Source organism: Streptomyces sp. NPDC051183 (genome assembly GCF_040682455.1).
Taxonomy (GTDB): domain Bacteria; phylum Actinomycetota; class Actinomycetes; order Streptomycetales; family Streptomycetaceae; genus Streptomyces.
Genome location: NZ_JBFBBA010000043.1, coordinates 1 through 56,184 on the forward strand (window position 1 = coordinate 1; position 56,184 = coordinate 56,184).

The following is a 56,184-nucleotide window of genomic DNA, read 5'->3' on the forward strand; positions in this document are numbered from 1 at the left end:
GCCCGTTCTTTTGGGGGGTTCCCGACAGTCCTGTCTTTCCGTGGCGGGCCGGCCTGTCAAGGGTGGAGCGCAGCGACATCGCGCAGCGACGCGACCGCAGGGAGCGCCCTTGACAGGGTGGACCGACGCGGAGAGACGCTGGGACTGACGGGAAACCCCCAAACCCGTCAACGCCCCCGCCCAACCGCACCCCCGGACCACCCACCCCCGAGCCTGGTGTTCCATGGCCGCATGACCACCAGCGACTCCACCCCCGATGACTTCCGCCGCACCCTGCACTCGCTGCGCGTGTGGGATACCGAGCTGCCCGGCTTCGACACCGCCGGGGCGCCCCTTGAGCCGCTGCCGCTGTTCCGCGAGTGGTTCACGCACGCCGCCGGGGCCGGGCAGTTGGAGCCGCACACCATGAGCCTGGCCACGGTGGACGCCCAGGGGCGGCCCGATGTGCGCACGCTCATGCTGCACGACGCCGACGAGCGCGGGTGGCACTTCGCCTCGCACTCCACCAGCACCAAGGGCCGGCAGCTGGCCGGGCACCCCGACGCGGCACTCGGGTTCTACTGGCCGACCGTGGCCCGGCAGATCCGCATCCGGGGCCGGGTCACCGCATGCGGGCCCGAGGAGAGCCGGGCGGACCTGGCGGTCCGCTCGCGGGGTGCGCTCGCCGCAGCGCTCACGGGCCGGCAGAGCGAGGTGCTGGGCTCCCCCGAGGAACTGGTGCGGGCCTCGGCGGCGGCGTGGGAACGGGCCGGCGCGGAGCCGGACGCCCCGGCGCCCACCTGGACCCGGTACGTGCTCGAAGCCGCCGAGGTCGAGTTCTTCCAGGGCGACGCCGCCCGTCGGCACACCCGCCTGCGCTACACCCGTACCGCCTCGTCCACCTGGACCCGCGAGCTGCTCTGGCCTTAGCTGCCGTCCGCACCCGCCGGGCGGAAGACGGCCACCCACACGCCCGGCGTCGCCTCGCGGAAGGTGACCGCCAGGTCCATCCCGATCCGGAGTTCCGACTCCGGGCAGTCGACGACCTCGGTCATCATCCGCGGGCCCTCCGCCAGGTCGACCACGGCCGCCGCGTACGGGACGCGCGTCCCGAAAGGCGGGAGGTCGTTGCGGTGGATCACCGACCACGTGTAGAGCGTCGCGCGGCCGCTCGCCGCCTCCCACGCCACCCGGTCCTCCCCCGCCCAGCAGGACGGGCAGAACTCCCGCGGGTAGTGGTGAGCCAGCCCGCACTCCCCGCAGCGGCGCAGCAGGAGCCGGCCCTCGGCGGCCGCGTCCCAGTAGGGGCGGGTGAAGTCGTCCACCTCCGGCAGGTCGAAGCGCACCCCGCCCGCGCCCCCGCCCGTACCCGTACCCGTACCCGTACCCGTACTCACCCTCGCACCCGCACTCATCGAGACAGCCCCATCTCCACCGGCATCCACATCTGACGTCCCGTCAGTTCACCGGATCCGGCCCCCTCCCGCAAGGGCCCGGTCCCCCGGCCGTGATCGATCCGCAATCGATTCCCTCCTTGTCCGAGACCCATCAACGCTGCGTGGCGATACGCTCACACCTCATGCCCGGAGTCCCCACAGCACCCGACATGACCACCCAGCCCCGCCCCGTGTACGTGATCGGCGCCGGGCCCGGCGGCCTCGCCGTCGCCGCTTCGCTGCGCGCCCGCGGAGTGCGCGCCGTGGTCGTGGAGAAGGCCGGGTCGGTGGGCACCTCCTGGCGGCGCCACTACGACCGGCTCCACCTGCACACCACGCGCCGGCTCTCCGCCCTCCCGGGCCTGCCCATGCCGCGCCGGTTCGGGCGGTGGGTCTCGCGCGACGACGTCGTGCGGTACCTGGAGAAGTACGCCGAGTTCCACGAGCTCGAACTCGTCACCGGGGTCGAGGTGACCCGCATCGAGCGCGCGGCCGACGGCGACGGCTGGACGCTGCACGCGACCGGCGGGCGGGTGCTGGCCGCCGGGGCGGTGGTCGTGGCGACGGGGTTCAACCACACCCCCGCCCTCCCCGACTGGCCGGGCCGGGACTCGTACGCCAAGCCGCTGCTGCACGCCTCCGCGTACCGCAATCCCGAGCCGTACCGGGGCCAGGACGTGCTCGTCGTCGGCATCGGGAACACCGGCGCCGAGATAGCCGTCGACCTGGTCGAGGGCGGCGCGACCCGGGTGCGGCTCGCGGTGCGCACGGCCCCGCACATCGTGCGGCGCTCCACCGCCGGCTGGCCGGCGCAGCGCACCGGGATCCTGGTGCGGCGGCTGCCCGTGCGGCTCGTGGACCGGCTGGGCGCGCTCGTCGCCAAGGCCTCGGTCCCGGACCTGTCGGCGTACGGGCTCCCGCGCCCCACGACCGGCCTGTACAGCAGGGTGAAGGAGGGTGCGATCCCGGTGCAGGACGTCGGCCTGATCGACGCGGTCCGGTCGGGCCGGGTCGAACCGGTCGCGGCGGTCGACTCCTTCGACGGCGCCGAGGTGGTGCTCGCGGACGGTTCGCGGATCACGCCGGACGCGGTGATCGCCGCCACCGGCTACCGCCGCGCGCTGGAGGGCCTGGTCGGAGACCTCAAGGTGCTGGACGGGCGCGGCCGCCCCCTCGCGCAGGGCGACCTGACCTCGGCGCACGCCCCTGACCTGTACTTCACCGGCTTCGGCAACCCCATCAGCGGGATGTTCCGCGAGATGGCCCTGGACGCCGAGAAGATCGCCAGGTCCATCGCCAGGTCCACCACCAAGGCCGTGGACCGCGGCCCGCGGAACCGGGCGGGCTGACCTCGGCCGAATACCGCCCTGGACCGGCCCGAGGGGGTCTGTCACCGTTCCACACATCACCTCCACCAGCTTTCCTGCGCAGGCCTGTTCCTGACGGCACGTCAGTTCAGTAATCTGACTACACGTCAGTTATTGAGGTTCCATCGAGGTTCATCGAGCAGGAGCGGGCGGAACGATGCTTGGATCTACTCACGGCACCCTCACCACCGACTTCCGCGCACGTGTCGAGGCCTGCGGGGAGACCCCCAGGACGGCCGTCCACTCCACGGCGGCGCCGTCCGCCGAGGACACGGTCGCGCTGGACGTCAGCGGTCGGCCCCTGCACGCCGATGCGCCCGACCTGGCCCGGTTCTTCCGGCCCGAGTCCGTGGCCGTCATCGGCGCCTCGGACGCCGAGGGCAGACCGAACACCGGCATCACCCGCCAGCTCATCGCCTGGGCGGACCGCGTCGGCGCCCGGCTCCACCCGGTGCACCCCACCCGTGCCACCGTGTTCGGGCTGGCGTGCCACGCCTCGGTCGCGGACCTGCCCGAACAGGTCGACCTCGCCGTCCTCCTGGTGGCGGACCCGCTCCCGGTGATCGAGGAACTGGCCGAGGCCAAGGTCAAGTTCGCCGTCGCCTTCGCCTCCGGCTTCGCGGAGACCGGCGACGCGGGCGCGCTCGCCCAGACGCGCCTCGCGGCCGCCGTCCAGCGCTCGGGCCTGCGCCTGCTCGGGCCCAACACCAACCTCAACGCCTTCGAGAGGTTCCGCGAGGACCTCGACGGCCCCGCCATCGCGCTGATCACCCAGTCCGGGCACCAGGGCCGGCCCGTCTACACCCTCCAGGAGCTGGGCATCCGCCTGTCCCACTGGGCGCCGACCGGCAACGAGGCCGACCTCGAAACCTCGGACTTCATCTCGTACTTCGCCGAGCAGCCCGAGGTCGGGGCCATCGCCTGCTACGTCGAAGGCCTCAAGGACGGCCGGTCCTTCCTCCTCGCCGCCGACCGGGCCGCGCGCAACGGCGTCCCCGTCGTCGCAGTCAAGGTCGGCCGCACCGAGACCGGCGCCCGGATGGCCGCCTCCCACACCGGGAAGCTGACCGGCGCCGACACCGTCGTGGACGCCGCGATGCGGCAGTTCGGAGTCATCCGCGTCGACGGCCTCGACGAGCTCCAGGACACCGCCGCCCTGCTCGCCCGGGCCCGTAGGCCCAAGGCCGACGGGGTCGTCGTGTACTCCATCTCCGGCGGCACCGGAGCCCACTTCTCCGACCTGGCGACCGAGGCGGGGCTCAGCCTCCCCACCCTCTCCCGGGCCAAGCAGGACGAGCTGCACCAGTGGATCCCGGAGTACCTGGGCGTCTCCAACCCCGTCGACAACGGCGGCCACCCGGTGGGCGACTGGCGCGGCCGGAAGATCATCGACGCGATCCTGGCGGACCCATCCGTCGGCGTCCTGATCTGCCCGATCACCGGCCCCTTCCCGCCGATGAGCGACAAGCTCGCCCAGGACCTGGTGGACGCCGCCGAGCAGACCGACAAGCTGATCTGCGTGATCTGGGGCTCCCCCGTCGGCACGGAGGAGGCGTACCGCACCACGCTCCTCGGCTCCTCCCGGGTCGCGACCTTCCGCACCTTCGGCAACTGCATCACCGCCGTACGGGCCTACCTCGGCCACCACCGCTTCACGGCGGCCTACCGCTCCCCCTTCGACGAGGCCCCCCGTACGCCCTCCCCCTCCTTCCGCAAGGCGCAGGCCCTGATGCGCCCCGGCCAGCAGCTCAGCGAGCACGCGGCGAAGCAGCTGCTGCGCGCGTACGGGATACGGGTCCCCCGCGAGCAGCTCGTGACCAGCGCGGCAGCGGCCGTACGGGCGGCCGGCCTGGTCGGCTACCCGGTGGTCATGAAGGCGTCGGGCCCGCAGCTGGCCCACAAGACGGAACTCGGCCTGGTCAAGATCGGCCTGACGTCCGCGAGCCAGATCCGCGACGCGTACCGCGAGTTGACGGACATCGCGCGCTACGAGAACGTCCCGCTGGACGGGATCCTGGTGTGCCAGATGATCGAGCGCGGCGTGGAGATGGTCGTCGGGGTCACCCAGGACGACCTCTTCGGCCCGACCGTGACCGTGGGCCTCGGCGGGGTCCTCGTGGAGGTCCTGCACGACGCGGCGGTCCGCGTGCCGCCGTTCGGGGAGGACCAGGCCCGCCGCATGCTCACCGAACTGCGCGGCCACGCCCTCCTGGAGGGGGTCCGGGGTGCTCCCCCGGCCGATGTGGACGCGCTGGTCGAAGTCATCCTCCGGGTCCAGCGGATGGCGCTGGAACTGGGCGACGAGCTGTCGGAGCTGGACATCAACCCCCTGATGGTCCTGCCCCGCGGCCAGGGCGCGGTGGCGCTGGACGCCCTGGCCATCTGCCGCTGACCCGTCCCGGGCCGGTGCCCCGGGGGGGCGGGGCCCGGGGGGGCGGGGCCCGGCGCGGGCCGGAGGCCTCGGCAGCGGCCGGGGCCTCGGGGCCCGGCCCGATCCGGTTCGGTCCGTTCCGGTCCGGTCCGGTCCGAGCCGGTCCGAGCCGGCCCTGGGGACTGGCTTGAGCTAGAGCCGTCTCTTCCGGGCCCGGCCTTGGCCGGTGTCGGCGTACATCATCCACCCAGGAACGGGAGTTCAGCCCATGTCACCCACCGCCCCCGAGGACGAGGTCCTCCACCGCCTGGACAACGGCGTCTCGTGGATCACCCTCAACCGCCCCGAGGCCATGAACGCCGTCACCTGGGACCAGCGCGAGCGGATCATCGCGCTCCTCGGCGAGGCCTCCGCCGACCCGGCCGTGCGGGCCGTGGTCGTCACCGCCACGGGCAAGGGCTTCTGCGCGGGCGCCGACCTGCGCGGCGGCCCCGCGGCGGGCGAGCGCGTCGCCGGTGACGTCGCCAGGATGATCCGGCTCGGCGCGCAGCGCCTGATCACGGCCGTGCTCGACTGCGAGAAGCCCGTCGTCGCCGCGGTCAACGGGACCGCCGCGGGGATCGGCGCCCACCTCGCGCTCGCCTGCGATCTCGTGGTCGCCGCCGAACCGGCCCGGTTCATCGAGGTGTTCGTGCGCCGCGGCCTCGTCCCTGACGGCGGCGGCGCGTACCTGCTGCCCCGGCTCGTCGGCCCGCAGAAGGCGAAGGAGCTGATGTTCTTCGGCGACGCCGTCCCGGCGGCCGAGGCGGAGCGCCTGGGCCTGGTCAACAAGGTGGTTCCGGCCGAGGAGTTGGAGGCCGTGGCCCGCGCGTGGGCCGAGCGCCTGGCTCAGGGTCCGACCCGGGCCATCGCCATGACGAAGCAGCTGGTCAACGCTTCCCTGGACGGCGACCGGGCGACGGCGCTGGCCGCCGAGGCCACCGCCCAGGAGATCAACATGACCACGGCCGACGCGAACGAGGGCGTGGCGAGCTTCGTGGAGCGCCGCACGCCCAAGTACCACGGCCGGTAGCCCGGGGCGTAGAGGGGCTAAATCATCGGGTTGGGCTTCAGCAGCGCGAACACCGCCCCCGCCGGGTCCGAGGCCCATGCGATCCGCCCCACGTCCGGCACGTCCGCCGCGGGCATCAGCACCGCGCCGCCGTGCCCCTCGATCTCCGAGACGGTGGCGTCCACGTCGGGCACGTTGAAGTACGGCACCCAGCGCGGCACCAGGGCCGATCCGCCGCCCGCGCCCTCACCCTGGGGCGCGATCCCGCCGAAGGAGTTCTGCCGCTTGTCCCCGTCGGCGATGCTCAGCACCCGGTACGTCATCCCGGGCGTCTCCATCTCCTCGTGCCGCCACCCGAAGAGCCCGTAGTAGAAGGCGATGGCAGCGACCGGGTCCGGTACGTGGAGCTCCACCCACACCAGGGTGTTGTCGGCGGAGGCCAGCCCCAGCCCGGCGGTCCTGCCCGGCTGCCAGCAGGCGAACTCCGCGCCCTGCGGGTCGGTGAACTGCGCGAGCCAGCCCTCTCCCATGACGTCCATGGGCTCCATCCGCACCTGGCCGCCACCGGCGCGCACGGCCTCGGCGGTGGCCCGGATGTCGGGGCTGTTGAAGTGCACCATCCACGCCGAGGTGGCGCCCTCCTCGGTCAGCGGCCCGAGCGCGGCGACGGTCTTCCCGTCCACCTGGAAGAACCCGTAGCCCCCGGCCTCGGGCCCGGCGGAGACGAACTGCCACCCGAGGACGGCTCCGTAGAACGCGGCGGCCGCCCCGGTGTCGGGGCTCCCGAGGTCGAGCCAGTTCGGTGAGCCGGTACGGAAGTCGGTGCCGAGCATGAGGTGCCTCCTGGGGTTCCGGGGTCCGGGCGGTCAGGCGTACGTACGGCAGTACGCCGGCCCCCGCCACGATGCCGAACCCGGGACCCGCCCGCGCCCCGGCGGGCGTGCGCGCCACGCACCGGTCCCGGCGGTTCACCCGGTGGGCGGAGTCCCGCCGGCCGGGGCGACGCGCCGTACGATCCGCAGCTCCGGGGAGTCGGGGTCCCCGGTGAGCTGGAACAGCTCCGGGTGCGCCGCGGTGCCGGACACCTGCCAGCGCTCCTCCCAGCCGGCGCAGCCGGTCACCTCCAGCATCACCCCGCCCCGCCGGCCCTGCTCGGCGCGGGCCGGCGCCCAGGTGCCGGTGGCCGTGCAGCGCGTCACGACGCCTCCGCCGTGGTCCCTCGGGATCCCTTCGACCGTGGCCACGCCGTTCCCCTGGAGCCGGATCGCGCCGCCGTCCGCGCCGCGCCACTCGCCGACGTACGCGGCCTGCGTCAGCTGCGGCGGCCGGTACTGCACCATCCAGCCCAGGACGGCACCTCCCACCAGGGTGGCCAGCGCGAGCAGGACGGTGTTGCGGGCCGTGGCCCTAACGATGGCCCCGGGCTCCCGGCCCAGGCGCGCGGCCCGGAGCGCCACCCTCAGCGGCAGGACCCCGAAGCCCGCGACGCAGGCCCAGGAGACGGCGTACGAGGCCCCCAGCGACCAGGGGTACAGCGCCAGGACCGCGGACCCGGCCGCGAGCCAGGCGGGTGCGGCCCAGCCGCGCCCGGTCCTGCGGGCCAGCGCGAGGGCCGGGCGGGTGAAGGTCAGGGCGTGCAGGAAGGCGGTGAACGCCACCAGGACCGGTGTGAACAGGACCGCGAGGAAGAGCCCGACGATCGCGAACTGCCCCCAGGCGATGCGGCCGTAGTCGTCCTCCATGTCCGGCAGCGCCATCCGGACGGCGAGGACGACCAGCAGTTGCCCGGCGGCGACGACCTCCGCACCCGGGGCGGACCTCCACCACCCCTGGGGGGCGTCCGGGGCCGCTGTCGGCGGCGGTGTCGGCGCCGGTCCCGGACGGCTCACGCGTCCCTGTTCTTGCACGTCGTACCGCACAACGGGCCTCCCGGTTTTCTTTGAACATGTTCAATTGACGCGAACCCTACACCCCTCTTCCAATCTGACGAACCGTCAGCTTCAATCAGTCGCGTGATGGGACACGCAGGGATGGCGGCCACCGTCGTCCGATACCTCAGGTCAGTCGGCTCCCCCACGTCCGCCGTGGCGGAACCGGAGCCCGTCGAAGTTCTGCCGCGCCCCGACCTGCGGGCCGTCGGCGAGGACGAGCGCGCGCCCGTCAGTCCCGCCGAATTCCGTGCCGTGCTCGGGAACTTCGCCAGCGGGGTCACGATCATCACCGCACCGCCCGGCGAGGACGAGGACGGGCCGGCCGGCTTCGCCTGCCAGTCCTTCGCCTCGCTGTCCCTGGACCCGCCGCTCGTCACCTTCATGGTGGCCCGCACCTCGACCACCTGGCCGCGCATCGCCCGCGCAGGGGTCTTCTGCGTCAACATCCTGGGCGCCGAACAGGGCGCGCTGTGCCGGGCCTTCGCCGTCAGTGGCGCCGACAAGTTCGCCGGGGTGGCCCACACCCCCGCCCCGGTCACCGGGTCACCGCAGCTCGACGCGGTGCCCGCCTGGATCGACTGCCGCATCCACGCCGTGCACACGGGCGGGGACCACCTCATCGTGGTCGGCCGCGTCGAGGCCATGGGAGCGGTCGGCGAGGGCGACCCCCTCCTGTTCCACAAGGGCCGCTTCGGCCGCCTGGCGGACTGACACCGGCCGGGCCCGCGCCTCCCGAGCCCGCCGAGCGAGCCGCACACCGGCCGGGCCCTCGCCTCCCGGATCGACGGAGGAGCGGGCCCGGCCGGCGCCGTGCGGGCTCAGAAGGTCAGCACCCCGCGGGCTACGCGGCCGTGGTGGGCGTCGTCCACGGCCTTGGCGAAGTCCTCCACCGGGTAGACCTCCGTCACCAGTTCGTCCAGCAGCAGCCGGCCCTGGCGGTAGAGCTCCGCGTAGAGCGCGATGTCCCGCTGCGGGCGCGAGGAACCGTACCGGCACCCCATGATCGTCTTGTCCAGGTACATCGACGAGACCTGGAAGGACGCCTCCTCCCGGAAGCCGGGCACCCCGAGCAGGATCGCCTGCCCGTGCCGGTCGAGGAGGTCGACGGCCTGGCGGATCAGCTTCACGTTGCCGACGCATTCGAAGGCGTGGTCCGCGCCGGTCGGCAGGATCTCCTTCACCGCCGCGGACGAGTCCGCCACGGCCGACGCGTCGATGAAGTGCGTGGCGCCGAACTGCCGGGCCACCGCCTCCTTCGCCGGGTTCGCGTCCACCGCCACGATGGTCGTGGCGCCCGCGATCCTCGCGCCCTGCAGCACGTTGAGCCCGATCCCGCCCGTGCCGATGACGACCACCGACTCGCCGCGGTCCACCTTCGCCCGGTTCAGGACCGCGCCGACCCCGGTCAGGACCCCGCACCCGATCAGCGCCGCGGACGTGAGCGGAATGTCGTTCGGGATCTTCACCGCCTGTACGGCCTTGACGATCGTCCGCTCTGCGAAGGCGGAGTTGGAGGCGAACTGGAACAGCGGCTTCCCGCCCCGCGAGAACGGCTGCCCCGGCATCCCGATCGCCTTGCGGCACATGGTCGGCCGCCCCCGGTCGCAGTCCGCGCAGGCCCCGCAGTTGGCGAGGGTGGACAGCGATACGTGGTCCCCCGGAGCCACGTGCGTGATGCCCGGACCGACCGCCTCCACGACCCCCGCGCCCTCGTGCCCCAGCACCACCGGCGGCGGGAACGGAATCGTCCCGTCGATCACCGACAGGTCGCTGTGGCAGAGCCCCGCCGCCGCTGTCGCGACGAGCACCTCGCCCGGGCCCGGATCCCGTATCTCCAGGTCGTCGACCACCTGGGCCTGCTTGCCGTCGAATACGACGCCTCTCACCTGGGCTCCTTAGGCAGGCCGAGCACGCGCTCGGCGATGATGTTGCGCTGGATCTCGTCCGAGCCGCCGTAGATCGTGTCGGCACGGGTGAACAGGAACAGCCGCTGCTCCTCGTCGAGTCCGAGCTCGTACGGGAGCCCGGGCTCCCACGCCGCCGGCCCGGCCGACGCCGCCGCGCCGCGGACCTCGACCGCGAGCTCGCCGAGCCGCCGGTGCCAGCCGCCCCACAGCAGCTTCGCCACGCTCGGCGCCCCCTCGTCCCCGGCCGCCGCCCCGAGGGTCCGCAGCGCGTTCCACCGCATGGTGCGCAGCTCGGCCCACTGCCGTACGAGCCGCTCGCGCAGTACGGGATCCGGCGCGCCCGGAACGGCGCCCGGGGCAGTGCCCGGGGCAGTGCCCGAGGCGGCGTAGGCGGCCACCACGCGCTCCAGCTCCGCTGCGAAGCCGATCTGCTGGACGAGCGTGGAGACCCCCCGCTCCAGGGCGAGCAGGCCCATGGCCACGGACCAGCCGTTGCCCTCCCCGCCGACGATCTCGGCCGCCACCGCCCCGTCGAAGAACACCTCGTTGAACTCGCTCGTCCCCGACAGCTGCCGGATCGGCCGGACGTCGATCCGCCCGGGCTGGTCCATGCGCACGAGCAGGAAGGACAGGCCCCGGTGCCGCTTGGAGCCCGCCTCGGTGCGGGCCAGTACGAAGCACCAGTCGGCGTCCTGGGCCAGGGAGGTCCAGATCTTCTGCCCGGTGACGCGCAGCAGCCCGTCGGCCGGGTCCCGCACGGCGCTCGTACGGATGCCCGCGAGGTCGGAGCCGGCGCCCGGCTCGGAGTACCCCTGGCACCAGAGTTCCTCGCCGCGCGCGATGCCGGGGAGGTGACGGTCCTGCTGTTCGCGGGTGCCGTAGGCGATCAGCGTCGGGGCGAGGAGGTTCTCGCCGATGTGGCCGACCCGGCCGGGCGCGCGCAGCGCCGCGTACTCCTCGGCCCACACCACCTGCCCGGTCAGGGAGAGCCGCCGCTGCCCGTACGCCCCGTCCGGCACCTCCCAGCCCTGCCCGATCCAGCCGCCGCCGCCCAGCTCCCGCTCCCAGGCGCGCCGCGCCGCGACCCCCTCGTGCTCGCTGCCCGGGCCGCCGAGGCCGATGGCCTGCGCGTACGGGCCCACGAGGTGCTCGTCGAGCCACGTCCGGGCGCGGGCGCGCAGTTCCTCGGCCTCGGCGCCGAAGCTGAAGTCCATGCCGCTCCCCTACGCGTTGGGGCGGTCCTTGGCGGCCGCCGCCCTGGCCATGGCCTCCAGCTGCGCGAGCATCGGCATCGGGTCGGTGCCGACGGTCCCGGGCAGGAAGTCGGCGATCTTCTCGGGGGTCCAGGAGCCCTCGGCGTACCCGGCGCGCAGCTCGCGCGGCTGGGCCCAGACGGCGATCTTCGGGCCGGCGATCGTGTAGACCTGCCCGGTGATGTTCTCGGCCCTCGCGCGGTCGCTGAGCAGGTAGGTGACCAGGGCGGCGACGTCCTCGGGCTCGCCGATCTCCTTGAGCTCCATGGGCACGTTGGCCGACATGCGGGTCCGGGCGACGGGGGCGACGGCGTTGGCGGTGACCCCGTACTTGTTGAGGCCGAGCGCGGCGCTGCGGACGAGGGAGATGATCCCGCCCTTGGCGGCGCTGTAGTTGGCCTGTGCGACGGATCCCTGGTGGTTGCCGCTGGTGAAGCCGATGAGGGTGCCGGTGCCCTGCCTGCGCATGACGGCGGAGGCGGCGCGGAAGACGGTGAAGGTGCCCTTGAGGTGGGTCGCGACCACCGGGTCCCACTCCTCCTCGGACATGTTGAAGAGCATCCGCTCGCGCAGGATGCCGGCGACGCAGACGACGCCGTCGATGCGTCCGTACTGGGCGAGCGCGGTGTCGACGATGCGCTGGCCGCCCGCCATGGTGGAGATGTCGTCCGCGACGGCGACCGCTTCGCCGCCGGCCGCGACGATCTCCTTCACGACGGCCTCGGCTATCTCGCTCGTCGGTTCGCCGCCCTCGATGCCCACGCCGTAGTCGTTGACGACGACCTTGGCGCCCTCGGCGGCCGCGGCGAGCGCCACGGCCCGGCCGATGCCCCGGCCCGCGCCCGTGACGGCGACGACCTTGCCTGCCAAGAAGTTCCCCACGTCCGGCCCCTTCCCGCGTTTTCTGACGGTCCGTTAGATTCTATGACCAGTCGGATGCCGCTGCACAAGCCCTGGGGCTGTCTTGCCGCACTCCCCCCTCCACAAGGAGCTGATGAGGTCATGGCCCTGCCGGCCGAGTTCCACGACATCGCCAAGCGCATCAACAACTGGGGCCGCTGGGGCGCCGACGACGAGATCGGGACGCTGAACCTGATCACCGACGAGGTCGTGCGGGCGGCCGCGCAGGAGGTCCGGACCGGCCGCCGGATACCGCTGGCCCTGCCCCTGAAGGAGGACGGGGTGCAGGTGGGGATGATCCCGGGCCGGATCAACCCGCACCACACGATGGTCCAGGTCAACCAGGAGATCTTCGGCCCGGGCACGGTGGCGTGCAGCGACGACGCGGTGACGATGGGCCTGCAGGCCGGCACCCACTGGGACGCGCTGACCCACGTCTCGCACTCGGGCAAGATCTACAACGGCCGCCCGGCGTCCACGATCACGGCGCACTCGCGGTCCGAGTTCAGCGGGATCGACAAGGCCGGGCACATCGTCTCGCGCGGGGTCCTGCTGGACGTGGCCCGCGCGAAGGGCCTGGACCGGCTGCCGGGCGACCACGCCGTCACGCCGGAAGACCTCGCGGAGGCGGAGGAGTTCGGCGGGGTCACGGTCCGGGCCGGCGATATCGTCCTCGTACGCACCGGGCAGATCCAGCTCTACCTGGCGGGCGACAAGCACAGCTACGGCTTCCCGTCGCCCGGGCTGTCCGTCCGTACGCCGGAGTGGTTCCACGCCCGGGACGTGGCCGCCGTCGCCAACGACACCCTGACCTTCGAGATCTTCCCCCCGGAGATCGAGGACCTGTGGCTGCCCGTGCACGCCCTCGACCTGGTCGAGATGGGCATGCACCAGGGCCAGAACTGGAATCTCGAAAAGTTGTCCACAGCCTGTGCAGAAGAGAACCGGTACGCCTTCCTGCTCTCCGCGATGCCCGAGCCCTTCGTCGGCGGCACGGGCACCCCGGTCGCCCCGGTGGCCGTCCTCTGAGTGGCGCGTTTGGGACTCGCCCCGGCCGTCGCCGCCTCAGTAACGTCTCAGCCGGACAACCGGCACGTGTACCCGACGGGACGGGAGACTCCCATGCGCACGTCGAAACGGTTGATGACACTGCTGTCCGCGGCCGGCCTGGTGGTGGGCGGGATGTTCACCACCTCGGCCGCCGCCCCGGCCGCGTCGGACCGGCCGCCCGTGACCGTCAATCGCGGGTTCGTGATCGCGTCCGACATGAACAACAGATGCCTGGAGATCCGGCAGTACAACGCCTACCCCGGCGCCCTGGTGAACATGATGGACTGCCACGACGGGGTGAACGAGCACTGGTTCTGGGACGGTCTCATGATCCGCAGCGACCTGAACGGCAGGTGCCTCGACGTCGCCTTCGGCAACGGCGACAACGGCGCCGCCCTGAACATGTGGGACTGTCGCGGCGGAGCGGCCCAGCAATGGCAGTGGTCGGACGGCGGCCGACTGCGCAACCCCGCGTCCAACAGGTGCCTGACCATCGCCAACGGGAACTGGTGGAACGGCGCTTCCGTCCTGCTCTGGGACTGCAATCAGGGCTCCAACCAGGGCTGGCACACCTACTGACGGCCCCGGATCCTGCGGGTGGCGGCGTACGCACATGCACGCCCCGAGCGCGGCACGGCAGCCGCCACCCCGCGACCCGCACTCGTCAAGGCAGGGCCCTTGGCGTCCCCTCGCGACGAATCGCTCAAACACAAGGGTGATCAACAGGTGACGAACCGTCAACACCTCGTTAGAGGTACACGCGCGGTTCCCGGATCTGGCTACGAGTTTTCGAAGGGCATCCGGTGGCTCCCGCGCCCGCCGCGTCCGGACCCTCCGCCGCCTTCTCCGCGGCCTTCTCGGCGCGGTCGATCTCGCACCAGATGCGCTTGCCCGCACCCTCGCGCTGCCAGCCCCAGCGGTCCGCCAGGCCGTCCACCAGCTCCAGGCCGCGGCCGCCCGTGTCGTCCCCGGCGGCCTGCCGGCGGGCCGGCGCCCGGTCGCTCGCGTCCGCGACCTCGACCCGTACGCCCGGGCCCCCGAACAGCATCCGCAGGACGGCCGGACACCCGGTGTGCACGACCGCGTTGGTGACCAGCTCGGAGATCAGCAGGATCAGCGTCTCGGCGAGCGGCTCGTCATCCCCTATGCCCGACCCCGCGAGCCGCGACCGCGCCCATCGGCGGGCCCGGCCGACCTCGGCGGGATCCGGCCCTACCTCCAGCTGAACCTGAAGCACCTGCACCGCTCACACCATCCGAACCGGCGGACACTTCGCCTCGCGACAGGATGGGATCACCGGCCGTGATCCCCTTGCCGAGCAGCATGGTTGACATACAGTCACCACAACAAGCGCTTCGGGCATATTCCAGCGCGAAGGAGTAGGCGTGGTGCATACTGTGCGACGCTCGCGCCGCTCAACCGCTCGCATTCGTGGGAGCGTACCGGAGGCGACCCCCGCCTCCGGGCCGCAAGCGGGTGGGCGAAGGACACAAACCGATATCAACTCTCCGTAATCGGACATGCGTCCCTCGCCGTCCGCCCCGTGCCCCCGCCCCGCCCCTTCCGTCACACCGCGCTACGACAGGGCGTCGCCCAGCAGCTCCGCCGCCAGCAGCTCCTGCGCCTGCGCCGCGGTGCGCCACTGCTCCGCCCGCGCCCAGGCCCGCTTCAGGTGCAGGTGCACGTCCGCCTCCCAGGTGAAGCCCATCCCGCCGTGCACCTGGAGGCAGTCCCGGGCGCCCAGCACCGCCGCCTCGTCCGCCAGCAGCTTCGCGGCCGCCACCTCCCCCGCGTCGGCCGTCACCGCCGCCGCGTAGACCGCCGTACGGGCCACCTCCGCCCGCACCAGCATCTGCGCGCACAGGTGCTTGACCGCCTGGAACGCCCCGATCGGCTGCCCGAACTGCTCGCGCTGCCCCGCGTACTCCACGGCCAGCTCCACCGTCCGCAGCGCGCTGCCGAGCTGGAGGGCCGCCGTCAGCAGCGCCCCCTCCTGCCGGTACGCCGCCGACGCCGCCACGCCCTCCGCCGCCCGCGCCGCCTCCGGCACCCGGTGCAGCGGTGTCAGCGGATCCGCCGAGCGCACCGGCGCCCCCGCCGGGACCGCGGCCCCGGCGGGGGCCCCGAGCACCGCGTCCGACTCCGCCAGGTACGCCACCAGCGGGCCCCCGAGGTCGAAGGCCGTCACCACCGCCGTCCCGGTGGCGGCCCCCGGTACCGTCCCGGCGGCCAGGTGCGTGGCGACCAGCGGCCCCGGCAGCAGCGCCCGCCCGGCCTCCTCGAAGACGAGAACCGCCTCGGGCAGGCCCAGCCCGACCCCGCCGTCGGCCTCCGGCAGCCGCAGCGCGAAGAACCCGGCCTCGCCGAGCTCCCGCCACAACTTGCGGTCCACCACGGCCCCGGCGCCCGTGCCCGCGCCGCCCGCGCCCCCGCCGCCGGTGCCCGCGCCGTCGACGGCCGCGCGCAGCGCCTCGCGCCCGTACCGCCCGGCCAGCAGGTCCCGTACACCGGCCCGCAGGTCCCGCTGGTCCTGCGTCGGCTGGAAGTCCATCCCGCTCACCGCCCCTTCGGGAGGCCGAGGATCCGCTCGGCGACGATGTTCCGCTGGATCTGCGAGGTGCCCGCCGCGATCGTGTAGGACAGCGACGAGAGCCGGTCCAGCGCCCACTCCTCGTCCAGGTCGAGGGACTGCGCCCCCAGCACCTCGGCGGCCGTGTCGTAGAGCTCCTGTCGGGCGTGCGAGTACGCCAGCTTGAAGACGGAGCCGCCGATGCCGGGGACCCCGCCGGAGCGCTCCGACTCGCTGACGTTCCACTGCGTGAGCCGCCACAGCGCGCCGAACTCCCCGTACAGCCGCCCGAGCCTGCGCCGCAGTACCGGGTCGTCCCAGCGGCCGTTCGCCTTCGCCGTGCGGGCGAGGGCGCCGAGGGTCCGCCGGCAGGCGACGACCTCGCCGACGAAGGCGGTGCCGCGCTCGAAGGACAGCGTGACCATCGTGACCCGCCACCCGTCGTTCTCGGCGCCGACCCGGTTGGCGACCGGGACGCGCACCTCGTCGAGGAACACCTCCGCGAACTCGGTGGACCCGGCGAGCGTGCGCAGCGGCCGGATCTCCACGCCCGGGGCGTCCATCGGCATGGCCAGCCAGGAGATCCCGCGGTGTTTCGGGGCCTGCGCGTCGGTGCGTACGAGCAGCTCGCACCAGTCGGCGACCTCCGCGTGCGAGGTCCAGATCTTCGAGCCGGTGACGACGTACTCGTCGCCGTCGCGGACGGCCCGCGTCCGCAGCGAGGCCAGGTCGGAGCCCGCGTCAGGCTCGCTGAAGCCCTGGCACCACACCTCGTCGCCGCGCAGTACGGGCGGCAGCCAGCGCGCGCGCTGCTCGGCCGTGCCCTCGGCGGCGATGGTCGGTCCGGCGTGCAGCAGGCCGACGAAGTTCGCGCCGACGTACGGGGCGCCCGCGCGTTCCGTCTCCTCCAGGAAGATCAGGTGCTGGGTCGGGGTGGCCCCGCGGCCGCCGGCGTCGACGGGCCAGTGCAGGCCCGCGTACCCGGCGTCGTGGAGCAGGCGCTGCCAGCCGAGGTCGTAGGCGCGGCGGCCCGGCCAGTCGTCGGGCGAGGGCTTGGCGGGGAGGCCGGGCAGCACCGCGGCGAGCCACTCGCGCAGCCGGGCCCGGAAGTCCTCTTCCTCTTCCGTGCAGGTCAGGTCCACTACTTGGCCCGGTCCTTGCGGTTCCTGTCCAGATCCAGGCCCAGCATGCGGATGGCGTTGCCGCGCATGAGCTTGTAGACGGTCTCGTCGTCGAGGCCCTTGACGTGGTCGAGGGCGACCTCCTTGGTGTGCGGGAAGGTCGAGTCCACGTGCGGGTAGTCGGTCTCGAAGGTCGCGTTGTCGCGGCCGACGACGTCGAGCGAGGCGATGCCGTGCTTGTCGCGGAAGAAGCAGCAGAACATCTGCCGGTAGTAGTAGGTGGACGGCGGCTCGGGGATCAGGTCCTTGACGCCGCCCCAGGCGCGGTGTTCCTGCCACACGTCGTCGGCGCGCTCCAGGGCGTACGGGATCCAGCCCATCTGGCCCTCGCTGTAGGCGAGTTTGAGCGTCGGGAACTTCACGAGGACGCCGGAGAAGAGGAAGTCCATCATCGAGGCCATGGCGTTGTTGAAGCTGAGCGAGGCCTGGACGGCGGGCGGTGCGTCTGGGGATGCGGCGGGCATCTGGGAGCTGGACCCGATGTGCATGTTGACCACGGTGCCGGTCTCCTGGCAGACGGCGAAGAAGGGGTCCCAGTAGCCGGAGTGGATCGACGGCAGGCCCAGGTAGGTCGGGATCTCGGAGAAGGTCACCGCGCGCACCCCGCGGGCCGCGTTGCGGCGGATCTCGGCGACGGCGAGGTCGATGTCCCAGAGCGGGATGATGCACAGCGGGATCAGCCGGCCGCCGCTGTCGCCGCACCATTCCTCGACCATCCAGTCGTTGTACGCGCGGACGCAGGCGAGCGCGACCTCCTTGTCGTGGGCCTCGGCGAAGGTCTGGCCGCAGAACCGCGGGAAGGTCGGGAAGCACAGGGAGGCCTCGACGTGGTTGAGGTCCATGTCCAGCAGCCGCGCCTTGGGGTCCCAGCAGCCCCGGCGCATCTCCTCGCGGGTGATGCCCTCCAGGGTCATGTCGTCGCGGTCGAAGCCGACGGCGGCGATGTTGCGCTTGTACGGGAACTTCAGGTCCTCGTAGATCCACCAGTCGGTAGGCGGCCCGTCGGGGTCCATGGTGATGACGTACTTGCCGCCGGTGTAGGCGAGTTCGCCGATGCCGGCGGTGAGCGCCTTGGGGCCGCGGTCGCGGTACTTGGCCGGCAGCCAGACGTCGAACAGGTGCGCGGGCTCGATGACGTGGTCGTCGACGCTGATGATCCGAGGCAGTTCCATGGTGTCCGTGTCCCCTCGCCAATCTGATGGATCGTCAGAAACAAGCTAGCTCCGGCACCCCTGGACCGACAAGCGTTGGCGCCCTACGCTCTGCGCTTGATCTGACTATCCGTCAGCTAAGGGGAGGTCTGGGATGACGGACACCGCGAGAGAACTGAGCCGGTCCGCAACCCTGTGGGAGCTGATCGCCCGCCGGGCCGCGCTGACCCCGCACGCCACCGTCCTGATCGAGGCCGCCGAGGACCCGACCGCCGACCGCCGGCTGACCTTCGGGGAACTGCACGACCGCGCGGAGCGGGTCGCGGCCGGCCTGTACGGCAGGGGCGTGCGCCCGGGCACGGTCGTCGCCTGGCAACTCCCCACCCGCATCGAGACGGTGCTGCTCTCGGCCGCCCTCGCCCGCATCGGCGCCGTACAGTCGCCCGTCATCCCCTTCTACCGCGACCGCGAGGTGGGCTTCGCCCTGCGCGAGTCCAAGGCCGAGTTCTTCGCCGTACCCGGGGTCTGGCGCGGCTTCGACTACCCGGCGATGGCCCACCGGCTCGGCGCCCGCGGCGTCTTCGAGGCGTACGAGGCCCTGCCCGAGGGCGACCCCGGCGCACTCCCGCCGCCGCCCGCCCACGGCACGGACGTCCGGTGGATCTACTGGACCTCCGGCACCACCTCCGACCCCAAGGGCGTCCTGCACACCGACCGCTCACTGATCGCGGGCGGCTCCTGCCTGGCGCACGCCCTGCACCTGAGCCCGGACGACGTCGGCTCGATGGCCTTCCCCTACGCCCACATCGCCGGCCCCGACTACACGGTGATGCTGCTGCTGTACGGCTTCCCCGCCGTCATGTTCGAGAAGTTCGCGATGCCGGACGCGCTGGCCGGCTACCGGCGCCACGGCGTGACGGTGGCGGGCGGCTCGACGGCCTTCTACTCCATGTTCCTGGCCGAGCAGCGCAAGGAGCCGGCCACGAAGCTCATCCCCACCCTGCGCCTGCTGGCGGGCGGCGGCGCCCCCAAACCGCCGGAGATCTACCACGCGGTCGTGCGCGAGCTCGGCTGCCAGCTGACCCACGGCTACGGCATGACCGAGGTCCCGATGATCACGATGGGCGCCCCGGACGACACCGCGGAGAACCTCGCCACGACCGAAGGGCGCCCCCCGGCGGGCATGTCCATCCGCATCACGGGCCCGGACGGCGAGGCGCTCCCGGCGGGGACGGACGGCGAGGTGCGGCTGCGCGGCGAGGCCGTCTGCCAGGGGTACCTCGACCGCGACCAGTCGGCGGAGGTCTTCGACCCCGACGGCTACCTGATCACCGGCGACCTGGGCCACCTGACCGAGGACGGCTACCTGGTCCTCACCGGCCGCAGCAAGGACGTGATCATCCGCAAGGGCGAGAACATCTCGGCCAAGGAGATCGAGGACCTGCTCCACACGCTCCCGGGCATCGCCGACGTCGCGGTCATCGGCCTCCCCGACGCGGACCGCGGCGAACGCGTCTGCGCGGTGGTCGAACAGCCCCCGGGCGCCGCCCCCCTGACCCTGCCGGAACTGACGTCGCACCTGCGCGGCCAGGGCCTGGCCGTGCACAAGCTGCCCGAACAGCTGGAGCTGGTCGAGGCGCTGCCCCGCAACGACGCCCTGCGCAAGGTGCTGAAGTACAAGCTCCGGGAGCGGTACGCGTAGTGCCTACGTGCGTGCGTGCCCGCGTACGTGCGTGCCCGCGTACGTGCGTGCCCGCGTACGTGCGTGCCCGCGTACGTGCGTGCCCGCGTACGTGCGTGCGCGCCCGACGGGCGGGGTTCCGGGAGCCCCGCCCACCGCGGGCCGCTACGCGTCCGGGGCCTCCACGCCGCAGTAGCCGGCGAAGGCCTTCAGGATCTCGTCCTCCGAGATCCGGCCGTCTCCGTCCGCGTCCAGGGCCGTCGCCAGCGGGCCGGCCAGTTCGGCCGGGGTGCCCAGTACGCGCAGGACGCGGGCCGCCGCGGCCGGGGTCGCGCCGTCGCCCGCGCCGTCCTCGTGCGCCACGGCGATCACGGCCCGCAGGAACGGCCGGGCGATCTCCGCGAAGCGCTCCGGGTTGTCCCGCAGCCGCTTCGCGGCGCCGGTGACGAACTCCTCGCGGGACACCCGCTGGTCACCGTCCACGTCCGCGATGCCGGCCATGCCCTGCCAGAACGCCTCGGCGCCCGCGAAGACGGCCTGGCCCTTGTCGGACCGGGCCGTCGTGCCGAATTCGGCCAGCACGCTCTTGGCTGCCGTACTGAAGTCCTCGCGGTCGATATAGCCGGATTTGTCCTGGTCGAAGGTGGCGAATCGGGAGGCAATCTTGCGCTCGTACTCTGCGCTGTCCATATTCGGCGTTCCGCCTTCACATGTGCGTGGGGTTCAGATCAAGACAAGGCAGGAGCGTACGGCCTCCGTGGCCTGCACGTTAAGCGAAGCGGTCAACCAGGTGGCCGCATCGAACCAGCGCACGGGGAGCGCGGCGGGGCGCGCACGCTTGTGCCCATGTGTCATACCGCGCAGCACGCTTCACCCCCCGCAACCTCCTTATCACGGAGGGCTCTCTTCCAGCGCGAGATTCCCGCAAAACGGGCGGACCCCGCCATGTGCCCACTACATTCGACGAGTCGACACACGGCCGCACGCCTGGGGGCACTGATGCCGAAGGACGTACCACCGCGCTGGGACCGCCGCATGCAGCAGCGCCTGGCACGCGGCGAGGCCGCCGCGCTCGGGGAGCTGTACGACCGCTTCGCCTCGCTCGTGCACAGCCTGGCGCACCGGGTCCTGGGCGACGAGAAGGCCGCAGACCGGATCACGCGCGAGGTGTTCGGCTACATCTGGGAGAACCCGGACGCGTACGACCCCAAGCAGGGCTCCATGCGCTCCTGGGTCGCCCGCATCACCCAGGGCCAGGCCGTCGCCCGGCTGCGCCAGGCCGAACTGGGCCGCGGCTCGCGCGAGGAGCTGGAGCAGAAGGTGCGCAGCGCCAGCGCCGCCGCCCGCGCCGACTACATCGTCACCTCCATGCCCGCGCCGCTGCGCGCCGCGCTCGAACTCGCCTACTTCAAACGCCGCGACTACCGCCAGGCCGCCGTCGACCTGCAGATCAGCGAGGACGAGGCCCGGCGCCGGCTGCGCCTGGGGCTGCAGCTGCTGTCGACCGCCAACGCCCTCCCCCAGGAGGACACCGCCCAGCCCGGATATGGAAGCCCCCGATGAACGACCCCGCCGAGTCGCCCGACGACGGAAACCAGCGGCCCGGCGGCCCGGCCCGGATACCGGGTCCGCGCGGACCCGCCGACGACCTCGACCCGCGGCACGCGCCGCAGCCCCTGCCGGAGCCCGTGCCGATGCCGACGCCCCCGCCGATGCCCGCGCCGACGCACGCCGTACTGAAGTCCCTGCTGGGCGCCTGGGCGCTCGCCGCGTGCTCCCCCGAGGAGACGCAGGCCGTGGAGGACCACCTCACCGAGTGCGCGCCCTGCGCCGAGGAGGCGCTGCGGCTGCGCGACGCGGTGGGGCTGCTGCACCCCGAGGAGAGCCTCGACCTCAAGCCCCTGCTGCGCTCGCGCGTGCTGGAGGACTGCCTGGGCAAGCGGCCGGCGCGGATCCCGGTGCCGGTGTGGGCGACCCCGTACGACACCGAGACCGCGCGGCTCGACGCGCTGCTGCGCGACTTCGGCGACTCGGAGTGGCACACCCCGGTGCGGCTGAAGTGGTTCGAGGAGGAGCGGCGGCAGTCGCGCCGGACCACGGTGGCGGGGGTGATCGGGCACCTGCTGTCGGTGGACGGCATCGTCGCGAGCGCGCTGGGGCTCGACGACCCGCTGGGCCCGGACGTGCCGCCGGGCGGCCCCGCGGGCCGTACGGAGCACTTCTGGAACTCGGCCCCGTACCCGACGACCCGGCAGGTGCGCGAGCCGTGGCGGGAGCAGGGCCACACCCTGGTCCGTACGGTGTCCTTCGCCGGCCGGGGCGTCGCCGAGCTGGCGGTGGACTACGGCTCGTTCGCGCTGCCGCTCGGGGACGCCTTCCTGGAGCGGGCCTTCGAGTGCTGGGTGCACGCGTGGGACATCGCGGAGGCCGTGGACTATCCCTACGACCCCCCGTCCGGCCCGCACCTGCACCGGATGATCGACCTGGCGGCGCGGCTCCTGCCGGCCGCGCTGGCCGTACGCCGGCGTGCGGGACTCGCCGCTCCGGCGCGCGGCCTGGTCGCGGCGGGCGCCCCCGGCCGGACCCTGCACCTGGAGATCGAGGGCGCGGGCGGAGGCGGCTGGGACATCGCCCTGGACTCCCCGGCGGCGAAGCCGTCCCCCGACCACACCGTGGCGCGGATCGCGCTGGACGGGGCGGAGTTCTGCCAGCTGGCCGCCGGCCACATCTCCCCGGAGGAGGCGGCCGTGGGCCAGCACGGCGACCGCGAGGCCATCCGCGACGTCCTCTTCGCCGCCGCGTCCCTCAGCCGCCTGTAGGTGGGCTCCGGCCGGGGGGCCTCCCCCGGCCGGAGGCCTGCTACGCGAAGACGACCGTGCGGGTGCCGTTCAGCAGGACGCGGTGCTCGCTGTGCCACTTCACCGCGCGGGCCAGCGCCTGGCACTCCACGTCGCGGCCGATGGCCACCAGCTGGTCGGGCGTGACCTCGTGGCCGACGCGCTCGACCTCCTGCTCGATGATCGGGCCCTCGTCGAGGTCGGCCGTCACGTAGTGCGCGGTCGCGCCGATCAGCTTCACACCGCGCGCGTGCGCCTGGTGGTACGGCTTGGCGCCCTTGAAGCTCGGCAGGAACGAGTGGTGGATGTTGATGATCCGCCCGCTCAGCTCCTTGCACAGGGTGTCCGACAGCACCTGCATGTACCGGGCCAGGACCACCAGCTCGACGTTCTCGGAGCGCACCAGTTCCAGCAGCTGCGCCTCGGCGGCGGCCTTCGTGTCCTTCGTCACCGGGATGTGCACGAACGGGACGTCGTACGAGCCGACGAGCTCCGCGAAGTCGGTGTGGTTGGACACCACGGCCGCGATCTCGACGGGCAGCGCCCCGATGCTCGAACGGAACAGCAGGTCGTTGAGGCAGTGCCCGAACTTCGACACCATCAGCACGATCCGCATGCGCTCGTCGGCGCGGTGGATCTGCCAGTCCATGCGGAAGCTGTCGCCGATGGCGGCGAAGCTGGCCCGCAGCTTGTCCACCGTCACCGACCCCTCGGCCGAGAAGTGGACCCGCATGAAGAACAGGCCGGTGTCCCGGTCGCCGAACTGACGGCTGTCCTCGATGTTGCACCCGGTCATGAAGAGGTAGCTGGACACCGCGTGCACGATGCCCTGCTTGTCGGGGCAGGAGAGGGTCAGCACGTACTGCTGGGACTGCTGGGGCTGGGTGTCGTCGCTCATGACGGCACAGCCTTTCACACCGCGCGGGTGAGGATCTTCAGCACTTCTATAGACCGAGGCCGCGCGTCCGGATCGTCGCCGTCCGCCGTCGCCAGCCGTACGTGTGCCTCGCGCGCGGCGCGTACCGCCTCGGGCCACGCGTGGTGCTCCAGGTAGGTGGAGACGGGGGCGTCGGGGCCGATCTGGTGGAGGATGCGCAGCACCCGCAGCACCGCGAGGTCCACCAGGGCCGCTTCCTGGGAGTCGCGGAAGATCGTGCCGACGTACTTCTCCGCGGACCAGCTGTCGAGCCAGGTGTCCTCGACGAGTCGGTACACGGCGTCTGTGACGTCCCCGTACCCCTCGGCGCCGGTCAGCCAGATCTCCTCCTGGAACGCCGGATCGGAAAGCATGTGCAGCGCCGAGCGCACGTTGCTGCGCCAGCGCCACCACGGCATGTCGTTGAGGGGCATGCCGCCCATGGTGGAGGAGCGGCCGCCACGGCGGGAAGAGTTCTTCGAACCTTGGGCGAATGTCACGCTTTCGATCGTACGTTCACCTCTTGCGCGATCTTGAAGCGCCTGTGCGTGACCGACACCCGTAATTCACCTTCGCGTCACTCTATGTTGTGTACACCTCACACCTGAGTTCCCCGCGAGGCGGAATCGTTCGTGACCATGACCGAACGGCGACGCACGACAAGGCTCCCCCGCACCTTCGTGGCCACCTTGGTGGGCGCGTGTCTCGTCACCGGCTGCGGAGCGCTGCCCGGAGGCCCGGGGGGCTCCGGGGGGTCCGCTGCCATCACCGTCATGACCTTCGCACCCGAGGGCACCAACGCGACCAACATGCCGGGAATGCCCGCAATGGGCAAGGCCTATGAGCGCTGGGTCAACTCCAAGGGCGGCATCAACGGCCACAAGCTCCGCGTCCTGACCTGCAACGAGCACAACACCCCCGTCGGCGCCGCCGACTGCGCCCGCAAGGCCATCGCCGAGAAGGCCGTCGCCGTCGTCGGCTCGTACAGCCAGCACGGCCGCGCCTTCATGGCCCCGCTGGAGGCCGAGGGCATCCCCTTCATCGGCGGGTACGGAGTCTCCCCGGAGGAGTTCCAGTCCACCCTGTCCTACCCCGTCAACGGCGGCCAGCCGGTGCTCCTCGCGGGCGCCGGCCACCAGTTGGGCCGCGCCTGCGGCCAGGTGGCACTGGTCCGCCCCGACACCCTCGCGGGCGACTCGCTCCCGGTGCTCCTCAATGCCGGGCTCAAGGCCAGCAAGATGCCCGAGGCCAACGACATCCGGGCCGCCGAGGACTCCGCCGACTTCGTCCCGCAGGCCCGCGAGGCACTCGCCAACTCCACCGGCGGCAAGGACCGGGGCTGCGTGGCCGCGGTGCTCGGCGAGCGCACCGAGACCTTCTTCGACGCCTTCCGGCGCGCCGACGCCCAGCGCAAGAAGCCGCAGATCTCCTCGGTGCTCGGATCGGTCAGCCAGTCCCTCGTGGACCGCACCGGCGGCCGGGAGAGCCCCTTCGAGGGCGCGTACCTGACCAGTTGGTACCCGGTCTCCGCCGATCCGCTCTGGGAGCCGATGCGCAAGGTGATCTCCGACCAGGCCTTCGGCGACGACAACCTCGACGCCGACGACAGCGGTGCGCAGACCACCTGGATCGCGTACACCGTGCTGAGCGAGGTCGTGCGGCGGTTCAAGGACGGCGACGACATCACCGCGCGCAAGCTCGCCCGCGCGCTGAACCAGTCCGAGGCCGTCAAGACCGGCGGCCTCACCCCCGACCTGAGCTGGCGCTACCAGGACATGCGGGCCGTCGCCGGCTTCCCGCGCATAGTGAACGGCCAGGTCACCTTCCAGGTCGTCCAGCAGGGCCGCCTCGTCGCCCAGCCGGGCGAGCAGTCGATGGACATGACGCCGACCCTGGAGCAGGCCCCGCGCGTGAACTAGGACCTGCGGCCGCGGGCGGGGGCGGGGCTGCGGGTCAGAGCTGGGACTTGTCGCGCTTGGTGAGGCCGTACTTGGCCGCGATCGAGTTCCACAGGCCCGCCGCCTGCTCCTTGGCCTTGGTGGCCTCGCCGCTCGACTTGTTGCCGTCGGAGGCGTTGTCCGTGGACTTGGCCCTGCCGTCCTTGCACTTGTCCTTGTCGCCGTGGTTCACGTCGTCCGCCCAGTCCGCGTAGCTCTCGTCGGCGTCCGCGGAGGCCTGCCAGGCCTTCGAGAGGGCGGCGGTGAGCTTCACGTTGTCCGGGAGCTTGTCCACCTTCAGCTCCTGGAGCCGGGTCACCAGCTCCTCGCGCTGCCGGGCCGCGGCGCGCAGGTCGGTGGCCGCCTGGTCGAGGTTGCGGCAGCCCTTGATGTCCTCCACGGCGCGGATCACGCTGGCGCGGCTGTCGTTGCTGTCCGCGAGGAGCTTGTCCAACTGGACGGCCTGGGGCTGGGCCGGGTCGAGGGGGGCCTCGCCGGGGGCCGCGGAACCCTTGGCCGCGCTCGGTGCGGCCGCCACCGCGCCGGGGTCGCTGTTCTGCGGCTTGCCGTCGCCGTTGCCGAGCAGCGAGCCGACCCCGAGCCCGGCCACGACCAGCCCGATGACACCGGCGGCGATGATCGCGGGCGAGACCCGGCGGGCGCTCTCGGGCTCGGGCTGCCGGAACTGCTGCTGGGGGGTCGCGTACTGCGGCGGCTGCGGGGGCTGCTGCTGGAACTGCTGCTGCGGCGGCCCCTGCTGCTGGAACTGCGGCGGGTACTGCTGCTGCCGGGGCGGTACGGGGCCCTGCGCGCGCGGCGGGTACGGGCGCGGCTGCGGCCGCCGCAGCACCGGCTCCTGGATCGGCGGCAGGTGCTGGGTGTGGCCCTCGGATCCGGGGGCGTCGTTGCGGAACAGCCCGTCGAACCCGGCGGCCGGGTCGGGTCCCGGCCCGCCGGGGACGGGCGGGATGAACTGGGTCGCCGCCTCCTCGTGCGCCGGGGCCACCGGGGCTGCCGGGACGGGTGGGATGAACTGGGTCGCGGCTTCCTCGTGCGCCGGGGCCGCGGGGGCCGCCGGGACCGGCGGGATGAACTGGGTCGCCGCCTCCTGGTGCGCCGGGGCCGCGGGGACCGGCGGGGCGGCGGGAGCCGCCGGGACGGGCGGGATGAACTGCGTGACCGCCTCGGGCAGCGGCGGGTAGCCGTACCCGTGCGGATCGCCCGGCCCCTCGTAGCCCGGGCCCACGACGTGCCCCGGCTGCGGCGGCGCCTGCGGCTGCGGGTACGGCTGCGGGTAGCCGTACGCCGGACCGCCCTGCTGCTCCTCCGGGTGGCCCGGCGTCGCGTCCGGCGGCCCCCACGGCGTACCGGCCTGCGGGGTGGCCCGGTGGCCGTTCCCCTGTCCGTTCTCCGTCACCGGGACTCCTTCTCCGACTTGTCCGAACGTACGGAACCGTCGGTCACGCTACCCGGTCGTCCGCCACCGCAGTCAGGCCCACCCGTGCCTTCGTGCCCCGTCAGGCCACCACCGCCTCCAGCCGGGCCCCGAACTCCCGCACCGCGGCCTCTTCCCGGTACGGCTCCAGGCGCTGGCGGAAGTCCTCCAGGTACTCCGCGCCCCGGTTCGAGCGCAGCCCCGACAGCAGGTCCGCCGCCCTGGTGGCCGTCTGGCAGGCCTGCTCCACCTCGCGCTGCTGCACCTGCGCCGTCGCCAGCAGCAGCAGCCCGATGGCCCGGCGGCGCTCCTTGCCCGCGGGCAGCGCCCGCAGAGCCTCCTCCGCGCGCCTGCCCGCCGCGTCGGCCTGGCCCAGGTCCCGGTGGCAGTGGGCCAGTTCGTCCGCGAGGTAGCCCGTGTCGAAGTGCCGGATCCACGCCGGGTCGTCGCCCGACTCCGGCTCCGCCCGCTCCAGCGCGGTGACCGCCCGGGAGGACAGCACCGCCGTCGCGCGGCCGTCGCCCAGCAGCGCGTGCCCGCGCGCCTCGGCGGCGTAGAACATCGCCTCGACCCGCGGCGTGACCTGGCCGCGGGTGCCCTCCTGGGCGGCGCGGGCGAGCTGCGCGATCTCCCGCGGGTTGCCCAGCTCGGCGGCGAGGTGGCTCATGGACGCCGCCAGCACGTACCCGCCGTACGCGCGGTCGCCGGCCGCCTGGGCGAGGCGCAGCGCCTGGATGTAGTAGCGCTGGGCCAGGCCCGGCTGGCCGGTGTCCACCGCCATGTACCCCGCCAGCTCGGTCAGCCGGGCCACGGCCGCGAACAGCGCCCGCCCCACCGGCTCCCGGTACGAGCCGCCGATCAGCCCGGACACCACGGAGTTGAGGTAGTGCACGACGACGGGCCGTACGTGCCCGCTGCCGAAGCGGTGGTCGAGGTCCTTGAGGGCCTCGGTGGTGGCCTGCACGGCCTCCACGTCGGACATCCCGACGCGCGAGCCGCCGCTACGGGCGACCTGTGCGTCGGCCCCGGTGATCAGCCAGTCGCGGCTGGGTTCGACGAGGGCGGAGGCTGCCACGGAGGACCCGGACAGGAAGTCGCGGCGGCCCACGTCGCTGCGCCACAGCTCGCAGACCTGCTCGATCGCGCCGATGACGGTCGGGGAGAACTGCAGGCCGACGCCGGAGGCGAGGTTCTTGCCGTTGGCCATGCCGATCTCGTCGATGGTGACGGTCCGGCCGAGCTTGCGTCCGAGCGCCTCGGCGATGATCCCCGGCGCCCGGCCGCGCGGCTGCTGACCGCGCAGCCAGCGGGCGACCGACGTCTTGTCGTAGCGCAGGTCGAGACCGTGCTCGGCGCCGCACATGTTCACGCGCCGGGCGAGCCCGGCGTTGGAGCACCCGGCTTCCTGGATGAGCGCCTGCAGCCGTTCGTTCGGCTGGCGGGCGACGAGAGGCCTGGCTGCCATTGAAAACCCCCTGAAGCCACGGGAGAGCGTTGGAATGATCACTTCCCGCCTGATGTGCGGAGAATCTTCCCCTCTGCGACGAGTCGCTACCCACCTCCGGCGCCCCGCCCTCCCACGCGCCCCCGTCCATGCATCGATGCGCCCCGTGTGCAGGATCGATGCTCCGGCCACCGGCTGGTTTACGCCCGTAACCACCGGTGACCGCAAGAGTTGTGATGCACGTGGAAGAGACCATGGCAGTCACGGAGACCGCACCCATCCCCAAGCCGCGCGGCGAGCGGCTGCTGGACCATGCCGTGCGGTACACGGAAGAACGGCACTGGGATGTGTTCGCCGGCACCTGGCTGGAGTCCTCGGAGGGCCGGGAGAAGTGCTCCTGCGGGGCGCAGGACTGCGCGGCGCCCGGCGCGCACCCGACCGTGAAGGACTGGGCGGCGCAGGCCTCGGGCAGCGCGGTGCAGGTCCGGCGGCTGTGGGGCAAGCACCCCACGGCCTCGATCCTGCTGCCGACGGGCCGGACCTTCGACGCGCTGGACGTGCCGGACTCCGCGGGCTTCCTCGCGCTGGCGCGGCTCCAGCGGATGCAGCGTGCCCTCGGGCCGGTGACGGTCACCCCCGACCACCGGATGAAGTTCTTCGTCCTGCCCGGCGCCGGGGCCAAGGTCGCGGACCTGCTGCGCAAGATCGGCTGGCAGCCGTCCCAACTCGACCTCGCGGCACGGGGCGAGGGCGAGTACGTGGCCGCCCCGCCGACCCGCTACGGCGGACGCGGCTCGGTCCAGTGGGCGCAGCCGCCGACGGCCGCGAACCGGTGGCTGCCGGACGTGGAGGAGCTCATCGACGCGCTGGCCTACGCGTGTGGGCGCGAGGCGGCGGCGGAGCGGGCGCGACGCCAGGCGTGACGCGTGGTGCGCGGTGCTTGCCGAGTGCGGTGTCATGCGTAATCCGGCAGGTCAGCGGTTTGTGATTCCTCCCGGGAAACTCATGACATAAGTAACTGCTGTGCCTCTCCCCCGTCCTCCTATGGTGAGGAACGTACGACCACGGGGAACAGAACGAGAGGCAGGCGCATGCCGGACCAGGCAGATGCGACGGGCGGAACGCACGGGACGGGTGGCGCGGGAACCGCGCCGGCCGCCGTACGGGTAGAGGGTCTTTGGAAGCGCTTCGGCGAGCAGGTGGCCGTCTCGGGCATCGACCTCGTACTGCCGGCGGGCCAGTTCATCGGCCTGGTCGGCCCGAACGGCGCCGGCAAGACGACGACCCTGTCGATGGTGACCGGCCTGCTGCGCCCGGACATGGGGCGCGTGATCGTCGCCGGGCACGACGTGTGGACCGACCCGACCGAGGTGAAGTCCCGCATCGGCGTCCTGCCGGAGGGGCTGCGGCTCTTCGAGCGCCTGTCCGGTCGCGAACTGCTCGGCTACATGGGCCGGTTGCGCGGCCTGACCGGCGCCGAGACCGACAAGCGGGCGACCCAGCTGCTGGACGTCCTCGACCTCGCGGGCTCGCAGCACAAGCTGGTCGTCGACTACTCGACGGGCATGCGGAAGAAGATCGGCCTGGCGGCCGCCCTGCTGCACAACCCGGAAGTGCTGTTCCTGGACGAGCCGTTCGAGGGCGTCGACCCGGTGTCGGCGCAGACCATCCGCGGAGTGCTGGAGCGCTACACCTCCTCCGGCGCCACGGTCGTCTTCTCCTCCCACGTGATGGAGCTCGTCGAGTCGCTGTGCGACTGGGTCGCCGTGATGGCCGCCGGCCGGATCCGGGCCGCGGGCCCGCTGGCCGACGTACGGGGTGACGCGCCCTCGCTGCAGGCCGCGTTCCTGGAGCTGGTCGGCGCGCAGGGCCGCGACTCCGGCGACTCGCTGGACTGGCTCGGCGGCGGCAACGGCAGCGGTATCGGCAACGCCAACGCCAACGCCAACGCCAACGGCACCACGACCGGGGCGGCCGCCCGATGAGCACGCCCGCGGTCCCGCTGACCCCGATCTTCGTCCAGCTCAAGCTCTCCCTGCTGAAGAACGGCCTCAAGGGCTCCTCGAAGCGCAAGGCCGCCTACTTCGGCAGCCTCGCCTTCGCCCTGGTGGTGGGCTTCTTCGCCACCCTCGGCATGGCCCTGCTGCGCGGCAACGCCCACGCCGGCACCGTCGTCGTCCTGCTGGCCGCGCTCCTCGCGCTCGGCTGGACGTTCATGCCGCTGTTCTTCCCCACCGGGGACGAGACGCTCGACCCGAGCCGGCTCGTCATGCTGCCGCTGCGCCCGCGGCCGCTCGTACGGGCCCTGCTCGCCTCCTCCCTGGTCGGCATCGGCCCGCTGTTCACGCTCTGCCTGGCCGTCGGCTCGGTGATAGCCGTCGCCCGGGGCGCGGCGGGTGCGGCGGCCGCCGTGGTGGCGGTGCCGCTGCTGCTGCTGGGCTGCGTCACGCTCGCCCGCGCCGTGGCCACGGCCAACGTACGGCTGCTGACCAGCCGCAAGGGGCGTGACCTCGCCCTGCTCAGCGGCCTGCTGATCGCGGTGGGCGGGCAGCTGGTCAACTTCGGGAGCCAGCGGCTGTTCCAGGCCGGCGGCATGGAGGCCCTGGAGCCGGCCGAGGCCGTGGTCCGCTGGCTGCCGCCCGCGACCGCCGTCGGCATGGTGGACTCGGTGAGCGACGGCTCGTACGGGGTGGCGGCGGCCCAACTCGCCCTCACCCTCGCCGCCCTGGCCCTGCTGCTCCGGTTCTGGGAGCGCAGCATGACCAAGCTGATGGTCACCCCCGACGGTTCGACCATCGCGGCGGCCAAGCCCCGCAAGGAACGCGCCGGAGGCGGCGGACCGTGGTCCCTGCTCCCCGACGGCCGCACCGGCGCGGCCGTGCAGCGCTCCCTGCGCTACATCGTGCGCGACCCGAAGACCAAGGCCGCCTGGGTCTCCGCGCTCGCGATCGGCGCGATCATCCCGGTCTTCAACGCCCTCCAGGGCACCGGCTCGATATACCTCGTCTGCTTCGGCTCGGGCATGCTCGGCGTCCAGATGTACAACCAGTTCGGCCAGGACACCTCGGCGTTCTGGATGGTCGCGCAGACCATCTCGAACCGGCACGACGCGTACGTCGAACTGCGCGCCCGCGCCTACGCCCTGGCGCTGGTGACCGTCCCGTACACGGTCCTGATCACGGTGGCCACGGCCGCCCTGCTCGGCAACTGGGCCGGCTTCCCGGCGGCGCTGGGCATGGCCCTGGCCCTGCTCGGCTCGATGCTCTGCACGGGCGCGCTGGCCTCGGCCCACTACCCGTACTCCATCCCGACGGACGGCGCCTTCAAGAACGTGGCCCCGGGGCAGGGCGCGCTCGCCTGGATGGGCATCTTCGCCGGGCTGTTCGCCTCGGCGGCGGTCTGCGCCCCGATGATCGTCCTGACCGTCTACCTCAACGCGGCGGACCACGAGTCCCTGACCTGGATCCTGCTCCCGCTGGGCGTGGTCTGGGGCACCCTGGCCACCTGGGCGGGCCTGCGGCTGGCCGCGCCGACGGTGGCGCGCAAGCTCCCCGAGATCCTGTCGGCGGTGAGCAAGGGCTGAGACCGCCCGCGGATCCCCGCGGGCAGCGGTCCCTCCCGTCCGAGGATCCCCGCGCCACCCGGCCGACGTCGGGTGGCGCGGCACCGCGGCCCCACGACCCCGCCGGCCTCCGACCCGGAGACGGCTCAGGCGGCCAGGAACGCTGCCGCGGTGGCGCTGAAGCGCGTGGGGTCGTCGAGCCAGGGGAAGTGGCCGGCGCCGGGCTGGACGACGAACTCGGCCTTCGGGAACAGTTCGGCGAACTCGGCGATCGCGCGTGGCGGGCCCGCCAGGTCGACCTCTCCGGCGACCAGCAGGACCGGCCGGGGGAAGCGGGCGAGCGCCGGGCGGGTGGTGTCGGGGTCGAAGGCACCGGCCGCGGCGAAGGCGGCGCCGGCCTCCGGGTTCTTCTGGAGGTCCTCGGCGGCGCGGTGGGCGCGGGCCGTCTCGTCCCAACGGCCGTAGTAGAACGGCGCCATCGCCCGCCAGCTGTCCTGCGTGCCCTCGCCGGAGATGATCGCCTCCAGGGCCGCGGACGCCTCGGGGAACCACGGTTCGTCCTTGCGCAGTTGCGTGGTCTCGCGCCGGTCGTCGCCGGTGATCGTGATCCCGACCGCCATGACGCTCGGGGTGATCAGCAGGAGCCTGCCGACGCGTTCCGGGTGGCGGGCCGCGTACCGCACCGCCAGGTTCGCGCCCGCGGAGTGCCCGAGCAGGTCCAGGGTGTCGAGCCCGAGGTGCTCGCGCAGGGCTTCGACGTCATCGACGAGCCGGTCGCAGCGGTACGAGGCGGGGTCCTCGGGCACCGCCGAAGCGCCGGTGCCCCGCAGGTCGAGCGTGATCAGTCGGCGGTGGGCGGTCAGGCCGCCGAGGTCGCCGAGGTAGGCGGAGGCCTGCATCGGCCCCCCGGGCAGGCACACCAGGGGGGCGCCGGCCCCGGACACGTGGTACGCGAGCAGGGTGCCGTCGGGCGCGGAGAAGGTAGGCATGGGACCCGACCCTGTCAACGAAGCCCGGGCCGGGCAAACCCATCAGGAGGTGGCCCTGACCCCCTCCAGGAAGGGTTCCAGGGCCGCGCGCCAGGCGGCCGGCTGGTCGTAGTGGAGGTAGTGGCCGGCGTCGGGGATCTCCGCGTACTGGCCCGCGGGCAGGACGCGGACCATCTCCTGGGCCTCGGCCCGGCCCAGCTCGCCGTCCAGGCCCCGGACGACCAGGGTCGGGCAGCGGACCTGCGCCAGCTCCTCCCAGTGCGCGTCGTGGACCCAGGTCTCGCGGGCCGTCAGCATCTGGCGCCGGGAGAAGACGGGCCGCCAGCCGTCATCGGCCTGCTGCATCACCTCGGCGAAGAAGGCTCCGCGGCCGGGGTCGGGCCGCTCCACCCGGGGGTCGTCCTCGCCGAACCAGCGGCGGGCCGCGTCCTGGGTGGGGAACGGCAGGGGCCAGCGGCGGAACCATTCCTCCCACTCCAGCTGGGAGGTGGCGCCGAGGGCGGAGGCGCGCATGTCGCAGATGACCAGGGCCCGTACGAGGTCGGGGCGGCGGGCGGCGAGCTGCCAGGCGGTCAGCGCTCCCATGGAGTGGCCGATCAGGGTCACGGGGGCCAGGCCGAGCTGCTCGACGGCGGCCTCGGCATCGGCCACGAAGGCCTCGCGGCCCAGGGCGGTCGTGAGGGCCGGGCCGCCGGCGGGGCGCTCGCTCTGGCCGTGGCCGCGCTGGTCGAGGGCCACGACGCGGCGGTGCTCACCGAGCCAGCGGGCGGTACCGGCCCAGTGGAAGGCGCGGCCCATCAGGCCGTGGAGTAACAGCACGCCCGGGGCACCCTCCGGAGCGGCCGGTTCCCGGAACTCCCAGGCTGCCAGGCGCACGCCGTCGGCCCCTGTGACATCGAAGCGCTGTACCACCGCAGATGCACCCCCTTCGCTCCCGGCCACAGTATCGAACCCCCATTCGAAAGCGGGGTTCTCGCCGGCAACACCGCTCTTTCGAGTGACCTTGCTCAAGGATTGGCCGCCCCTGCCGATGGAGATCCTTTCAACAGGGAGGCGGACCGCTCGGGGAAGACGGTCCGAGGGGATGACCTTGAGAGCTCGGGGCTCCAGGTCAAACAGGGGAGGACCGGTCCCGGCGCCGCAAGGCGTCGGGACCATCCACACCACATCACACAGCATCCGGCGACATCGACACCGACGGACTCACTCGTACGGGCGATCCCGGGGCCCGCCCGTACGTCAGTGCGTACGTCAGTGCGTCAATCCGTCACCCGCCGGCGCGCGGTCAGCGCTCGGTCAGCGCTTCGCGACGAACACGTGCGAAGCGATGTCCGCGTCCAGTTCGGCCGCCTCGCCACCGCTGCCGACCAGCACACCGCCGGGCGACTCGGTCACGCTCACCACCGAACCGGGCTGCACACCCGCCCGCCGCAGCGTGTACATCAGCTGCGCGTCCGTCTGGATCGGCTCCCCGATTCGGCGCACGACCACCGTCTTGCCCTCGGTGCCCGGGTCCAGCTCCGACAGGCTGACCATGCCGTCCTCAAGGAACGGGTCCGCCTCGGCCTTCTCCCCCAGCTCCTCCAGCCCCGGGATCGGGTTTCCGTACGGCGACTCGGTCGGGTGGCGCAGCAGCTCCAGCACCCGCCGCTCCACCGCCTCGCTCATCACGTGCTCCCAGCGGCAGGCCTCGGCGTGGACCTGCTCCCACTCCAGGCCGATGACGTCGACGAGCAGGCACTCGGCGAGCCGGTGCTTGCGCATCACGCGCGTCGCCAGCCGCCGCCCCTCCTCGGTCAGCTCCAGGTGCCGGTCGCTGGCTACGGCCACCAGGCCGTCCCGCTCCATCCGCGCCACCGTCTGGCTCACCGTCGGGCCGCTCTGGTCGAGCCGCTCGGCGATACGGGCGCGCATGGGGACCACGCCTTCCTCTTCCAGCTCGAGGATGGTGCGGAGATACATCTCCGTGGTATCGATCAGTCCGGACATTCGTGCCCCTCGGATTGCGTGCGCTGGCCCTGTCCCCAATTCTGACGCATCGGGCCGACAACCGTCCCGTGCCGAGGGTCAAGGCCGTTCCAGGACGTCCTTCGGGGCCTTTCGCCCCGGGATTGACGCCCGTATTGACATGCCCTTGGTCCAGACCGCACGGTGAGCGGCGGACCAGGACGAGACGCACCCATCTGCACCCCACCCCGGAAGGCCTTCGGCGTATGAGCGAGAGCAAGCTGGCCGGTCAGTTCTTCGACGCCGCCATCGGCCTGCTGGAACGGGTGCGGGACGAGGAGTCCGCGCACATCACCGCCGCGGGTGTCGCCATCGCGGACGCCGTGGCCGCCGGCAACAAGCTCTTCGCCTTCGGCGCCGGTCATTCCTCCCTCCCCGCTCAGGACGTGGTCTACCGGGCCGGCGGGCTCGCCCTGATGAACTTCCTCGCCGTTCCCGGCACCGCGGGCATCGACGTCATGCCCGCCACCCTCGGAAGCGCGCTGGAGCGCGTGGACGGGCTCGCCGGAGCCGTGCTCGACAGCAGCCCGGCCTCCGACGGCGACGTCCTCGTGATCATCTCCCTCTCCGGGCGCAACGCCCTGCCGGTCGAGATGGCCATGAACGCCCGCGCCATCGGCCTCAAGGTCATCGGTGTGACCTCGGTGGCGTACGCGACCGGGACCAAGTCCCGGCACGTGTCCGGCACCTTCCTCAAGGACCACTGCGACATCGTCCTCGACAGCAAGATCGCGGTCGGCGACGCCGAGCTGAGCCTCGACGGCATCGAAGCCCCCTTCGCGCCCGCCTCCACCGTCGTGACCAGCGCGATCATGCAGGCCGTCATGGCCGCCGCGGCCGGCGAGCTCGCCGCCCGCGGGATGGAGCCGCCGCTGCTGCGCTCGGGCAACGTCGACGGCGGCCACGAGTGGAACGGCCGCGTGATGCAGGAGTACGGCGACCGGATCTTCTTCCGCCACTGACCCCTCAGGCCGCGCCGGTGTCCCGGGTCGCCAGGTCCAGGTCCGCCGCGACCCGGGCCGCGACCTCCTCCGCGTAGGCGGCGTCCGCCCGCTCGAAGGCGGCCCGCGAGGGCCCGCGCAGGAACGTCAGCGTGCCGAGAGTCCGGCCCCGGCTCCGCAGGACCGCGCACAGCCCGTGCGCCGCGCCCTGCGGCCACTGCCGGGACCGCGCCCACTCCTCGGCCGCCTCGCCGCGCGGCGAGCTGGTGCGCACCGAGCCGGACCGCTCCAGCGCCTGCAGCACCGGGTGACCGGCCTCGTACCGTACGGGGATCGACCCCGGTGCGGGGAACTCCGGCGGGGACGCGGCGAACCGTACGAGCCGCGGCAGGGGCGCGCCGTCCACGGGCTGCTGCGACCCGTCGACCACGTCGAGCAGCGCGTGCTCGGCGAAGCCGGCGAGCGCGAAGTCCAGCCGTACCGCGGCCGCCTCGGCCGGGTCCTCGCACTCCGCGGCCGCCCGCCCGGCGCGGTGCAGCTGGTGCGAGCGGAACCGCAGCTGCGCGGTGTCCAGCTCCGCCCGGCGCGCGTCGGTGACGTCCTGGAACAGCAGGGCCACCCCGAGCGGTACGGGTTCCTCCGCGAGCGGCGAGGCCAGCCGCAGGAAGCCGCACCGCCAGCACCGCCGGCGCACCCCCTCGGGCGTACGCACGGACACCCACAGCTCCACGGGCCTGGGCGGCGCGCCCTCGGCCAGCACGTGCTGGAGGGCGCCCTCCAGCTCCTCGACCCCCTGGGTCAGCAGGTCGCCCAGGGGCCGCCCGAGCAGTGCGGTCCGCCCGGAGCCGAAGGCGCGGGCGGCGTGCGCGTTGACCACTGCCGGGCGCAGGTCCACGTCCACGAGGACGACGCCCCACGAGGCGTCCTCCATCAGTGCCTCGCTGAGGGCGATGGAGCGTTCGAGGTCGATCTGCGCGTGCACGGCGCTGAAGGCGCAGTACACCCCGGCGGGTTTCCCGTCGGCGCCGGGCACGCCTGCGGACTGGGTCCGCACCAGGACGCGGCCGCCGCTCTTGGTCAGCAGGGCGAACTCGTGCACCTGCCGTCCGGGCACGTCCTGCGCGGCCATGAGTCTGTCCTGCACGTCCTGCGCGTCGGCGGCCCGTACCGCCCACCCCTCGAACCCCTTGCGCCCCACGGCCTCGGCCGCGGACCAGCCCAGGATCCGCTCGGCCTCGCGGTTCCAGTGGGTGATCACGCCGTCGGCGTCGAACGCGCACAAGGCGGCGTCCATCCCGTCCAGCAGCGCTGCGAGCAGATCGTCGGCGGTCTCACTACGTCCGGAAGCAGTCACCTGGGCCCCCTGCAGGTGTTCGCACGTGCGGCACGTCAGATCATTCAACTGGAACGTGACGCAGCCCACACCGCGTTCGGGGAAATCGGTGCCCCCAGAGCGCCGGCGGCCACGTAACCAGCGCGACCACACGTTCGAGTGAGCTCTCCTGATCCGTCCGCGCAGCACGATCGGAGGTGGACAGCGTCGGTTGCATCACGAGAAGGGAGGTCACTCGCTCCCCCATTGAGTGACCAGCCCCAGTCATCACGATCCCAGGATCAGACGAGGTGCCTCGATGACTACGTTCTCTGCAGGTGAGCAGACCCACCGGGCTGTGCTTCCTCAGCAGCCTGCTCTGGAATCCGCAGGCGCAGACACCCCCGGGAGCAGGAACGAAACGGCTTGCGGACTCCCGGCCACGAGGCCGGGTACCGGCATGGGACATGGGCGAGGGGAGACCGGCGGGGACCGCAGGTCGAAGAGTTCCTCGCCGACCGGCCCGCCCTCTTGGAGAGCCTGATCGCCCAGCTCAGAAGACCGCTGCGGGACGTCGCCGCCATGAACGCCACCAAGTACCGGCTCGTGGAGGCCCTCGCGACGCTGGGCATCCCGGTGCACACGTGGTCGGGCGGCCGCACCCACTGGAACCGCGTCGCGATGAGGCTCCCGAAGAGCCACACGATCGACGCTCTGGCGGCCGGGCTCCTCGACCACGCCCGGGGGGACTCCGTCGTCCGGATACCCGCACAGACCCTGGTGGTGGCTGCGACGGGGCGTGGTTCGTACGCCAGAACCACACCGGACCGCTTCGGGTTCCCCCGCTTGCAGCGACCTCGGAGGAAGATCCACCACGGATACGCAACCGGCGACCTGGTCGCGGCCATCGTTCCCAGGGGGAGATGGGCCGGCCGCTGGGTGGGACGAATCGCGGTCCGGGCGAGTGGCCAGCATCGACTCACCACCCTGACCGGCCGTTTCGATGTCTCCCACAGGCACCTGCGGCTGATCCAGAGGGCCGATGGATACTCCTACGGAATCGCCTCCGAAATTCAGTTGAGCGGCATCCGCTGGCCTGCCTACAGTGACCACACACTGAAAGGAGGTGGTTCCCGAAATGTACGGAAACCGGACGCGTGAGGTGGCTGCGGGCTAAAGCGCCCGTCGTCGCACGCACCCAGTGCGGTGCCCGGCGGGAACGCCAGGCGCCAATCCCAAGCAGTCACCCGACCCGCGGGCTCGCCGGTACGTCCGGCCGGCTCCTCTCACTGCAGGAGAGGAACCAGAGCCCGCGGGTCGCCTGCGTTCAGGGGCAGAGCCGCTCCAGGCGCCACTTGCCGCCCTCGGAGACGTAGCGCAGGCGGTCGTGCAGGCGGTTCTCGTGCCCCTGCCAGAACTCCACCGCGTCGGGTACGACGCGCAGCCCGCCCCACTCCGGCGGGACCGGGACCTGCTCGCCCTCCGGGTAGCGCGCCTCCAGTTCCGCGTAGCGCCGGTCGAGCTCGGCGCGGGAGCCGATCACCCGGGACTGCTCGCTGGCCCAGGCGCCCAGCTGGGAGCCGTGCGGGCGGGAGCGGAAGTACGCCGCGGTCTCGTCCCGGCCGATACGGGCGGCCGTGCCGGTCACGATGACCTGGCGGGCGATGGGGTGCCAGGGGAAGAGCAGCGAGACGTACGGGTTCTCGTCGATCTCGCGCCCCTTGCGGGAGGCGTAGTTGGTGAAGAAGACGAAGCCTCGCTCGTCGAACTGCTTGAGCAGCACCGTTCGGGAGCTGGGCCGGCCGTCGGGGGTCGCGGTCGAGACGATCATCGCGTTGGGTTCGAAGACGTGCGCGTCGGTGGCCTGGCGGAACCACTCGGCGAACTGCCTGAGGGGGTCCTCGGCGAGGCTGTCCTCGAAGACGATCTCCGAGCGGTACTGCTTGCGCATGACGGCGGGGTCAAGGTCCTGGTCGGTCACCGGGCCATCCTGCCGCAGTATGACTGCCGGAGGTGTGCCGTATGTCACGCTTCCCCGCGACAAGCGGAACGGACAAAATCTTGAGGCCGGTCCGAGGGTTCCCGAGTGGGTGACCATCGGCCGTGCCGGGCATCAACGGGGATGACCGCGCCGGGCCGCGAATCACGCCGGGAGCCGCGCGTGTTCGCATCTATCTGAGGAGCCGCCTGATGTCCGATTTCGTACCCGGGCTCGAAGGGGTCGTCGCGTTCGAGACCGAGATCGCCGAGCCGGACAAGGAAGGCGGTTCGCTCCGCTACCGCGGGGTCGACATCGAGGACCTCGTCGGCCACGTCTCCTTCGGGAACGTCTGGGGCCTGCTGGTCGACGGTGCTTTCAACCCCGGCCTGCCGGCCGCCGAGCCCTTCCCGATCCCCGTGCACTCCGGTGACATCCGCGTCGACGTCCAGTCGGCGCTCGCCATGCTCGCGCCGGTGTGGGGCCTGAAACCGCTCCTGGACATCGACGAGCGGACCGCCCGCGACGACCTGGCGCGCGCCGCCGTCATGGCGCTGTCGTACGTCGCCCAGTCCGCCCGCGGCCAGGGCCGGCCCATGGTGCCGCAGCGGGAGATCGACAAGGCCGAGTCCGTGGTCGAGCGGTTCATGATCCGCTGGCGGGGCGAGCCGGACCCGCGGCACGTCAAGGCCGTCGACGCCTACTGGACCTCCGCCGCCGAGCACGGGATGAACGCCTCGACCTTCACCGCGCGCGTCATCGCCTCCACCGGCGCCGACGTGGCGGCCGCGCTGTCCGGGGCGGTCGGTGCCATGTCCGGGCCGCTGCACGGCGGCGCGCCGTCCCGCGTGCTCGGCATGATCGAGGAGATCGAGCGCACCGGCGACGCCGTGGCGTACGTGAAGAAGGCCCTGGACAAGGGCGAGCGGCTGATGGGCTTCGGGCACCGCGTGTACCGCGCCGAGGACCCCCGCGCCCGTGTGCTGCGCCGTACCGCCAAGGAGCTGGACGCGCCGCGCTACGAGGTCGCCGCCGCGCTGGAGAAGGCCGCCCTGGAGGAGCTGCACGCGCGCCGCCCCGACCGGGTGCTCGCGACCAACGTGGAGTTCTGGGCCGCGATCATGCTGGACTTCGCGGAGGTCCCGGCGCACATGTTCACCTCCATGTTCACCTGCGCCCGGACCGCCGGCTGGTCGGCGCACATCCTGGAGCAGAAGCGCACCGGCCGCCTGGTGCGCCCGTCGGCCCGCTACACCGGGCCGGGCGTCCGCAACCCGCGCGAGATCGAGGGCTACGCCGACATCGCGGAAACCGCCTGAGCGGCGCCCGGGGCTGAGGCGCGCGGCACCGCGCCGCGCGCCTCAGCCGAGGGCCGCGTCCAGGATCCGGGCCCACTGGGCGACCACCCGGGCGCGGCGGGCCGTGTCGTCGGTCAGCACGTTGGCGAGACCGAGGCCGCGGCCCATGTCGAGCAGGCCCTGCACGGTCTCCCGTACGCCGGGTACGGACTCGTCCGCGCCCAGCAGCTCGACGGCGATGCGGTGGGTCTCGCGGCCCACCCGGGCCTCCAGCTCGGAGACCCGGGGGCGCAGCTGTTCCTCGTTGGAAGCGGCGACCCAGAGTTGGAGCGCGGCCCGGAAGAGCGTGCCCGTGTACATGTCGACCAGGGCTTCGACCACGGCGGCCCGGTCCGCGGGGCCGGCCTGGAACAGCTCGCGCAGGGCCGTGGAGCGCTCCTCCGCGACGTACTCGACGGCCGCGGTGAACAGGTCCTCGCGGGTCGGGAAGTGGTGCTGGGCCGCGCCCCGGGAGACTCCGGCGCGTTCGGCGACCACCGCGACGGTGGAGCCGGCCCAGCCGTGTTCCGCCAGGCAGGAGACGGCGGCGTCCAGGACGTGGCGCCGGGTGACGCGGCTGCGGGCCTGCTTGGGTCCCGGAGCGGGGGCGGGGCTCGGGCCGGGGCCGGTTCCGGGGCTGGTTCCAGGGCCGGTTCCGGGGCTGGTCACAGTGCCCATGCGGGGTCCCGTCGTTCGAAGCGGGCGGTGATGCCCTCGCGGGCTTCGGCGGAGGCGAAGAGCCCGGCGGACAGTTCCGTCAGGCGGGCGCCGTCCCGGTCCAGGGCCTCCCGTACGGCGGCGGTGGTCAGTGCCTTGGTCTGCGCCAGGCCCTGCGGGGAGGCCTTGCGCAGACCGGCGAGGACCGGTTCCAGGGCTTCGTCGACCTGTTCGGCGTGCAGGGTGAGCAGCCCGATCCGGGTGGCCTCGGCGGCGTCGAAGAGCTCGGCGGTCAGGAAGTAGCGGCCGGCGGCGCGCGGGTCGAGCCGTGGGAGCAGCGGGACGGAGATGACCGCGGGGGCCAGGCCCAGGTGGGTCTCGGTGAAGGCGTACGAGGACTGCGGCCCGGCGGCGGCGATGTCGCAGGCGCCGAGCAGCCCGAGGCCGCCCGCCCGGACGTGTCCGGTGACGCGGGCGACGACGGGCTTGGGGAGTTCGGTGATCTCCCGGAGCAGGGCCAGGAAGTCGGCGGGGTCGCAGGGGGACTTGAGGTCGGCCCCGGCGCAGAAGGTGTTGCCGGTGTGGGTGAGCATGACGGCCCGGACCGCCGGGTCCGCGCCCGCCGCGGCGAGGGCTGCGCGCAGTTCGCCGACGAGGTCCGCGGAGAGTGCGTTGCGGTTGGCCGGGGAGTCGAGCGTGAGCGTGGTGATCCCGCGGTGGTGCGAGGTTCCGACGGTCGGGGTCATGTCGTCCCTTCTGCTGCTTGCGCTGCGGTGCGAGCGGGGCCTAGTAGGACTTGGGGAGGCCCAGGGTCTGGTGCGAGACGAAGTTCAGGATCATCTCGCGGCTGACGGGGGCGATACGGGCCACCCGGGAGGCGGTGATGAGACCGGCCAGGCCGTATTCGCGGGTGAGGCCGTTGCCGCCGAGGGTGTGGACGGACTGGTCCACCGCCCGTACGCAGGCCTCTCCGGCAGCGTACTTGGCCATGTTGGCGGCTTCGCCCGCGCCCATGTCGTCGCCCGCGTCGTAGAGGTGGGCGGCCTTCTGCATCATCAGGCGGGCGAGTTCCAGCTCGATGTGGGCGGCGGCGAGGGGGTGGGCGATGGCCTGGTGGGTGCCGATGGGCTCCTTCCACACCTGGCGGGTCCTGGCGTAGTCGACGGCCTTGGTCAGGGCGTAGCGGCCCATGCCGATGGCGAAGGCGGCGGTCATGATGCGCTCGGGGTTGAGGCCGGCGAAGAGCTGGAGCAGACCCGCGTCCTCGTCGCCCACGAGGGCGCCGGCGGGGAGGCGGACCTCGTCCAGGACGAGTTCGAACTGCTTCTCCGCGGCCTGGAGCTCCATGTCGATGACCGAGCGGGTGAAGCCGGGGGTGTCCCGCGGGACGATGAACAGGCAGGGCTTGAGGCGGCCGGACCGGGCGTCTTCGGTGCGGCCGACGACGAGGGTGGCGTCGGCGATGTCCACGCCCGAGATGAAGACCTTGCGGCCGGTGAGGATCCAGTCTCCCCCACTCTCGGCTCCGCTCGAGCGGGAGGTGCCCCCTCCGTCGCGGCGGGCGGTGGTGGTGATGCGGTGGGAGTTGGAGCCCGCGTCGGGTTCGGTGATGCCGAAGGCCATGGTGCGGGTGCCGTCGGCGAGGCCGGGGAGCCAGGCCTGCTTCTGGGCCTCGGTGCCGAAGCGGGCGATGACCGTGCCGCAGATGGCGGGCGAGACGACCATCATGAGGAGGGGGCAGCCGGCGGCGCCCAGTTCCTCCAGCACGATGGACAGTTCGGCGATGCCGCCGCCCCCGCCGCCGTACTCCTCGGGGAGGTTGACGCCGAGGTAGCCGAGCTTGGCGGCGTCGGCCCACAGTTCGTCGGGGTGGCCGCCTTCGCGGGCGACGCGTGCGAGGTATTCGCGGCCGTACTTCTGGCCGAGTGCGGCCACCGCCGTGCGCAGGGCCTGGTGTTCGGCGGATTCGATGACGGAGCTCATGCTTGCGGTTCCTCCTGTGCTTCCTGGACTACGGCGAGCAGGGCGCCGAACTCGACCTGTTGGCCGGTCGCGGCGTGGAGCGCGGTGAGCGTGCCGGAGGCGGGAGCGAGGATGCGGTGCTCCATCTTCATGGCCTCCAGCCAGAGCAGGGGCTGCCCTGCGGTGACGGGGCTGCCGGGGGCGAGGCCCTCGGCGACGCGGACGACGGTGCCGGGCATGGGCGCGAGCAGGGAGCCGGGTTCGGTGCGGTCCTGGGGATCGGTGAACCGGGGCACGGGGACGAGGGTGTGGGAGCCGAGTGCGGAGTCGACGTAGACCTCGCCGGCCCCCGTGGTGTTCGAATTTCGTTTCACGTGGAACAGCCGCCGGACGCCCTCGACTTCGAGGGTGACGAGGTCGGGGGCGGCGTTCAGGACCCGGACGCCGGGGTGGTCCAGCGGCCGGTAGCGGACCTCGTACTCCTCACCGGCCACGGTGTAGCGGCGGGTCTGCGGCTGGGAGCGGACGTTGCGCCAGCCGCCGAGGCGGGCGGCGAGCGGGGCGCCGGGGGCGGGAGCGGTATCGGCGAGGGCGGCGGCGAGGGCCGCCAGGGAGGCGTCCGGTGCTCCGTCGGTCAGCTCCGCGAGGTGGCGCTCGTAGAACCCGGTGTCGGGGAGCCCGGCGGTGAACTCCGGGTGCCGCAGGGACCGTACGAGGAGCTCGCGGTTGGTGGTGAGCCCGTGGATCCGGGCCCCGGCCAGGGCGTGGGCGAGGGCGCGGACGGCCTCGGTGCGGGTCGGGGCGTGGGCGACGACCTTGGCGAGCATCGGGTCGTAGTGGATGCCGACCTGGTCGCCGTCGGCGAAGCCGGTGTCGACGCGGACCTCGCCGGGGACCGCGAGGGTGTGCAGGGTCCCGGTCTGCGGGCGCCAGTCCCGGGCGGGGTCCTCGGCGTAGAGGCGGGCCTCGACGGCGTGGCCGGCCGGCTGCGGGGGTGTGAGCGGCAGGGCCGCGCCCTCGGCGATCCGCAGTTGCAGGGCGACGAGGTCGAGGCCGAAGACGGCTTCGGTGACGGGGTGTTCCACCTGGAGGCGGGTGTTCATCTCCAGGAAGTACGGGCGGCCGTCGGCGGCGACGAGGAACTCGACGGTGCCCGCGCCCTGGTAGGAGACCGCGCGGGCGGCGGCGACGGCGGCGTCGTGGAGGGCGGTGCGCAGCTGCTCCGGCAGGCCGGGCGCCGGGGCCTCCTCGATGACCTTCTGGTGGCGCCGCTGGAGGGAGCAGTCGCGGGTGCCCAGTGCCCAGACGGTGCCGTGCGCGTCGGCGAGGATCTGCACCTCGACGTGGCGGCCCCGCTCGACGTAGGGCTCTGCGAAGACCTCCCCGTCGCCGAAGGCGGAGCGCGCCTCGGCGGACGCGGCCTCCAGCTCCTCCTTCAGCGCGTCGAGGTCCCGTACGACGCGCATTCCGCGGCCGCCGCCGCCCGCGGCGGCCTTGAGCAGCAGGGGCAGGTCCGCGGTGGTGGCGGTGGCCGGGTCGACGGGCTCCAGCAGGGGGACTCCGGCGGCGCGCATCAGCTCCTTGGCCCGGGTCTTGGAGGCCATGGCCTCGATGGCGCCGGGGGGCGGGCCGATCCAGGTGAGCCCGGCGGCCAGGACCTCGCGGGCGAAGTCGGCGTTCTCGGAGAGGAAGCCGTAGCCGGGGTGGACGGCGTCGGCGCCCGCGGCGAGGGCGGCCTTGATGATCAGGTCGCCGCGCAGGTAGGTGTCGGCGGGGGCCGCGCCGGGCAGCCGTACGGCCGCGTCGGCGTCGCGTACGTGCAGGGCGTTCTCGTCGGGGTCGGAGTGGACGGCGACGGTGGCCAGGCCCAGGGCGCGGGCGGTGCGGAAGATCCGGACGGCGATCTCGCCGCGGTTGGCGACGAGGAGGGAGGCCAAAGAGAAGGGTTGCTGTGTCATCTGCGGGCTCACATCCGGAAGATGCCGAAGCCGCCACGGGCGCCCTCGACGGGGGCGTTGTGGACGGCCGAGAGGCACAGGCCGAGGACGGTTCTGGTGTCGCGGGGGTCGATGATCCCGTCGTCGTAGAGCCGCCCGGACAGGAAGGTCGGCAGGGACTCGGACTCGATCTGCGCCTCCACGAAGGCGCGCATCCCGGCGTCGGCCTCTTCGTCGTACGGCCGGCCCTTCGCGGCCGCGGACTGCCGGGAGACGATGGAGAGCACTCCGGCGAGTTGCTGGGGGCCCATGACGGCGGATTTGGCGCTGGGCCAGGCGAAGAGGAACCGGGGCTCGAAGGCGCGGCCGCACATGCCGTAGTGGCCGGCGCCGTAGCTCGCGCCGATGAGGACGGAGAGGTGCGGGACGCGGGAGTTGGAGACGGCGTTGATCATCATGGCGCCGTGCTTGATGATGCCGCCCTGCTCGTACTCCTTGCCGACCATGTAGCCGGTGGTGTTGTGGAGGAAGAGCAGCGGGATGTCGCGCTGGTTGGCGAGCTGGATGAACTGGGCGGCCTTCTGCGACTCGGCGCTGAACAGCACGCCCTGGGCGTTGGCGAGGATGCCCACCGGGTAGCCGTGGAGCTCGGCCCAGCCGGTGACCAGGCTGGTGCCGTAGAGGGGCTTGAACTCGTCGAAGTCGGAGCCGTCGACGATGCGGGCGATGACCTCGCGGGGGTCGAAGGGGGTCTTGAGGTCGGCGGGGACGATGCCGAGGAGTTCCTCGGGGTCGTACGGCGGCTCCTCGGCCTTCGGCGGGTCCTGGCGGGCCTTGCGGTGGTCCAGGCGGGCCACGACGCGGCGGGCCTGGCGGATGGCGTCGTGCTCGTCGAGGGCGTAGTGGTCGGCGAGGCCGGAGGTCCGGGCGTGCATGTCGGCGCCGCCGAGGGACTCGTCGTCACTCTCCTCGCCGGTGGCCATCTTCACCAGCGGCGGACCGCCGAGGAACACCTTCGAGCGGTCCTTGATCATGATGGTGTGGTCGGACATCCCGGGGACGTACGCGCCTCCGGCGGTGGAGTTGCCGAAGACGACGGCGATGGTCGGGATGCCCTCGGCCGAGAGCCGGGTGATGTCGCGGAAGATCGCGCCGCCCGGGATGAAGATCTCCTTCTGGGAGGGGAGGTCGGCGCCGCCGGACTCGACGAGGCTGATGCAGGGCAGCCGGTTCTGGCGGGCGATCTCGTTGGCCCGCAGCGCCTTCTTCAGGGTCCAGGGGTTGCTGGCTCCGCCGCGGACCGTGGGGTCGTTGGCGGTGATCAGGCACTCGACGCCTTCGACGGTGCCGATGCCGGTGACCATCGAGGCGCCGACCGGGTAGTCGCTGCCCCAGGCCGCGAGCGGGGACAGCTCCAGGAAGGGGGTGTCCGGGTCGAGGAGCAGCTCGATGCGTTCGCGGGCCAGCAGCTTGCCGCGCTGTTTGTGGCGGGCCGTGTACTTCTCGCCGCCGCCCTCCAGGGCCTTGGCGTGCTCGGTGTCGAGGTCGGCGAGGCGGTCCAGGGCGGCGGCCCGGTTGGCGAGGTGGTCGGGGTCGCGGGTGTCGACGCTGCTGCCGAGCCGGGTCATGGGCCGACCTCCGGGTCGGGGAGAAGGTGGACGGGGATGTCGAGGTGGCGGGCGCGGAGCCATTCGCCGAGGGCCTTGGCCTGGGGGTCGAAGCGGTGCCCGGAGGCGACGCCGTCGCCGAGGATTCCGGTGACGGTGAAGTTGAGGGCGCGCAGGTTCGGGAGGTCGTGGCGGGTCACGGGGAGGCCGGCCGTCTCGGGGAGCAGGGCCTTGAAGGTCCGCACCGTGAGGGTGGCTCGCAGCCAGTGCCAGGCGGCGTCGGTCTCCGCCCAAACGCCGACGTTCGCGTCGCCGCCCTTGTCTCCGCTGCGGGCCCCGGCCACTGCCCCGAGCGGGGCGCGGCGGGTCGGCACCGGGGCTTCGCCCCGGACCCCTTCGGGGGCTCCGCCCCCGGACCCCCGCGCCTCGAACTCCCCCGGACTCCGTCCGGGAAGACCCCCTGGCGGGGCTGGATTCGGGCCGGGACCGGGCGACGCGGCAGAGCCCGGCCACGGTGGGGCTGCCGACACCCGGGTGCCGTCCGGCAGTACGGCGACGTGCGCCGCCGAGCCCGCCGGGACGGAGCCCGCGCTGAACACCCCGTACGGCTGGGCCGGGCCCGGGGGCGCCGTGACGTGGAAGCCCGGGTAGCTCCCGAGGGCGAGTTCCACGGCCGCCGAGGTCAGGGCGCGGCCGACGCGGTCCGGGGAGGGGTCGCGGACGACCAGGCGGAGCAGGGCGCTCGCGGTCTCCTCCGTCGCCGCGTCGGTGTGGTCGGTGCGGGACAGGGTCCAGTCGGCCGAGGCGACGCCCTCCAGGAGTTCCGACAGCTGGGCCCGCACCAGCGCAGCCTTGGCTTCGATGTCCAGGCCGGTCAGGACGAAGACCACCTCGTTGCGCCAGCCGCCGATGCGGGTGACGCCCACCTTGAGGGAGGAGGGCGGTGCTTCGCCCCGGACCCCGGTGACGGCGACCCGGTCCGCGCCCGCGCGGGTCAGGCGGACGGTGTCCAGGCGGGCCGTCACGTCGGGGCCGAGGTAGCGCACGCCCTGGGTCTCGTACAGGAGTTGGGCGGTGACCGTGCCCGTGGTGACCGCGCCGCCCGTGCCGGGGTGCTTGGTGATCACCGAGGAGCCGTCCTCGGAGACCTCGGCCAGCGGGAAGCCCGGCCGGGACACGTCGTGGCGGGTGAAGAACGCGTAGTTGCCGCCCGTGGCCTGGGTGCCGCATTCCAGGACGTGTCCCGCCACCACCGCGCCCGCCAGCCGGTCGTGGTGGTCGGGGTGGTCGGGGGCCCAGTCGAACCACCAGGCCGCCGGGCCGCTGACCAGCGCGGCGTCCGTGACCCGGCCGGTCACCACCACGTCCGCGCCCGCGCGCAGGCAGGCCGTGATCCCGGCGCCGCCCAGGTAGGCGTTGGCGGTGAGCGCCCCCTCCGCGTAGGGCATCAGGTCGTCGCCCTCCACGTGGGCGACCGAGACGGGGACGCCCAGTTTCGCGGCGAGTTCGCGTACGGCCGTGGCGAGCCCGGCCGGGTTGAGGCCGCCCGCGTTCGCGACGATCCGTACGCCCCGCTCGTGGGCGAGGCCCAGGCTCTCCTCCAGCTGCCGCAGGAAGGTCTTCGCGTAGCCGAGGTCCGGGTTCTTCAGCCGGTCGCGGCCCAGGATCAGCATGGTCAGCTCGGCCAGGTAGTCCCCGGTCACCACGTCGAGCGGGCCGCCGTCCAGCATCTCGCGCAGTGCGCCGAAGCGGTCGCCGTAGAAGCCCGACGCGTTGCCGATCCGCAGGGGGCGGCGCGGGTCCGGCGGCTGCGGGCGGCGCGGGTCCGGTCCCTGCGGGCGGCGCGGGTCCGGCGTCACCGCGAGGCCCCCGGCGCGCGGCCCGGGCCGGCCGGGCCCGCGAAGGCCTGGGCGATGTCGAGCCAGCGGTCGGCATCGGCGCCGGTGGCCGTCAGGGCCAGGTCGGCGCGGTGGGCCCGCTGGGTCACGAGCAGGCAGAAGTCCAGCGCCGGGCCCGTGACGCGCTGCACGGCGTCCTCGGGGCCGTACGCCCACAGCCCCGCGCCGTCGGGTGCGGTCAGCTCCACCCGGAACTCCCCGGCGGGCGCGGGCAGCCCGCGTACCGCGTAGGCGTAGTCGCGGGCCCGTACGCCGATCCGTGCCACGTGCCGCAGCCGCTGCGTCGGGGTGCGGCGTACGCCCAGCGCGTCGGCGACGTCCTGGCCGTGGGCCCAGGTCTCCATCAGGCGGGCGGAGGCCATCGAGGCGGCCTTCATCGGCGGCCCGTACCAGGGGAAGCGGGTGTCGGGCGAGGCCGCGGCGAGGGCCTCGTCGAGCGCGGTGCGGCCCGCCTGCCAGCGGGCGAGCAGTTCGGCCGGCGCAAGCGCGGCGCCCTCCTCGGCGCCCTCGTCGACGAAGGTGTCGGGGGCGGCCAGGGCCTCCTGGACCATGCCCGCGAAGCCGGGGGCGTCGGTGAGGGAGAGCAGAGCGGCCCGGTCGGTCCAGTGCAGGTGGGCGATCTGGTGGGCGACGGTCCAGCCGCTCGCGGGGGTGGGCCTCGCCCAGCTCGGGCCGGGCAACTCCCGTACCAGGGAATCGAGTTCCTGTCCCTCCTCGCGCAGGTCGGCGAAGACGGCGACAGCGGACGGATCGAGCACGGTGCGCTCCCCTCTCGGCGTGAGGGGAAGACTGGCAGCCTCCGGGAAAACAATCAAGCGTGCTTGCATTATTTTCGGACCTTCGGGCACTTCCCGCCACCGGCGGCAACTCGCGCCACCGCGGCCTGATTTGGCAGCGGCGCTGGTGCCCGCAGGGGTGGCCGGACGCGGACGCAGGGCCCGAGGGGGCGATTCAGGCCGTAAGCCGGAAACCCGCGAAACGTCACCGGATGTCCCGTCGATACTGAGCACTCCGCGTGCAGCGGTGATCGACGCTCCGTGTTCATGTCGCTCGACCCACTCGACGATGAGGATGAACTGACGTGACTCCAGCCGCCTTCTCCGCCTCCTCCTCCGGCCCGGCCCCCTTCTCCCTCTATCCCGAACTCGACGCGACCGCCCTCGGCGCCTTCGCCGCCGCCCTGGAGACCGGCGACGTCACCGGCCTCGCCCCAGCCCGCGCCGCCGAGGTCGCGGACGCCCGGTCTTCCGCCGTGTTCAGCCGCGCCAAGGTGCCCGGCGCCGACGGGGACCTGCTCGACGCCGCGCTGTGGCGGCACACCGGGAGCGGGCCGCGCCCGGCGATCGTGATGCCCTCCCCGTGGACGAGCCTGGGCTGGCTCGTGTACGTCGTCCAGGCCAGCATCTTCGCGGCGCGCGGCTACAACGTCCTCGCCTACACCACCCGCGGGTTCCCCGGCTCCGAGGGCCAGGTGGAGGTGGCCGGCCCGCTCGACATCGCCGACGGCAGCCGGGCCCTGGAGTACCTCGTCGAGCGCACCGCCGGCCCGGTGACGAAGATCGGCTTCCTCGGGGACTCGTACGGCTCCGGCATCAGCCAGCTCGTCGCCGTGCACGACACCCGCGTCGACGCCGTGGCGGCCCTGAGCACCTGGGGCGACCTCGGGGAGGCGTTCTACGAGAACTCCACACGGCACGTGGCCGCCGTCGAGGCGCTGCTCGCCGCGGCCGCGAAGGCGCGGCTGAGCCCGCAGACGCAGGCCGTGTTCGAGAACGTCCTCGCCAACCGCGACATCGAGGGGACGCTGCGCTGGGCGGAGGTGCGCTCGCCCTTCACGCACATCAAGGAGCTCAACCGCCGCCAGGTGCCGGTGTTCTTCGCGCACGCCTGGCACGAGACGCTCTTCCCCGGCAACCAGACCCTGCGGATGTTCAACGAGCTGACCGGCCCCAAGCGGATCGACCTCTCCATAGGCGACCACTCCGGACCCGAGGCGAGCGGCATGCTCGGGCTGCCCAACCGGATCTGGACGGACGCCCACCGCTGGTTCGACCACCACCTCAGGGACATCGACAACGGCATCGCCGGGGAGGGGCAGGTGCTGAGCGAGGTCATGTGGAACAAGGCCCTGGAGCCCCGCCCCACCTGGGGCGCGGTGACCCGGGACGTCCGCCGCCTGTTCCTGAACGGCAGCGGAGGACTGGCCCCGGACCCGGAGGCCGGCTGGAGCGCGGACGTGCTGTGCGGGGTGGACACCCCGGCGACGGTCGCCGACACGGTGGTGACGTCCGGCTTCGCGGAGATCGCCGGGCGCCCGAAGGCCTACCCGGCCGACGACATCGACCGCACCGTGGCCGCCGTATGGACCTCGGAGCCGCAGGAGGAGGCCACGCGGCTGCGCGGCACGCCCCGGCTGCGGGTGACGTACCGGGCGGCGAACCCCGGGTCGACCTTCATCGCGTACCTCTTCGACGTGGGCCCGGACGGCTCGGCCCACATCATCACGCACGCCCCGTACACCGACCTGGACTCGCCACCGGACAGCCTGATCAGCGCGGACCTCGAACTCCAGGCCACGGGGTACGACGTACCGCGCGGGCACCGGGTGGCGCTGGTGGTGGACGCCCGCGACCCCTTCTACGGCGACGCCAACCTGCCGCGCGCGACGCTGGCGTTCACCTCGCCCGAGGCCACGCCGTCGTATCTGGACCTGCCGCTCGGCTGACCGCGCGCAGGTGCTCCCCGCGGCCCCGCCGCCCCGCCGCTCCCCCGTGGGCGGCGGGGCGGCGGGCGGTCAGGCGGCGCGGCGGGTGAAGTCCATCGTCCAGTTGTGGACCCAGCTCGCGCCGTCGTCGACGGAGAAGAACTGCTCCCACCGCGGGGAGTCGGTCCTGGTGCGCGTCCACTCGAAGCGCACCAGGACCGCCTTGCCGTCGTGCGTGTCGCGGCCCGTGAAGACGCCGTCGCCGCTCGCACCGTCGAAGCGGCCGGTGACGGGCGGGATGAGCACCCCGGTCCGGCGGCTCGCCCAGTGCAGGTTCCACTGCTCGCGCTCCCGGTCGTAGAGCTGCAGAGTGAGGCCTGCGAACCCCTTCGTCGGGAACTCGATCTCGTCGAAGCTGGCGCCGCCGTCGAAGTGGCGGCTGACGCGGGACACGGCCGGGAACTCCTCCCACTCGCTGTCCGCGTCGAGGAAGTCGGTGCGCCAGCGGTTGGCGACGTCCCAGGTGCCGACGAGGAAGTCGAAGTCGTCCATGTGGTTCCCCTTGCTGTCCTTGCCGTGCCTTGTGATGGGGGAACGTTAGGACGGCTCCACTGACATCCTGTGTCAGTGAAGTCCAGCCGACTGCTCTCGATCCTGCTGCTGCTCCAGACCCGGGGGCGGATGACCGCCGCCGAGCTCGCCCGGGAGCTGGAGGTGTCCGTACGTACGGTCTACCGCGACGCGGAGGCCCTGACGGCGGCGGGCGTGCCGGTGTACGGGGACGCCGGCCACAGCGGCGGCTACCAGCTTCTCGACGGCTACCGGACCCGGCTGACCGGGCTCAGCCCGGGCGAGGCGGAGGCGCTGTTCCTGACCGGGATGCCGGGCCCCGCGGCCGAACTGGGGCTCGGGCGGGCCCTGTCGGCGGCGCAGCTGAAACTGCGGGCGGCGCTGCCCGCGGAGCTGCGCGAGCAGGCGGACCGGATGCGGCTGCGCTTCCACCTGGACGCGCCGGGCTGGTACGCGGAGCACGAGGAGACCCCGCACCTGGGACGGGTCGCCGACGCGGTGTGGCGGGGCCGGGTGGTGGAGGTCCGCTACCGGCGGTGGAAGGAGCCGCGCGAGGTGGACCGGCGCCTGGCCCCGTACGGGCTGGTCCTGAAGGCGGGGCGGTGGTACCTGGTCGCGGGTCCGGAGGGGCCGCGGACGTACCGCGTGGACCAGATCCTCTCGCTCCGGGAGACGGCGGAGGTGGCGCAGCTCCCGGAGGGCTTCGACCTGGCGGCGCACTGGCGGCGCACGCAGGCGGAGTTCCTGGAGCGGCTGTATCCGCAGGAGGCGCTGGTACGCCTCTCCGCGCGGGGCGCGGCCCAGCTGACCGGGGTCCAGGCGCGGGCCCTGGCGGCGGCCGGGACCCCGGACCCGGAGCTCGCGGGCTGGACCCGGGCGGTCCTGCCGATCGAGTCGGCGGAGCAGGCGCAGGCCCAGTTCCTGTCCCTGGGCCCGGAGGCGGAGGTGCTCGCTCCCGCGGCGCTGCGGGAGCGCATCAGGGCCGCGCTGGCGGAGTTGACGGCCCGATATGCCTGAGGCCTTTCCTCCGGTGCGGGGACGCTGGCATGCTCCGGTCATGACGAGAACCCGTGCGTACTTCGCTGTCGGTGTACTGAGCGCCCTCGCCCTCGCCATGTCGAGCGGCTGGGGCCAGGACTGGCCGGACTCGGACTGGCCGGCGGGCTTCTCCATCACGGCGGAGAACGTCCAGCACGCGGACACCACGCCCACGCTCCAGGGCGACGGCGTCTGGCTCTGACCTCGCGAGCCGAGCCCTGGCCCTGGCCCCGGCCGGGGCTCGGGCTCGGGCGTCAGCGGCCCACGGGGCGGCTCGGATCATCGAGCCACACCCGCTGTCCGGCGGCATCGACGGAAACACCGAAGCGGGTGATGTGCGGTCTGCCCTGTTCCTCGTACCAGGTGTAGGCCGCTGTCACCTCGGCCCATACGGCGCGGCCGCGCGTCAGGAAGCCGCGGGAAGGGTCTCGGCGCGGCGGGTCTGGGCGCGGACCGCGCCCATGCTCGCGGCGATGACCAGGGCGATGGCCACCGCGTCCAGCGCGGACAGGCCCTGGTGCAGGACCAGGAACCCGGCCGTCGCGGCGATGGCCGGTTCCAGGCTCATCAGGATCGCGAAGGTCGGGGCCGGCAGCCGCCGCAGGGCCAGCATCTCCAGCGTGTACGGCAGGACCGAGGACAGGACGGCCACGCCCGCGCCCAGTGCGACGGTGCTCGGTGCGAGGAGGGCGGAGCCCGCCTCGACCACGCCGAGCGGCAGGGACAGCACCGCCGCGACCGCCATCGCCAGCGCCAGCCCGTCCGCCTGGGGGAAGCGCCGGCCGGTGCGGGCGCTGAAGACGATGTACGCCGCCCACATCGCGCCCGCACCGAGCGCGAAGGCGGCACCCAGCGGGTCGAGGCCGCCGAAGCCGCCGCCGTGCCCGGCCAGCAGGACCACGCCGGCCAGGGCCAGGGCCGCCCACAGCACGTTCACCAGGCGGCGGGAGACGAGGACCGACAGGGCCAGCGGGCCGAGCACCTCCAGGGTGACGGCCGGGCCGAGCGGGATGCGGTCGACGGCCTGGTAGAAGAGGCCGTTCATGCCCGCCATCGTCACGCCGAACCACACCACGGTGGTCCAGTCGGCGCGGGTGTAGCCGCGCACCTTGGGGCGGCACAGGAGCAGCAGCACCAGCGCCGCCATCGCCAGCCGCAGGGTGACCACGCCCGCCGCGCCCGCCCTCGGCATGATCAGCACCGCGAGGGCGGCGCCGAACTGCACCGAGATCCCCGCCGAGACCACCAGCGCGACCGGCCCGAGGCTGCCCCGCCCGGAGAAGCGCGAGCCCCGGCCGGGGGCGGCGGGGGCGGCGGGGACTGCGGAGGGCACGGCAGGGGCCACTGCGGGGGTCGCGGGGGACGAGGTGGGTGCGGGCATCTCTCCAGGCTAAGGGGTCCGTAAGGACCATGGAGCCGTGTTTTGCCTTACATTGCGCACACCCCCTTAACCTCCGCTACAGCTCTTACCAGCCACTCGTCTCATCCGGTGGACTCGCTTCGAAGCCGCGGACCAGGACCCGATACGCTCCGCTCGTGGCCGAGATCCAGATTCCCGCTGACATCAAGCCCGCCGACGGACGCTTCGGCGCGGGCCCCTCCAAGGTGCGGACCGAGGCGCTGGACGCCCTCGCCGCCACCGGTACCTCCCTGCTCGGAACCTCCCACCGCCAGGCTCCCGTCAAGAACCTGGTCGGCTCCGTGCGCCAGGGCCTCCGGGACCTCTTCTCCCTCCCCGAGGGCTACGAGGTGATCCTGGGCAACGGCGGTTCCACCGCCTTCTGGGACATCGCGACCGCCGGACTCATCGAGCGGAAGTCGCAGCACCTCACCTTCGGCGAGTTCTCCTCGAAGTTCGCCACGGCCGCGAAGCTCGCGCCGTGGCTGGACGCGCCGTCCGTGATCTCCTCCGAGCCGGGCACGCACCCCGAGCCGGTGGCCGAGGCGGGCGTGGACGTGTACGCGTACACCCACAACGAGACCTCGACGGGTGTGGCGGCGCCGATCAAGCGCGTCGCGGGCGCCGACGCCGGCTCCCTCGTCCTGGTGGACGCGACCTCGGGCGCCGGCGGCCTGCCGGTGGACATCACCGAGAGCGACGTCTATTACTTCGCCCCGCAGAAGTCCTTCGCCTCGGACGGCGGCCTGTGGCTGGCCGCGTTCTCCCCGGCGGCCCTGGAGCGCGCGGCCCGCGTGCACGCCTCCGGCAGCCGGCACATCCCGGAGTTCTTCTCGCTGCCGACGGCGATCGACAACTCGCTGAAGAACCAGACGTACAACACCCCGGCGCTCTCCACCCTCTTCCTGCTGGACCAGCAGCTCCGGTGGATGAACAGCCAGGGCGGCCTGGAGTTCACGACCGGCCGTACGGCGGCCAGCGCGCGCAACCTGTACGGCTGGGCGGAGGCGTCGAAGTACGCCAACCCCTTCGTCCAGGACGCCGGCAAGCGCTCCGCCGTCATCGGCACGATCGACTTCTCCGACGACATCGACGCGGCCGCGATCGCCAAGGTGCTGCGCGCCAACGGCATCGTGGACACCGAGCCGTACCGCAAGCTCGGCCGCAACCAGCTCCGCATCGCGATGTTCCCGGCGATCGACCCGGCGGACGTGCAGGCGCTGACCGCGTGCATCGACTACGTCATCGAGCAGCTCTGATCTGACGGACCGAGTTCCGCTTCCCGGAGCCCCCGGCGACACCCGTCGCCGGGGGCTCCGGCGTTCCCTCAGGTGATCCGGTCAGGGCCGCCGCGGGTGATGTTCTAGCGCTGCCAGCAGTGCGCGGGGTCGTGCCGCACGGCCCAGGCGTAACCGCACACCCGGCAGTCGGCCATCGGGCCGCCGAACCTGAAGGCGATCGGGGCCGGCATCCGGCAGTCGGAGCACCGCATGGACTCCTGGGTGCAGACCCCGCCAGGGTGCCGGTCGGACTCGGTGACGGTGCGGGTGAGCCGCGTCAGGTCGTATGCCTGCCGCTGCATCCGGTCGAGGCCGGCGGGCATCAGGTGATCCCGTCGGGGCCGCCGCGGGGGCAGCCCTCCTCGTGGACGGTGGCGCCGGCCTCGGGGCCCCGGCCGGGCAGCGGCCGGGCGCCGCACTCACGACACTTCGGCGGCGGCGCGGCGACCTTCCGGGGCGGGTATGTACGCCGCGTACTCACAGCGTGCCCGTCGGCTGGTGCTGGTGCTCGCGGATGCCGGCTGTCAGCGACCGGAGCACCCGGGAAAGGCCGCGGGCGTAGTTCCAGCGCGAATGGTCGCTCTCGCCGAGGGCGCCCTTCGCGACGAAG

Annotated in this window: 52 protein-coding genes (1 of these 52 only partly in view); 21 read left to right on the forward strand and 31 right to left on the reverse strand. The window is 73.0% G+C overall.

Translation table 11 applies throughout. From position 1 onward, the window contains the following. Positions 1-231 precede the first annotated feature (231 nt). Complete coding sequence (locus AB0M99_RS30300; protein WP_365926040.1) at positions 232-909, forward strand: pyridoxal 5'-phosphate synthase; 678 nt, start codon at positions 232-234, stop codon at positions 907-909. Here the strand turns inward: AB0M99_RS30300 and AB0M99_RS30305 are convergent. Next, positions 906-1,325: a Zn-ribbon domain-containing OB-fold protein gene (locus AB0M99_RS30305; protein WP_365926147.1), complete on the reverse strand. Its 420-nt coding sequence runs from the start codon at positions 1,323-1,325 to the stop codon at positions 906-908. The two genes, AB0M99_RS30300 and AB0M99_RS30305, sit on opposite strands and share 4 nt — an antisense overlap. A 260-nt stretch (positions 1,326-1,585) precedes the next feature. Here AB0M99_RS30305 and AB0M99_RS30310 point away from each other — a divergent pair, with 260 nt between their 5' ends. The 3 genes from AB0M99_RS30310 to AB0M99_RS30320 all read left to right on the forward strand — a co-directional run bounded on the left by AB0M99_RS30310 (position 1,586) and on the right by AB0M99_RS30320 (position 6,225). Then, positions 1,586-2,764 (forward strand): NAD(P)/FAD-dependent oxidoreductase, encoded by a 1,179-nt coding sequence (locus tag AB0M99_RS30310; RefSeq protein ID WP_365926042.1) that lies wholly within the window; start codon positions 1,586-1,588, stop codon positions 2,762-2,764. A gap of 175 nt (positions 2,765-2,939) precedes the next feature. Beyond that, positions 2,940-5,174 (forward strand): acetate--CoA ligase family protein, encoded by a 2,235-nt coding sequence (locus tag AB0M99_RS30315; protein WP_365926044.1) that lies wholly within the window; start codon positions 2,940-2,942, stop codon positions 5,172-5,174. Positions 5,175-5,421: 247 nt separating this feature from the next. After that, positions 5,422-6,225, forward strand: a complete 804-nt coding sequence (locus tag AB0M99_RS30320; RefSeq protein WP_365926046.1) for an enoyl-CoA hydratase-related protein — start codon at positions 5,422-5,424, stop codon at positions 6,223-6,225. 17 nt (positions 6,226-6,242) lie between these two features. Here the strand turns inward: AB0M99_RS30320 and AB0M99_RS30325 are convergent, their stop codons facing one another. Next, positions 6,243-7,037, reverse strand: coding sequence for a VOC family protein (locus AB0M99_RS30325; protein WP_365926048.1), 795 nt, complete (start codon positions 7,035-7,037; stop codon positions 6,243-6,245). A gap of 135 nt (positions 7,038-7,172) precedes the next feature. Beyond that, positions 7,173-8,093, reverse strand: a complete 921-nt coding sequence (locus AB0M99_RS30330) for a hypothetical protein (RefSeq protein WP_365926050.1) — start codon at positions 8,091-8,093, stop codon at positions 7,173-7,175. 141 nt (positions 8,094-8,234) lie between these two features. On the opposite strand from AB0M99_RS30330, the gene AB0M99_RS30335 reads away from it, so the two are divergent. Then, positions 8,235-8,846 (forward strand): flavin reductase family protein, encoded by a 612-nt coding sequence (locus tag AB0M99_RS30335; RefSeq protein WP_365926149.1) that lies wholly within the window; start codon positions 8,235-8,237, stop codon positions 8,844-8,846. Positions 8,847-8,953: 107 nt separating this feature from the next. Here AB0M99_RS30335 and AB0M99_RS30340 read toward each other — a convergent pair whose 3' ends face one another. From AB0M99_RS30340 to AB0M99_RS30350, 3 genes are read right to left on the reverse strand one after another with little or no spacing between them, the layout of a single operon-like run. Continuing rightward, complete coding sequence (locus AB0M99_RS30340; RefSeq protein WP_365926052.1) at positions 8,954-10,021, reverse strand: Zn-dependent alcohol dehydrogenase; 1,068 nt, start codon at positions 10,019-10,021, stop codon at positions 8,954-8,956. Further along, a complete protein-coding gene (locus tag AB0M99_RS30345; protein ID WP_365926054.1) occupies positions 10,018-11,256 on the reverse strand; it encodes an acyl-CoA dehydrogenase family protein in 1,239 nt (412 codons plus the stop codon). Before AB0M99_RS30345 ends, AB0M99_RS30340 begins: the two co-directional genes overlap by 4 nt. A 9-nt stretch (positions 11,257-11,265) precedes the next feature. Next, entirely contained in the window at positions 11,266-12,177 is a 912-nt protein-coding gene (locus AB0M99_RS30350; RefSeq protein WP_365926056.1) for an SDR family oxidoreductase, read from the reverse strand. A 120-nt stretch (positions 12,178-12,297) separates the two neighbouring features. Here AB0M99_RS30350 and AB0M99_RS30355 point away from each other — a divergent pair, with 120 nt between their 5' ends. Beyond that, positions 12,298-13,224, forward strand: coding sequence for a cyclase family protein (locus tag AB0M99_RS30355; protein WP_365926058.1), 927 nt, complete (start codon positions 12,298-12,300; stop codon positions 13,222-13,224). 93 nt (positions 13,225-13,317) lie between these two features. After that, complete coding sequence (locus tag AB0M99_RS30360) at positions 13,318-13,824, forward strand: RICIN domain-containing protein (protein WP_365926060.1); 507 nt, start codon at positions 13,318-13,320, stop codon at positions 13,822-13,824. 169 nt (positions 13,825-13,993) lie between these two features. Here AB0M99_RS30360 and AB0M99_RS30365 read toward each other — a convergent pair whose 3' ends face one another. The 4 genes from AB0M99_RS30365 to AB0M99_RS30380 all read right to left on the reverse strand — a co-directional run bounded on the left by AB0M99_RS30365 (position 13,994) and on the right by AB0M99_RS30380 (position 18,167). Further along, a complete protein-coding gene (locus AB0M99_RS30365) occupies positions 13,994-14,488 on the reverse strand; it encodes an ATP-binding protein (protein WP_365926062.1) in 495 nt (164 codons plus the stop codon). 333 nt (positions 14,489-14,821) lie between these two features. Continuing rightward, entirely contained in the window at positions 14,822-15,796 is a 975-nt protein-coding gene (locus AB0M99_RS30370; RefSeq protein WP_365926064.1) for an acyl-CoA dehydrogenase family protein, read from the reverse strand. A gap of 5 nt (positions 15,797-15,801) precedes the next feature. Next, a complete protein-coding gene (locus tag AB0M99_RS30375; RefSeq protein ID WP_365926066.1) occupies positions 15,802-16,956 on the reverse strand; it encodes an acyl-CoA dehydrogenase in 1,155 nt (384 codons plus the stop codon). Next, positions 16,956-18,167, reverse strand: coding sequence for an amidohydrolase family protein (locus AB0M99_RS30380; RefSeq protein ID WP_365926068.1), 1,212 nt, complete (start codon positions 18,165-18,167; stop codon positions 16,956-16,958). Before AB0M99_RS30380 ends, AB0M99_RS30375 begins: the two co-directional genes overlap by 1 nt. A gap of 133 nt (positions 18,168-18,300) precedes the next feature. On the opposite strand from AB0M99_RS30380, the gene AB0M99_RS30385 reads away from it, so the two are divergent. Further along, positions 18,301-19,848, forward strand: coding sequence for an AMP-binding protein (locus tag AB0M99_RS30385; RefSeq protein ID WP_365926070.1), 1,548 nt, complete (start codon positions 18,301-18,303; stop codon positions 19,846-19,848). Between the two features lie 144 nt (positions 19,849-19,992). Here AB0M99_RS30385 and AB0M99_RS30390 read toward each other — a convergent pair whose 3' ends face one another. Further along, entirely contained in the window at positions 19,993-20,517 is a 525-nt protein-coding gene (locus AB0M99_RS30390; protein ID WP_365926072.1) for an EF-hand domain-containing protein, read from the reverse strand. A gap of 309 nt (positions 20,518-20,826) precedes the next feature. Between AB0M99_RS30390 and AB0M99_RS30395 the strand changes: the two genes are divergently transcribed. Together AB0M99_RS30395 and AB0M99_RS30400 are read left to right on the forward strand one after the other, a co-directional pair. Beyond that, positions 20,827-21,390, forward strand: coding sequence for a sigma factor (locus AB0M99_RS30395; RefSeq protein ID WP_365926074.1), 564 nt, complete (start codon positions 20,827-20,829; stop codon positions 21,388-21,390). Next, positions 21,387-22,646: a zf-HC2 domain-containing protein gene (locus AB0M99_RS30400; RefSeq protein ID WP_365926076.1), complete on the forward strand. Its 1,260-nt coding sequence runs from the start codon at positions 21,387-21,389 to the stop codon at positions 22,644-22,646. Before AB0M99_RS30395 ends, AB0M99_RS30400 begins: the two co-directional genes overlap by 4 nt. 40 nt (positions 22,647-22,686) lie before the next feature. Here AB0M99_RS30400 and purU read toward each other — a convergent pair whose 3' ends face one another. Continuing rightward, complete coding sequence (purU, locus tag AB0M99_RS30405; RefSeq protein ID WP_365926078.1) at positions 22,687-23,562, reverse strand: formyltetrahydrofolate deformylase; 876 nt, start codon at positions 23,560-23,562, stop codon at positions 22,687-22,689. Between the two features lie 14 nt (positions 23,563-23,576). Next, entirely contained in the window at positions 23,577-24,023 is a 447-nt protein-coding gene (locus tag AB0M99_RS30410; RefSeq protein ID WP_365926151.1) for a hypothetical protein, read from the reverse strand. 195 nt (positions 24,024-24,218) lie between these two features. On the opposite strand from AB0M99_RS30410, the gene AB0M99_RS30415 reads away from it, so the two are divergent. Then, the gene (locus AB0M99_RS30415) at positions 24,219-25,499 is read left to right on the forward strand and encodes an ABC transporter substrate-binding protein (RefSeq protein WP_365926080.1); all 1,281 of its coding nucleotides are present in this window, start codon (positions 24,219-24,221) and stop codon (positions 25,497-25,499) included. Positions 25,500-25,533: 34 nt separating this feature from the next. Here AB0M99_RS30415 and AB0M99_RS30420 read toward each other — a convergent pair whose 3' ends face one another. Both AB0M99_RS30420 and AB0M99_RS30425 read right to left on the reverse strand, forming a co-directional pair. Beyond that, a complete protein-coding gene (locus AB0M99_RS30420; RefSeq protein WP_365926082.1) occupies positions 25,534-26,934 on the reverse strand; it encodes a hypothetical protein in 1,401 nt (466 codons plus the stop codon). Between the two features lie 100 nt (positions 26,935-27,034). Then, positions 27,035-28,417: a transcriptional regulator gene (locus AB0M99_RS30425; RefSeq protein WP_365926084.1), complete on the reverse strand. Its 1,383-nt coding sequence runs from the start codon at positions 28,415-28,417 to the stop codon at positions 27,035-27,037. Positions 28,418-28,650: 233 nt separating this feature from the next. Between AB0M99_RS30425 and AB0M99_RS30430 the strand changes: the two genes are divergently transcribed. From AB0M99_RS30430 to AB0M99_RS30440, 3 genes are all read left to right on the forward strand, one after another. Then, on the forward strand, positions 28,651-29,319 hold the full coding sequence (locus AB0M99_RS30430; RefSeq protein ID WP_365926086.1) for a bifunctional DNA primase/polymerase: 669 nt from the start codon (positions 28,651-28,653) through the stop codon (positions 29,317-29,319). 168 nt (positions 29,320-29,487) lie between these two features. Beyond that, positions 29,488-30,381 (forward strand): ABC transporter ATP-binding protein, encoded by an 894-nt coding sequence (locus tag AB0M99_RS30435; RefSeq protein WP_365926088.1) that lies wholly within the window; start codon positions 29,488-29,490, stop codon positions 30,379-30,381. After that, positions 30,378-31,979, forward strand: a complete 1,602-nt coding sequence (locus AB0M99_RS30440) for a transporter (RefSeq protein WP_365926090.1) — start codon at positions 30,378-30,380, stop codon at positions 31,977-31,979. Before AB0M99_RS30435 ends, AB0M99_RS30440 begins: the two co-directional genes overlap by 4 nt. A gap of 125 nt (positions 31,980-32,104) precedes the next feature. On the opposite strand, the gene AB0M99_RS30445 is transcribed toward AB0M99_RS30440, so the two are convergent. From AB0M99_RS30445 to AB0M99_RS30455, 3 genes are all read right to left on the reverse strand, one after another. Continuing rightward, complete coding sequence (locus AB0M99_RS30445) at positions 32,105-32,947, reverse strand: alpha/beta hydrolase (RefSeq protein ID WP_365926092.1); 843 nt, start codon at positions 32,945-32,947, stop codon at positions 32,105-32,107. Between the two features lie 42 nt (positions 32,948-32,989). Continuing rightward, on the reverse strand, positions 32,990-33,859 hold the full coding sequence (locus AB0M99_RS30450) for an alpha/beta hydrolase (RefSeq protein ID WP_365926094.1): 870 nt from the start codon (positions 33,857-33,859) through the stop codon (positions 32,990-32,992). A gap of 384 nt (positions 33,860-34,243) precedes the next feature. Beyond that, positions 34,244-34,936, reverse strand: coding sequence for a metal-dependent transcriptional regulator (locus tag AB0M99_RS30455; RefSeq protein WP_365926095.1), 693 nt, complete (start codon positions 34,934-34,936; stop codon positions 34,244-34,246). A gap of 224 nt (positions 34,937-35,160) precedes the next feature. Here AB0M99_RS30455 and AB0M99_RS30460 point away from each other — a divergent pair, with 224 nt between their 5' ends. Then, positions 35,161-35,916, forward strand: a complete 756-nt coding sequence (locus AB0M99_RS30460) for an SIS domain-containing protein (protein ID WP_365926097.1) — start codon at positions 35,161-35,163, stop codon at positions 35,914-35,916. 4 nt (positions 35,917-35,920) lie between these two features. On the opposite strand, the gene AB0M99_RS30465 is transcribed toward AB0M99_RS30460, so the two are convergent. Then, positions 35,921-37,249 (reverse strand): PAS domain-containing protein, encoded by a 1,329-nt coding sequence (locus AB0M99_RS30465; protein WP_365926099.1) that lies wholly within the window; start codon positions 37,247-37,249, stop codon positions 35,921-35,923. 384 nt (positions 37,250-37,633) lie between these two features. On the opposite strand from AB0M99_RS30465, the gene AB0M99_RS30470 reads away from it, so the two are divergent. Then, positions 37,634-38,368 carry a hypothetical protein gene (locus tag AB0M99_RS30470; protein WP_365926101.1) on the forward strand — a complete coding sequence of 245 codons (735 nt, stop codon included), beginning with the start codon at positions 37,634-37,636 and terminating at the stop codon, positions 38,366-38,368. A gap of 166 nt (positions 38,369-38,534) precedes the next feature. On the opposite strand, the gene pdxH is transcribed toward AB0M99_RS30470, so the two are convergent. Next, a complete protein-coding gene (gene pdxH, locus AB0M99_RS30475) occupies positions 38,535-39,158 on the reverse strand; it encodes a pyridoxamine 5'-phosphate oxidase (RefSeq protein WP_365926153.1) in 624 nt (207 codons plus the stop codon). Between the two features lie 239 nt (positions 39,159-39,397). Here pdxH and AB0M99_RS30480 point away from each other — a divergent pair, with 239 nt between their 5' ends. Continuing rightward, on the forward strand, positions 39,398-40,504 hold the full coding sequence (locus tag AB0M99_RS30480; RefSeq protein WP_365926103.1) for a citrate synthase 2: 1,107 nt from the start codon (positions 39,398-39,400) through the stop codon (positions 40,502-40,504). Positions 40,505-40,546: 42 nt separating this feature from the next. On the opposite strand, the gene AB0M99_RS30485 is transcribed toward AB0M99_RS30480, so the two are convergent. From AB0M99_RS30485 to AB0M99_RS30515, 7 genes are all read right to left on the reverse strand, one after another. Then, positions 40,547-41,200: a TetR/AcrR family transcriptional regulator gene (locus AB0M99_RS30485; protein WP_365926105.1), complete on the reverse strand. Its 654-nt coding sequence runs from the start codon at positions 41,198-41,200 to the stop codon at positions 40,547-40,549. After that, positions 41,188-41,925 (reverse strand): enoyl-CoA hydratase family protein, encoded by a 738-nt coding sequence (locus tag AB0M99_RS30490; protein ID WP_365926107.1) that lies wholly within the window; start codon positions 41,923-41,925, stop codon positions 41,188-41,190. The genes AB0M99_RS30485 and AB0M99_RS30490 overlap by 13 nt, the downstream gene beginning before the upstream one ends. Positions 41,926-41,965: 40 nt before the next feature. Continuing rightward, on the reverse strand, positions 41,966-43,162 hold the full coding sequence (locus AB0M99_RS30495; RefSeq protein WP_365926109.1) for an acyl-CoA dehydrogenase: 1,197 nt from the start codon (positions 43,160-43,162) through the stop codon (positions 41,966-41,968). Then, complete coding sequence (locus AB0M99_RS30500; protein WP_365926110.1) at positions 43,159-45,099, reverse strand: biotin carboxylase N-terminal domain-containing protein; 1,941 nt, start codon at positions 45,097-45,099, stop codon at positions 43,159-43,161. The genes AB0M99_RS30495 and AB0M99_RS30500 overlap by 4 nt, the downstream gene beginning before the upstream one ends. Before the next feature lie 8 nt (positions 45,100-45,107). Beyond that, positions 45,108-46,706, reverse strand: coding sequence for a carboxyl transferase domain-containing protein (locus AB0M99_RS30505; protein ID WP_365926112.1), 1,599 nt, complete (start codon positions 46,704-46,706; stop codon positions 45,108-45,110). Then, complete coding sequence (locus AB0M99_RS30510; protein ID WP_365926155.1) at positions 46,703-48,472, reverse strand: acyclic terpene utilization AtuA family protein; 1,770 nt, start codon at positions 48,470-48,472, stop codon at positions 46,703-46,705. The genes AB0M99_RS30505 and AB0M99_RS30510 overlap by 4 nt, the downstream gene beginning before the upstream one ends. Positions 48,473-48,540: 68 nt before the next feature. Further along, entirely contained in the window at positions 48,541-49,341 is an 801-nt protein-coding gene (locus AB0M99_RS30515) for a TIGR03084 family metal-binding protein (protein ID WP_365926114.1), read from the reverse strand. A 323-nt stretch (positions 49,342-49,664) separates the two neighbouring features. Between AB0M99_RS30515 and AB0M99_RS30520 the strand changes: the two genes are divergently transcribed. Then, positions 49,665-51,308 (forward strand): CocE/NonD family hydrolase, encoded by a 1,644-nt coding sequence (locus AB0M99_RS30520; protein ID WP_365926116.1) that lies wholly within the window; start codon positions 49,665-49,667, stop codon positions 51,306-51,308. A gap of 69 nt (positions 51,309-51,377) precedes the next feature. Here AB0M99_RS30520 and AB0M99_RS30525 read toward each other — a convergent pair whose 3' ends face one another. Next, positions 51,378-51,839, reverse strand: coding sequence for a hypothetical protein (locus tag AB0M99_RS30525; protein WP_365926118.1), 462 nt, complete (start codon positions 51,837-51,839; stop codon positions 51,378-51,380). A gap of 75 nt (positions 51,840-51,914) precedes the next feature. On the opposite strand from AB0M99_RS30525, the gene AB0M99_RS30530 reads away from it, so the two are divergent. Both AB0M99_RS30530 and AB0M99_RS30535 read left to right on the forward strand, forming a co-directional pair. Next, positions 51,915-52,874 (forward strand): YafY family protein, encoded by a 960-nt coding sequence (locus tag AB0M99_RS30530; protein WP_365926120.1) that lies wholly within the window; start codon positions 51,915-51,917, stop codon positions 52,872-52,874. Between the two features lie 40 nt (positions 52,875-52,914). After that, positions 52,915-53,097, forward strand: a complete 183-nt coding sequence (locus tag AB0M99_RS30535) for a hypothetical protein (protein ID WP_365926122.1) — start codon at positions 52,915-52,917, stop codon at positions 53,095-53,097. 204 nt (positions 53,098-53,301) lie between these two features. Here the strand turns inward: AB0M99_RS30535 and AB0M99_RS30540 are convergent, their stop codons facing one another. After that, on the reverse strand, positions 53,302-54,276 hold the full coding sequence (locus tag AB0M99_RS30540; RefSeq protein ID WP_365926123.1) for an EamA family transporter: 975 nt from the start codon (positions 54,274-54,276) through the stop codon (positions 53,302-53,304). 155 nt (positions 54,277-54,431) lie between these two features. On the opposite strand from AB0M99_RS30540, the gene serC reads away from it, so the two are divergent. Continuing rightward, positions 54,432-55,553, forward strand: a complete 1,122-nt coding sequence (gene serC / locus AB0M99_RS30545; RefSeq protein ID WP_365926125.1) for a phosphoserine transaminase — start codon at positions 54,432-54,434, stop codon at positions 55,551-55,553. A gap of 104 nt (positions 55,554-55,657) precedes the next feature. Here serC and AB0M99_RS30550 read toward each other — a convergent pair whose 3' ends face one another. Both AB0M99_RS30550 and AB0M99_RS30555 read right to left on the reverse strand, forming a co-directional pair. Continuing rightward, positions 55,658-55,897: a hypothetical protein gene (locus AB0M99_RS30550; RefSeq protein ID WP_365926127.1), complete on the reverse strand. Its 240-nt coding sequence runs from the start codon at positions 55,895-55,897 to the stop codon at positions 55,658-55,660. 154 nt (positions 55,898-56,051) lie between these two features. Then, positions 56,052-56,184, reverse strand: partial view of a hypothetical protein gene (locus AB0M99_RS30555; protein WP_365926129.1) — the 3' end only. Its footprint extends 212 nt past the window's final position; the window shows 133 of its 345 coding nt (coding positions 213-345); the start codon falls outside the window, past its right edge; the stop codon is at positions 56,052-56,054.

Coding starts and splice junctions, on each gene's coding strand:
- AB0M99_RS30435 (WP_365926088.1), top strand. CDS start 29,488: ATGCCGGACCAGGCAGATGCGACGGGCGGAACGCACGGGACGGGTGGC.
- AB0M99_RS30455 (WP_365926095.1), bottom strand. CDS start 34,936: ATGTCCGGACTGATCGATACCACGGAGATGTATCTCCGCACCATCCTC.
- AB0M99_RS30400 (WP_365926076.1), top strand. CDS start 21,387: ATGAACGACCCCGCCGAGTCGCCCGACGACGGAAACCAGCGGCCCGGC.
- AB0M99_RS30480 (WP_365926103.1), top strand. CDS start 39,398: ATGTCCGATTTCGTACCCGGGCTCGAAGGGGTCGTCGCGTTCGAGACC.
- AB0M99_RS30525 (WP_365926118.1), bottom strand. CDS start 51,839: ATGGACGACTTCGACTTCCTCGTCGGCACCTGGGACGTCGCCAACCGC.
- AB0M99_RS30335 (WP_365926149.1), top strand. CDS start 8,235: ATGGCGGCCACCGTCGTCCGATACCTCAGGTCAGTCGGCTCCCCCACG.
- AB0M99_RS30445 (WP_365926092.1), bottom strand. CDS start 32,947: ATGCCTACCTTCTCCGCGCCCGACGGCACCCTGCTCGCGTACCACGTG.
- AB0M99_RS30495 (WP_365926109.1), bottom strand. CDS start 43,162: ATGAGCTCCGTCATCGAATCCGCCGAACACCAGGCCCTGCGCACGGCG.
- AB0M99_RS30390 (WP_365926072.1), bottom strand. CDS start 20,517: ATGGACAGCGCAGAGTACGAGCGCAAGATTGCCTCCCGATTCGCCACC.
- AB0M99_RS30370 (WP_365926064.1), bottom strand. CDS start 15,796: ATGGACTTCCAGCCGACGCAGGACCAGCGGGACCTGCGGGCCGGTGTA.
- AB0M99_RS30385 (WP_365926070.1), top strand. CDS start 18,301: ATGACGGACACCGCGAGAGAACTGAGCCGGTCCGCAACCCTGTGGGAG.
- AB0M99_RS30320 (WP_365926046.1), top strand. CDS start 5,422: ATGTCACCCACCGCCCCCGAGGACGAGGTCCTCCACCGCCTGGACAAC.
- AB0M99_RS30380 (WP_365926068.1), bottom strand. CDS start 18,167: ATGGAACTGCCTCGGATCATCAGCGTCGACGACCACGTCATCGAGCCC.
- AB0M99_RS30300 (WP_365926040.1), top strand. CDS start 232: ATGACCACCAGCGACTCCACCCCCGATGACTTCCGCCGCACCCTGCAC.
- AB0M99_RS30440 (WP_365926090.1), top strand. CDS start 30,378: ATGAGCACGCCCGCGGTCCCGCTGACCCCGATCTTCGTCCAGCTCAAG.
- AB0M99_RS30410 (WP_365926151.1), bottom strand. CDS start 24,023: ATGGGCGGCATGCCCCTCAACGACATGCCGTGGTGGCGCTGGCGCAGC.
- AB0M99_RS30485 (WP_365926105.1), bottom strand. CDS start 41,200: ATGGGCACTGTGACCAGCCCCGGAACCGGCCCTGGAACCAGCCCCGGA.
- AB0M99_RS30425 (WP_365926084.1), bottom strand. CDS start 28,417: ATGGCAGCCAGGCCTCTCGTCGCCCGCCAGCCGAACGAACGGCTGCAG.
- purU (WP_365926078.1), bottom strand. CDS start 23,562: ATGAGCGACGACACCCAGCCCCAGCAGTCCCAGCAGTACGTGCTGACC.
- AB0M99_RS30345 (WP_365926054.1), bottom strand. CDS start 11,256: ATGGACTTCAGCTTCGGCGCCGAGGCCGAGGAACTGCGCGCCCGCGCC.
- AB0M99_RS30395 (WP_365926074.1), top strand. CDS start 20,827: ATGCCGAAGGACGTACCACCGCGCTGGGACCGCCGCATGCAGCAGCGC.
- AB0M99_RS30490 (WP_365926107.1), bottom strand. CDS start 41,925: ATGACCCCGACCGTCGGAACCTCGCACCACCGCGGGATCACCACGCTC.
- AB0M99_RS30415 (WP_365926080.1), top strand. CDS start 24,219: ATGACCGAACGGCGACGCACGACAAGGCTCCCCCGCACCTTCGTGGCC.
- AB0M99_RS30325 (WP_365926048.1), bottom strand. CDS start 7,037: ATGCTCGGCACCGACTTCCGTACCGGCTCACCGAACTGGCTCGACCTC.
- AB0M99_RS30430 (WP_365926086.1), top strand. CDS start 28,651: ATGGCAGTCACGGAGACCGCACCCATCCCCAAGCCGCGCGGCGAGCGG.
- AB0M99_RS30540 (WP_365926123.1), bottom strand. CDS start 54,276: ATGCCCGCACCCACCTCGTCCCCCGCGACCCCCGCAGTGGCCCCTGCC.
- AB0M99_RS30360 (WP_365926060.1), top strand. CDS start 13,318: ATGCGCACGTCGAAACGGTTGATGACACTGCTGTCCGCGGCCGGCCTG.
- AB0M99_RS30500 (WP_365926110.1), bottom strand. CDS start 45,099: ATGACACAGCAACCCTTCTCTTTGGCCTCCCTCCTCGTCGCCAACCGC.
- AB0M99_RS30505 (WP_365926112.1), bottom strand. CDS start 46,706: ATGACCCGGCTCGGCAGCAGCGTCGACACCCGCGACCCCGACCACCTC.
- AB0M99_RS30460 (WP_365926097.1), top strand. CDS start 35,161: ATGAGCGAGAGCAAGCTGGCCGGTCAGTTCTTCGACGCCGCCATCGGC.
- AB0M99_RS30535 (WP_365926122.1), top strand. CDS start 52,915: ATGACGAGAACCCGTGCGTACTTCGCTGTCGGTGTACTGAGCGCCCTC.
- AB0M99_RS30355 (WP_365926058.1), top strand. CDS start 12,298: ATGGCCCTGCCGGCCGAGTTCCACGACATCGCCAAGCGCATCAACAAC.
- AB0M99_RS30550 (WP_365926127.1), bottom strand. CDS start 55,897: ATGCCCGCCGGCCTCGACCGGATGCAGCGGCAGGCATACGACCTGACG.
- AB0M99_RS30310 (WP_365926042.1), top strand. CDS start 1,586: ATGACCACCCAGCCCCGCCCCGTGTACGTGATCGGCGCCGGGCCCGGC.
- pdxH (WP_365926153.1), bottom strand. CDS start 39,158: ATGCGCAAGCAGTACCGCTCGGAGATCGTCTTCGAGGACAGCCTCGCC.
- AB0M99_RS30315 (WP_365926044.1), top strand. CDS start 2,940: ATGCTTGGATCTACTCACGGCACCCTCACCACCGACTTCCGCGCACGT.